At 34.0% G+C, this 47,528-nt stretch carries 39 protein-coding genes and 2 tRNA genes; 28 read left to right on the forward strand and 13 right to left on the reverse strand.

What is annotated here, in order from left to right:
* The first annotated feature begins 286 nt into the window (after positions 1-286).
* The gene (dnaE, locus tag FPG59_RS01355; protein ID WP_086452821.1) at positions 287-4,831 is read left to right on the forward strand and encodes a DNA polymerase III subunit alpha; all 4,545 of its coding nucleotides are present in this window, start codon (positions 287-289) and stop codon (positions 4,829-4,831) included.
* Positions 4,832-4,972: 141 nt separating this feature from the next.
* Here dnaE and FPG59_RS01360 read toward each other — a convergent pair whose 3' ends face one another.
* On the reverse strand, positions 4,973-5,857 hold the full coding sequence (locus FPG59_RS01360; RefSeq protein WP_086452822.1) for an outer membrane beta-barrel protein: 885 nt from the start codon (positions 5,855-5,857) through the stop codon (positions 4,973-4,975).
* A 375-nt stretch (positions 5,858-6,232) separates the two neighbouring features.
* On the opposite strand from FPG59_RS01360, the gene FPG59_RS16505 reads away from it, so the two are divergent.
* The 5 genes from FPG59_RS16505 to FPG59_RS01380 all read left to right on the forward strand — a co-directional run bounded on the left by FPG59_RS16505 (position 6,233) and on the right by FPG59_RS01380 (position 8,448).
* Positions 6,233-6,370: a hypothetical protein gene (locus FPG59_RS16505; protein WP_176330672.1), complete on the forward strand. Its 138-nt coding sequence runs from the start codon at positions 6,233-6,235 to the stop codon at positions 6,368-6,370.
* Between the two features lie 137 nt (positions 6,371-6,507).
* Positions 6,508-6,825 carry a thioredoxin gene (trxA, locus tag FPG59_RS01365; RefSeq protein WP_024980008.1) on the forward strand — a complete coding sequence of 106 codons (318 nt, stop codon included), beginning with the start codon at positions 6,508-6,510 and terminating at the stop codon, positions 6,823-6,825.
* 160 nt (positions 6,826-6,985) lie between these two features.
* The gene (locus tag FPG59_RS01370; RefSeq protein ID WP_086452823.1) at positions 6,986-7,933 is read left to right on the forward strand and encodes a DUF58 domain-containing protein; all 948 of its coding nucleotides are present in this window, start codon (positions 6,986-6,988) and stop codon (positions 7,931-7,933) included.
* Between the two features lie 86 nt (positions 7,934-8,019).
* Positions 8,020-8,093, forward strand: a tRNA-Asp gene (locus FPG59_RS01375).
* Between the two features lie 278 nt (positions 8,094-8,371).
* Positions 8,372-8,448 (forward strand) — tRNA-Asp (locus FPG59_RS01380).
* Between the two features lie 94 nt (positions 8,449-8,542).
* On the opposite strand, the gene FPG59_RS01385 is transcribed toward FPG59_RS01380, so the two are convergent.
* Entirely contained in the window at positions 8,543-9,043 is a 501-nt protein-coding gene (locus FPG59_RS01385) for a DUF456 domain-containing protein (protein ID WP_086452824.1), read from the reverse strand.
* A 51-nt stretch (positions 9,044-9,094) separates the two neighbouring features.
* On the opposite strand from FPG59_RS01385, the gene FPG59_RS01390 reads away from it, so the two are divergent.
* From FPG59_RS01390 to FPG59_RS01400, 3 genes are read left to right on the forward strand one after another with little or no spacing between them, the layout of a single operon-like run.
* Positions 9,095-9,481 (forward strand): hypothetical protein, encoded by a 387-nt coding sequence (locus tag FPG59_RS01390; protein ID WP_086452825.1) that lies wholly within the window; start codon positions 9,095-9,097, stop codon positions 9,479-9,481.
* A gap of 42 nt (positions 9,482-9,523) precedes the next feature.
* Positions 9,524-10,000, forward strand: a complete 477-nt coding sequence (locus FPG59_RS01395; RefSeq protein WP_086452826.1) for a hypothetical protein — start codon at positions 9,524-9,526, stop codon at positions 9,998-10,000.
* 3 nt (positions 10,001-10,003) lie between these two features.
* Positions 10,004-10,717 carry a DUF4184 family protein gene (locus tag FPG59_RS01400; RefSeq protein ID WP_086452827.1) on the forward strand — a complete coding sequence of 238 codons (714 nt, stop codon included), beginning with the start codon at positions 10,004-10,006 and terminating at the stop codon, positions 10,715-10,717.
* On the opposite strand, the gene FPG59_RS01405 is transcribed toward FPG59_RS01400, so the two are convergent.
* Together FPG59_RS01405 and FPG59_RS01410 are read right to left on the reverse strand one after the other, a co-directional pair.
* The gene (locus FPG59_RS01405) at positions 10,710-11,819 is read right to left on the reverse strand and encodes a glycosyltransferase (RefSeq protein WP_086452828.1); all 1,110 of its coding nucleotides are present in this window, start codon (positions 11,817-11,819) and stop codon (positions 10,710-10,712) included. The genes FPG59_RS01400 and FPG59_RS01405 overlap by 8 nt on opposite strands.
* Before the next feature lie 4 nt (positions 11,820-11,823).
* Positions 11,824-12,786, reverse strand: coding sequence for a lysylphosphatidylglycerol synthase domain-containing protein (locus tag FPG59_RS01410; protein ID WP_086452829.1), 963 nt, complete (start codon positions 12,784-12,786; stop codon positions 11,824-11,826).
* 164 nt (positions 12,787-12,950) lie between these two features.
* Between FPG59_RS01410 and ruvC the strand changes: the two genes are divergently transcribed.
* From ruvC to FPG59_RS01470, 12 genes are all read left to right on the forward strand, one after another.
* Complete coding sequence (gene ruvC, locus FPG59_RS01415) at positions 12,951-13,505, forward strand: crossover junction endodeoxyribonuclease RuvC (RefSeq protein WP_086452830.1); 555 nt, start codon at positions 12,951-12,953, stop codon at positions 13,503-13,505.
* Positions 13,506-13,555: 50 nt separating this feature from the next.
* A complete protein-coding gene (hemW, locus tag FPG59_RS01420) occupies positions 13,556-14,689 on the forward strand; it encodes a radical SAM family heme chaperone HemW (protein ID WP_086452831.1) in 1,134 nt (377 codons plus the stop codon).
* 92 nt (positions 14,690-14,781) lie between these two features.
* Complete coding sequence (locus FPG59_RS01425) at positions 14,782-15,546, forward strand: cyclase family protein (protein WP_086452832.1); 765 nt, start codon at positions 14,782-14,784, stop codon at positions 15,544-15,546.
* Positions 15,543-15,905, forward strand: coding sequence for an MmcQ/YjbR family DNA-binding protein (locus FPG59_RS01430; RefSeq protein WP_086452833.1), 363 nt, complete (start codon positions 15,543-15,545; stop codon positions 15,903-15,905). Before FPG59_RS01425 ends, FPG59_RS01430 begins: the two co-directional genes overlap by 4 nt.
* Positions 15,906-16,024: 119 nt before the next feature.
* Entirely contained in the window at positions 16,025-16,438 is a 414-nt protein-coding gene (locus tag FPG59_RS01435; protein WP_086452834.1) for a response regulator, read from the forward strand.
* Between the two features lie 5 nt (positions 16,439-16,443).
* Positions 16,444-16,986, forward strand: coding sequence for a heme NO-binding domain-containing protein (locus FPG59_RS01440; RefSeq protein ID WP_086452835.1), 543 nt, complete (start codon positions 16,444-16,446; stop codon positions 16,984-16,986).
* A gap of 4 nt (positions 16,987-16,990) precedes the next feature.
* Positions 16,991-19,975 carry a PAS domain S-box protein gene (locus tag FPG59_RS01445; RefSeq protein ID WP_086452836.1) on the forward strand — a complete coding sequence of 995 codons (2,985 nt, stop codon included), beginning with the start codon at positions 16,991-16,993 and terminating at the stop codon, positions 19,973-19,975.
* Complete coding sequence (locus tag FPG59_RS01450) at positions 19,972-21,108, forward strand: FIST signal transduction protein (RefSeq protein ID WP_086452837.1); 1,137 nt, start codon at positions 19,972-19,974, stop codon at positions 21,106-21,108. Before FPG59_RS01445 ends, FPG59_RS01450 begins: the two co-directional genes overlap by 4 nt.
* Entirely contained in the window at positions 21,108-22,145 is a 1,038-nt protein-coding gene (locus FPG59_RS01455; RefSeq protein WP_086452838.1) for an ATP-binding protein, read from the forward strand. Before FPG59_RS01450 ends, FPG59_RS01455 begins: the two co-directional genes overlap by 1 nt.
* Positions 22,132-22,449, forward strand: a complete 318-nt coding sequence (locus tag FPG59_RS01460; RefSeq protein ID WP_086452839.1) for a histidine kinase — start codon at positions 22,132-22,134, stop codon at positions 22,447-22,449. The genes FPG59_RS01455 and FPG59_RS01460 overlap by 14 nt, the downstream gene beginning before the upstream one ends.
* 12 nt (positions 22,450-22,461) lie before the next feature.
* The gene (locus FPG59_RS01465; RefSeq protein WP_086452840.1) at positions 22,462-23,169 is read left to right on the forward strand and encodes a LytTR family DNA-binding domain-containing protein; all 708 of its coding nucleotides are present in this window, start codon (positions 22,462-22,464) and stop codon (positions 23,167-23,169) included.
* A 105-nt stretch (positions 23,170-23,274) separates the two neighbouring features.
* Entirely contained in the window at positions 23,275-23,622 is a 348-nt protein-coding gene (locus tag FPG59_RS01470) for a hypothetical protein (RefSeq protein WP_086452841.1), read from the forward strand.
* A gap of 495 nt (positions 23,623-24,117) precedes the next feature.
* Here FPG59_RS01470 and FPG59_RS01475 read toward each other — a convergent pair whose 3' ends face one another.
* The gene (locus FPG59_RS01475; protein ID WP_086452842.1) at positions 24,118-26,178 is read right to left on the reverse strand and encodes a tetratricopeptide repeat protein; all 2,061 of its coding nucleotides are present in this window, start codon (positions 26,176-26,178) and stop codon (positions 24,118-24,120) included.
* A gap of 153 nt (positions 26,179-26,331) precedes the next feature.
* Here FPG59_RS01475 and FPG59_RS01480 point away from each other — a divergent pair, with 153 nt between their 5' ends.
* From FPG59_RS01480 to FPG59_RS01490, 3 genes are read left to right on the forward strand one after another with little or no spacing between them, the layout of a single operon-like run.
* The gene (locus FPG59_RS01480; protein WP_086452843.1) at positions 26,332-26,622 is read left to right on the forward strand and encodes a hypothetical protein; all 291 of its coding nucleotides are present in this window, start codon (positions 26,332-26,334) and stop codon (positions 26,620-26,622) included.
* 24 nt (positions 26,623-26,646) lie between these two features.
* The gene (locus tag FPG59_RS01485; RefSeq protein WP_086452844.1) at positions 26,647-27,927 is read left to right on the forward strand and encodes a sugar isomerase; all 1,281 of its coding nucleotides are present in this window, start codon (positions 26,647-26,649) and stop codon (positions 27,925-27,927) included.
* A 17-nt stretch (positions 27,928-27,944) separates the two neighbouring features.
* Complete coding sequence (locus FPG59_RS01490; protein ID WP_086452845.1) at positions 27,945-29,123, forward strand: glycosyltransferase; 1,179 nt, start codon at positions 27,945-27,947, stop codon at positions 29,121-29,123.
* Here FPG59_RS01490 and FPG59_RS01495 read toward each other — a convergent pair.
* Genes FPG59_RS01495 through FPG59_RS01505 form a run of 3 tightly spaced genes read right to left on the reverse strand, consistent with a single transcriptional unit; the run spans position 29,120 to position 34,978 of the window.
* Complete coding sequence (locus FPG59_RS01495) at positions 29,120-30,673, reverse strand: glycoside hydrolase family 2 TIM barrel-domain containing protein (RefSeq protein ID WP_086452846.1); 1,554 nt, start codon at positions 30,671-30,673, stop codon at positions 29,120-29,122. The genes FPG59_RS01490 and FPG59_RS01495 overlap by 4 nt on opposite strands.
* A complete protein-coding gene (locus FPG59_RS01500) occupies positions 30,657-31,886 on the reverse strand; it encodes a hypothetical protein (protein WP_086452847.1) in 1,230 nt (409 codons plus the stop codon). The genes FPG59_RS01495 and FPG59_RS01500 overlap by 17 nt, the downstream gene beginning before the upstream one ends.
* Positions 31,886-34,978 carry a hypothetical protein gene (locus FPG59_RS01505; RefSeq protein ID WP_086452848.1) on the reverse strand — a complete coding sequence of 1,031 codons (3,093 nt, stop codon included), beginning with the start codon at positions 34,976-34,978 and terminating at the stop codon, positions 31,886-31,888. The genes FPG59_RS01500 and FPG59_RS01505 overlap by 1 nt, the downstream gene beginning before the upstream one ends.
* Positions 34,979-35,122: 144 nt before the next feature.
* On the opposite strand from FPG59_RS01505, the gene FPG59_RS01510 reads away from it, so the two are divergent.
* A complete protein-coding gene (locus FPG59_RS01510) occupies positions 35,123-36,295 on the forward strand; it encodes a glycosyltransferase (protein ID WP_086452849.1) in 1,173 nt (390 codons plus the stop codon).
* Positions 36,296-36,416: 121 nt separating this feature from the next.
* Positions 36,417-37,130, forward strand: coding sequence for a PH domain-containing protein (locus FPG59_RS01515; protein WP_086452850.1), 714 nt, complete (start codon positions 36,417-36,419; stop codon positions 37,128-37,130).
* Between the two features lie 93 nt (positions 37,131-37,223).
* Here FPG59_RS01515 and FPG59_RS01520 read toward each other — a convergent pair whose 3' ends face one another.
* The gene (locus FPG59_RS01520; RefSeq protein ID WP_086452851.1) at positions 37,224-38,609 is read right to left on the reverse strand and encodes a hypothetical protein; all 1,386 of its coding nucleotides are present in this window, start codon (positions 38,607-38,609) and stop codon (positions 37,224-37,226) included.
* A 19-nt stretch (positions 38,610-38,628) separates the two neighbouring features.
* Positions 38,629-40,890 (reverse strand): TonB-dependent siderophore receptor, encoded by a 2,262-nt coding sequence (locus tag FPG59_RS01525; RefSeq protein WP_086452852.1) that lies wholly within the window; start codon positions 40,888-40,890, stop codon positions 38,629-38,631.
* 139 nt (positions 40,891-41,029) lie between these two features.
* Between FPG59_RS01525 and FPG59_RS01530 the strand changes: the two genes are divergently transcribed.
* A complete protein-coding gene (locus FPG59_RS01530) occupies positions 41,030-42,016 on the forward strand; it encodes an AraC family transcriptional regulator (protein ID WP_086452853.1) in 987 nt (328 codons plus the stop codon).
* Between the two features lie 90 nt (positions 42,017-42,106).
* Here the strand turns inward: FPG59_RS01530 and FPG59_RS01535 are convergent, their stop codons facing one another.
* The 3 genes from FPG59_RS01535 to FPG59_RS01545 all read right to left on the reverse strand — a co-directional run bounded on the left by FPG59_RS01535 (position 42,107) and on the right by FPG59_RS01545 (position 45,452).
* Complete coding sequence (locus tag FPG59_RS01535; RefSeq protein ID WP_086452854.1) at positions 42,107-43,207, reverse strand: DUF4407 domain-containing protein; 1,101 nt, start codon at positions 43,205-43,207, stop codon at positions 42,107-42,109.
* Positions 43,208-43,384: 177 nt separating this feature from the next.
* Positions 43,385-44,986, reverse strand: coding sequence for a phosphoenolpyruvate carboxykinase (ATP) (gene pckA, locus FPG59_RS01540; protein ID WP_086452855.1), 1,602 nt, complete (start codon positions 44,984-44,986; stop codon positions 43,385-43,387).
* A gap of 64 nt (positions 44,987-45,050) precedes the next feature.
* Positions 45,051-45,452, reverse strand: coding sequence for a DUF423 domain-containing protein (locus FPG59_RS01545; RefSeq protein WP_086452856.1), 402 nt, complete (start codon positions 45,450-45,452; stop codon positions 45,051-45,053).
* Between the two features lie 180 nt (positions 45,453-45,632).
* On the opposite strand from FPG59_RS01545, the gene FPG59_RS01550 reads away from it, so the two are divergent.
* Positions 45,633-47,003, forward strand: a complete 1,371-nt coding sequence (locus FPG59_RS01550; RefSeq protein WP_086452857.1) for a saccharopine dehydrogenase family protein — start codon at positions 45,633-45,635, stop codon at positions 47,001-47,003.
* Positions 47,004-47,528 lie beyond the last annotated feature (525 nt).

Below are 47,528 nucleotides of genomic sequence, written 5' to 3' on the forward strand. Positions count from 1 at the left end.
ATACTACGACATCCAAAAATCAATATGTGGTCTTTTATGTTTATTATAAATTACGATTAAAGCCATTTGTTCTAATTGACATTTGTTTTAGTAGGAGAATAGTCTTGGAAAATAAATTTGTTTTTTATTGTTAACATAGCTTCAGTTCTACTCAAAAAAAACTAAATTTGAAATTCATTTTTTGCTACTTTCATTAATTTTAAAGTGTTTAAAACCAGTTAAATACACTGTCTAAATCTATGGGTTTAGGCACCCTTCCCTTTGGGGAGGGCTGGGGAGGGGATTTATGTACTTAATATTCGATACCGAAACCACAGGATTACCAAAACGCTGGGGCGCACCTATTTCAGATACAGACAATTGGCCAAGATGTATACAAATTGCTTGGCAGTTGCATGATGAAATGGGAAAACTCATCGAGCATCAAGATTATTTGGTCAAGCCCGAAGGTTTTAACATTCCGTATGATGCGGAACGAATTCACGGTATCTCTACTGAATTGGCAGAGGCCAATGGCGTTTCATTGTCTGAAGTTTTAGAGAAATTCAACGTAGCCTTAGGTAAAGCGAAGTTTATTGTGGGTCAAAATTTAGGTTTTGATATCAATATTATGGGTTGCGAATTTTATCGAATGGGAGTGGAGAGCCAAATGAGTTCCATGCCTATTCTAGATACGTGTACTGAAATTACTGCATCCTTATTGAAATTGCCGGGTGGTCGAGGAGGCAAATTCAAATTGCCTACGTTGACAGAGTTGCACTCGTATCTTTTTAATAAACCTTTCGGCGAAGCACACAACGCTACTGCCGATGTGGAGGCAACAACACGCTGTTTTTTAGAATTAATTCGTCGTGAAATTTTTACGAAAGAAGAACTAGATGTTCCAGTTTCTTATTTCAAAGATTTCCAAAGTAAAAACCCAACCGAAATCAAACTCATTGGGTTAAAACATATCAATTTAAAAGAGGCTTCAGATAAAATCCGACAACAATTTGGCGATAAGCAAGCGCCAACGGTTTCAAAAGAGGACCTTTCGGAGAATAAGAAAGTTTTAGTTGATGCGCCCTTTGTTCATTTGCACAATCATACCCAGTTTTCGGTATTGCAATCTACCATTAGCATTGCGGCATTAGTAAAAGCGGCAGCCCAACAAAAAATGCCTGCGGTTGCCATGACCGATCATGCGAATTTGATGGGAGCGTTTCATTTTGTGCGTGATATTTTAAATCACAACAAAGCAGCTGTGGCAAAAAATAAAGCAGCTGTTGAAAACGGTGAGGAACCTACCGAAGTTCCTATGAAACCTATCGTTGGTTGCGAATTTTTTGTGTGTGAAGACCATAAAAATAAGTCGGTTAAGGATAATGGGTACCAAATAGTCCTTTTGGCGAAGACCAAAAAAGGATACCATAATTTAGCTAAAATGTCCTCTATTGCATACACAGAAGGATTCTATTATGTGCCTAGAATTGATCGAAAAGTCATTCAGGAATTCAAAGAAGATATTATTGTTTTGTCTGGAAACTTGTACGGAGAAATACCAAATAAGATTTTAAACATTGGTGAAAACCAAGCCGAAGAAGCCTTGATCTGGTGGAAAAATGAATTCAAGGACGATTTTTATATTGAGGTCATGCGCCACAATCAAGAAGATGAAAATAGGGTGAATACTTCTTTGGTTGCTTTAGCCAGAAAGCATGAGGTCAAAATTGTGGCTACAAACAATATCTTTTATATAGACAAAGAAAATTCGAATGCACATGATATTTTGCTTTGTGTGCGTGATGGTGAAAAACAAACTACACCTATTGGTCGTGGTCGCGGTTATCGTTATGGATTGCCAAATCAAGAGTACTATTTCAAGTCTGGGGACGAAATGAAGCAACTCTTTGCTAATTTACCAGAGGCGATTTCAAATATTTCGGAGATTGTAGATAAAATTGAAATTTATGATTTGGCACGAGAAGTATTGCTTCCAAAGTTTGAAATTCCAGTTGAATTTAATAATCCCGAAGACGCCGTTGATGGCGGAGTGCGCGGTGAAAATGCCTATTTAAGACATCTTACTTTTGAAGGAGCTAAAAAAAGATATCCCGTAATTAACGATGAAATTCAAGAGCGATTGGATTTTGAATTGTTGACGATTTCTAATTCGGGTTATCCGGGTTATTTCCTGATTGTACAGGATTTAATTGCCGAAGCACGTAGTATGGGCGTTTCGGTAGGTCCAGGAAGGGGTTCTGCGGCGGGTTCTGTGGTGGCTTATTGTTTGAAAATTACCAATATAGATCCTTTAAAGTACAACTTGCTTTTTGAGCGTTTCCTGAATCCGGATCGTGTGTCATTACCCGATATTGATATCGATTTTGATGATGAAGGCCGAAGCAGTGTGATGGATTATGTGATCCGAAAATACGGTTCCAAGCAAGTGGCGCAAATTATCACCTATGGTAAAATGGCTACCAAATCAGCAATTCGTGATACTGCTCGTGTACTAGATTTACCACTTTTTGAAGCAGATAAAATTGCGAAATTGATTCCGGGAATGATGCCGTCTAAGTGGAATTTAGCTCGGTTTTTAAATGAAAAAGAAGACATCATAAAAAAGGCGGTTCGTCCGGAAGAGTATGATAAAATAAAAGAATTAATAGGACTTGCAAGTGAAGATGACCTAGGAGGTGAAACCATTCAGCAAGCCAAAGTTTTAGAGGGGAATCTAAGAAATACGGGGATTCACGCTTGTGGAGTGATTATTACACCAAGTGATATTACTAATTTTGTTCCTGTGGCTACGGCCAAAGATTCGGATTTGTATGTGACTCAATTTGATAACTCGGTGGTAGAGAGCGCTGGTTTATTAAAGATGGACTTCTTGGGTTTGAAGACCCTAACGTTGATAAAAGATACCGTTAAGCTAGTAAAATACCGCAGCGGAATTGAGCTCAATCCAGATGAGTTTCCTATTGATGATCTAAAAACATACGAGCTTTTTCAGCGCGGTGAAACGGTTGGAATTTTTCAGTATGAAAGTCCCGGAATGCAAAAATACATGAAGGAGTTAAAGCCTACGGTTTTTCCGGATTTAATTGCCATGAATGCCTTATACCGTCCGGGTCCGATAGCTTATATTCCGAGTTTCGTCAAGCGAAAAAATGGTGAGGAAGAGATTATTTACGATCTTGAAGCTTGCGAAGAATTACTTAAGGATACCTACGGAATTACCGTTTATCAAGAGCAAGTAATGCTTTTATCCCAAAAACTGGCTGATTTCTCTAAGGGTGATGCCGATGTTTTGCGTAAAGCAATGGGAAAAAAGCAAAAGGACGTTTTGGACAAAATGAAACCTAAATTTATCAGTCAGGCTGCCGCCAAAGGGCATGCCGAAGATAAACTGGAGAAAATTTGGAAAGACTGGGAAGCCTTTGCAGAATATGCCTTTAATAAATCCCACTCTACCTGTTATGCTTGGATTGCTTATCAAACGGCTTACTTAAAAGCAAATTATCCTGCGGAGTATATGGCTGCGGTACTGTCTAATAATATGAGTGATATCAAACAAGTTTCGTTCTTTATGGAAGAGTGTAAGCGAATGGGCTTGCAAGTTTTGGGTCCTGATGTAAATGAATCATTCTATAAATTTACTGTAAATGATGATTATGCGGTACGTTTTGGGATGGGAGCTATAAAGGGTGTCGGTTCTGGAGCGGTTGCAACCATAGTGGAGAAAAGAAAAGACGGGAAATACAAGTCCATTTTTGATTTGACCAAACGAATTGATTTACGTGCTGCCAATAAAAAAGCGTTAGAAAACTTAGCCTTGGCTGGGGGATTTGACTCTTTTGGCGATACAACGAGAGCGCAATACTTTCATGATGATGGAGACGGAATAACGTTTTACGAAAAAGCGATTCGGTATGGTGCTAAGTTCCAGGAAAACGAAAATTCCTCTCAGGTAAGTTTGTTTGGCGATGCTAGCGAGGTGCAAATTGCTGAGCCAGTTGTGCCTCCATGTGAAGATTGGAGTACGATGGAAAAGTTATCAAGAGAAAAGGAGGTTGTAGGTATTTATATTTCTGGGCATCCGCTGGATGATTTTAGATTTGAAATGAAATATTTTTGCAATGCTCGTTTAGATGCGCTCAGAAATATGGAACAATATGTAGGTAAGAATTTAACTTTTGCAGGTATTGTAAGTAATTTTCAACGCCGAACAGCTAAGAATGGTAAGGATTGGGCAATATTTACACTGGAAGGATTTGAAGAAAGTTTTGAGTTCAAAATTTTTGGAGAAGAGTACCTCAAGTTTTATCATTTTTTATACAATAATCAATTTGTATTTATAAAAGTGCTCATTAAAGAAGGTTGGGTCAATCAAGATACAGGCAAAAAAAGTGAGCCAAGAATGCAATTTGTAGAGGTTAAGCAATTGCAGGATGTATTGGCTACGTTTGCCAAAAAACTCATTTTATATCTTAACATAAATGATTTACATGCTGATTTTATTCACAATTTAAGTCGACTTTTTCAGGAGTATAAAGGAGATAACACCGTTTCATTTGAAGTAATGGAGCTAGAAAAAATAAAAAAACTTGTTCCGGTTGCTACACCAGATATAGATCCAGAAGAAATAAGTTTTGCAGATGATTTAGAAGAGGTTGATGCTGTAAATGGAGAACTAGCTGAAGCATCTACAGTTGTAAAAGTTGAAGAGGTTGAGGAGATAAAAGTAGTTACAAAGCTAGCAATGGCTAGTAGAAAATTGAAAGTTAGAATTTCAAATGAGTTACTGATAGCATTGGAGAAAATGCAAGTAAACTTTAAATTGAATTAATATCATTTAATTACGTTAGTTATTTGAATAGTTATGAAAGATGATGATTATCTAAAATTGCTGTTTTAGTTTAGTTATGGTTATTTTAAACAAAAATGTCTCGCATTAGCGAGACATTTTTGTTTAAAAATGAGATGTGAATTATTTTCCAAAAGAATAAATAACACCAATATTAAGTCCAAAAGAAGAATAAGGGACTACAGAGGTTAATGATTTTGATTGATCTTTATTTAATGGGTCTAAAGAATCAACATATTCAATGTCCTTTGTAGGTGTTGGGAATACAGGATGATTGGCCTGACCCAATTGCCATGTATAGGCTGGTATTGTTTGAGCTGGTTGGCCTCCACCTAAAGAACCTTGTGGAACTGCTGGATATGCAACTGCTAATTTAGTGTATTCTGATGAGTCTCTTGTTAGATTGATACCTAAATATTCTAATTCAGCAAATAAGCTTACATTACTAGAAATTTTATGTTTGTACCCAAGAGAAGCTGTAAAACCTAGTGGAAGTCTTCCGCTATAATCTATTTTTCCTGTTGCTATAATTGGTCCAAAAGCTGTATTGGTTGTTTTTACAAACTCAGCTTTAGTTGCTCCCGCAATTTTTGTAATCGCCCCAAATTTACCATAAATATTATCGTTAAAGTTGTAAATTAAGGCAAGGTTTAATCCGTATGCACGTGCATGCGCAGTACCTGTAGTTCGCTCCACAATTGAAGTAACATTAGCGGCAGATACATTAGTTCTGTAAGAATCTACGTTTTGGTCATCACCATGCAGGTATGCAAATCCTAACTCTACTCCAAAAGTTTCAGAAAAAAAATATCCAGCTCTAAATTGAGTATTGAATCCTTCGCCGTAACTACCCTTTTTTACTGTTGCGATAGATTGGTCACTATTCAATGAAGTTCCTAGCATCATTCTTGAGCTAGGTATAGAATAGCCACCTGACACTGAAACATAATACTGAGCAGATGCGGTCGTTGTAACTAGCATTAAAATAAAAAATAAAATTTTGTTCATTATATTTTGATAAATTGTTTATTCGGCAAAAATAATTTTTTTTGGATTAATATATGATAGTTTAAAAAAAAAATATGTAGAATTAAAGTGTATAGACTAAAAGGAAAATAATAGTAGGTCTAATCCGTAAGTGCTTTGAATTTATTATTTAGTTTAAAAAAAGTTTAAGGTAATTTAATTTTGTGACTAGTCTGTATTTGTTGATAACTATGTTCGTTTTATCGATGTATTTTATTAAAAGTATTTAAATATTTTTGAATATCACTATGAATTAGAACTAGTATTTAAAACGAAGAGTAACTTAAATTATGTTAGCTGTGAAATATCTTTAGAATTAGTAACATAATTGAAAAAAAATGGCTTAATTCTGTTAATTTGATTACAGAGTTAGCCCTGATGGAAGCGGCATCTCCCGATTTAGAAAAACAAGGCTTTTTTGCCGTAGTTTTTATTTATCGGGAATACAGCGTAGAGCAGGAAAAAGCTCCAAAAGAAAATAAATTATTGGAGTAAACTAAGTAAATAGGAATTGATAATAGATTAATAGTCAAAACTAATTTGGGAATAGTGATTGATTTGTTTTTAATTTCTAAATTTGTATTCTAGTTTGAATGTTTAAAGATTCAAATGATAAACTTAAATTATATATTATGGCATTAGCAATAACAGATGCTACTTTTGAAGAAGTAGTTTTGAAATCAGACAAACCGGTAATGGTAGATTTTTGGGCAGCATGGTGTGGACCATGTAGAATGGTAGGTCCAATCATTGATGAATTAAGCAACGAATACGAAGGGAAAGTGGTTGTTGGTAAGGTTGATGTTGATGCAAATCAAGAATTTGCTGCAAAATACGGCGTTAGAAACATCCCAACAGTATTGGTTTTTCATAACGGAGAAGTAGTAGGAAAGCAAGTAGGAGTTGCTCCTAAGCAAACGTATGCAGATAGTCTTGACGCTTTGTTGTAATTAACATTGAAGTTTTAGAATCAATTTTAGATATATAAAAGGTTTGGCGCAAGTCAAACCTTTTTTTTGTTTAAGAACAGTTTTGTGTTTTATTTTGGGCTAATCTTGTTATGTATCGCTTTAATTTTTAAATCATTTAATCTTTTAATATATTTGGATTATGAAGATTGAATCGCAAATAGAAAAAATTACTAGTTTCCAGCATCTTGAATTATTAGCCAATCAGGTTGTTGAGGGGTTTATTTCAGGCATGCACAAGAGTCCGTTTCATGGCTTTTCGGCAGAGTTTGCTGAGCATAAAGTGTATAATGCTGGCGAGAGTACAAAGCATATTGACTGGAAGTTGTATGCTAAAACCGATAGGTTGTATACCAAACGTTATGAAGAAGAGACTAATTTAAGATGTCATATTGTAATTGATAATTCTTCTTCTATGTATTATCCTCAATTGTTAGCGAACCAAAACTTTTTTGAGAACAAGATAGGGTTTTCAGTATTGGCCTCAGCGGTATTGATGAATTTATTAAAGAAACAGAGAGATGCAGTTGGTTTAAGTGTTTTTTCGGATACGTATGAGTACTATGCGCCAGAGAAAGGAAGTGACCGACACCACAGAATGATTTTGAATGCCCTTGAAGGCTTACTCCAAAAGCCTACGGTTGCAAAAAATACAGATACCGTAACATATTTACATCAAATAGCCGAGAAGATGCATCGTAGGTCTATGATTATCTTGTTTACGGATATGTTTCAGAGTTTTGACGAGTCTGTTGATTCTAAAAAAGAACAAGCCTTATTTAGCGCCCTGCAGCATTTAAAGCACAATAAGCATAAAGTAGTCTTGTTTCATGTAATTGATGGCAAGACAGAGCTTGATTTTGAATTTGACAACACACCTAGGAAGTTTGTTGATGTGGAAACAGGAGAAGAAGTTGCTGTTTTTTCAGATACGGTTCAAGAAGAATATCAAAATCAGATGCAATTATACTTAAAAAAACTGTCTTTGACTTGCTCACAAAACAGAATTAAGTACGTTCCAGTTCATGTAGATGAAAATTTTGAAAAAATAATGATGACATATTTAGCTGAAAAACAAAACTTTGGATAATAAGTGATAATTTTTTTGAAATTATTTTAAAAAAACGCTTGCGCAAACGGAAATCTATTGTATCTTTGCCACCGCAATAACGCAGAGGTTTGGTAGTTCAGTTGGTTAGAATACATGCCTGTCACGCATGGGGTCGCGGGTTCGAGTCCCGTCCAGACCGCAATATTGGGGAAAGCCTTTCGTAACAGAAAGGCTTTTTTGCCCCTTTACGGTTTTTAACGTTAGTTGTGTTGTTTGCTACGAATTTGTAACTCGTAGCGGGTTTAGTAGTTAGACCAATGAAAAGCTTTTCGCCTCGGCGAATAGCTTTTTTGATTTAATTTGAAGGAAGGGTTTTAATTTTTAGATTGAAAAGAGGTTGGTTTTTAATTGTTTGAGCTTCAATTGCTTTCGTTAATCAATTAAATTTTAGAATCAAAAAATATATAAAATAATGCTGGTTTGGTAGTTCAGTTGGTTAGAATACATGCCTGTCACGCATGGGGTCGCGGGTTCGAGTCCCGTCCAGACCGCCAGTAATAAAAAAGCTTTTCTTAATTGAAAAGCTTTTTTTGTTTTTGTCAAATTCAAATAGTAATGGATATGTGTATTTAGTTTACATGTCGTAAATCAAAACAAAACTGCTTTGTATTGCCAAACAATCCAAATATAGAGTCCTAAAAAAACCATGCAAAGTACAAACTTCATGAAGCTAGAGGCCAGGAAGCCAATGAAAGAGCCAGTAGCGGCTTTTAGAGCTCTGTTTTGATCTTTAAAATCATAAATAAGTTCGCCTATAAAAGCTCCCAAGAAAGGGCCAATAAGAAATCCAAAAGGGATTGGTGCAAATATCCCAATCACAAGTCCAATATTGGTACCCCAAACACCATAACTACTGCCGCCAAATTTTTTAGTTCCTTTGGCAGGAATAATATAATCTAAAATAGAAATTACAATAGTAATGAGTAAGGTACTCCAAAGAATCCAGTGGTTCATGGGTACAGCATGTGTGAAATAAAGTAATGCAACCCCAAGCCAACTAATTGTAGGGCCTGGTAATACAGGTAAAAAACTCCCTATTATTCCGGTAATGACACAACAAAATCCAAGGAGTAAAAGAAATAAATCCATAATTTATTTTTAGTATTTTTGTACAACATAAATATAACTCGAATTTTTCAAATGAAAGCAATAAATAGTTTGTCACTTTTAGTGTTCTTAATGCTAATTATGAGTAGTTGTAATTCTATTTATGCTCAAGGCGGTTTTGATAATCAAAAAGATGCTCTAGTAAAAGATAGCATATACAATAAGAATAAAATGAAAGTTTTAAATTTTTCGATGAAAGATTTTGATGCGCTTTTTTTTGAATTTTTTGATAAAAAAGCAAGCCCAACTGTTTTAAATAAGGTGGAGTTTTATTCTTATACGATTCGAATTGCAATATTCTCGGAACGTCTTGCCGCTTTATACCCAGACCAGAAAGCAGTAGCTATGGAGAGTAGGAATAAATGGTTTGCTGAAAGTTATGAGGATTATTTGAAAATCAAAAATTCGCAAAAAAATTAGTTGTAATTTTATCCTTTAAAAAAAATAGCAAATACACATATCTTGAAGCCATATTATCTTTTAATAGTTTTTCTTATTTTTCACTCCTGTCAGTATTTTGAGACTCCTGTTCCTTCAGAGCAAGAGCTTTTAGAAAAGGAGCTGAAATCCATCAATTGGAAAGAGGTTGATGAGTATCCATCTGTGGTAGATTGTGAAAAAATAGAAGATAAAAAGCAACGCCAAAAGTGTTTTTTTGAGGTTTTAACTCAATTGATTCAAGAGAAATTGAGTGTAGATACGCTTTCAATTCTTTATCCTGAGCTGGATACAATTGAAGTTAAAGTTACTATTTTTCCAAATGCAACGATGCAGTTTGAACCTCAATTTCCAAAAGATTCTATAGCGTATGACAAAATCAAAATTGACAGCATACTTAAAGTTCGTCTAGTTGATTTTCCAAAAATTAATCCAGCCATAAAACGTGGTGTTCCAGTGAAAACACAATTTGTTCTTCCGGTGATTTTAAAAGTAGAGTAGTTAATGCCATTTACATTTTCTCACCCAGCCATACTTTTGCCTTTTTTAAAAAATAAAAAATTATCAGCTACCGCTTTGATAGTTGGCTCTATGTCTCCTGATTTTGAATATTTTTTCAGAATGAAAATACAAAGCGAAATTAGTCATACTTTTTTAGGAATTTTTCTAATTGATTTTCCTCTTGGGTTTATAGTTATGTTTGTTTTTCATGAAATTATAAAACGTCCTTTCATTGAAAATTTGCCTCATTTTCTTCAAAATAGGGTAGAGGAATTAAGAAAATTCAATTGGTTGTTTTATTTCAAAAGTGATTTTTTTGTAGTTTTGATATCCTTTTTTTTAGGAGCGGTTACTCATATAGTATGGGATTCAATGACGCATTGGGATGGTTTTATAGTACAACAATTTTATTTTTTTAATCTAAAGTTTTTTTCAATTCCGTTTTATAAAATAGCTCAGCATTCAAGTTCCGTTATTGGTTTGTTGTGGATCTTGTTTTATATTTATAAACTTCCAGAAAAATATGAAAACGGTAAAATAGTTAATTTTAATTATTGGTATTTGTCTATTTTTTTTACTGTAGTTTTTATTACTCTTAGATTTTATTTTGGAACACAATTGAATCAAATAGGTAATGTTATTGTGACTATTATTTCTTCAACAATACTGGCTATTACTTTAACAGGTTTGATTTTTAGAAATAAAAAAATTATTTAGTAAATTTTCTGCCTTTCCATTCGTAGTTTCCAAATAGGGAATATAAAGCCACGCTTGTGCTAAAAAAAGGATAAAATAAACTGCTTAAAATCAAATGATGCATTTTCCTTTTAGATAAAAAATGATTGGTTTTGTAGATCAAAACGGTATCAACAGTGAACTTGAAAGTAGATGCTAAAATGACATCTTGAAAAGTAGTTAAGCCTAAGAACCAAGATCCAAGAATCAACACCCAACTCAAATTCCCAGCAAAAACGATCAATCCCAATCCTTTTCCGAAACTACTTTGATAAGAACCCGTTTTAGAAGCCCAACGAACGCGTTGGTAGAACAAAGATTTCCAATCGTTCATTGGTTTTGTAATGATAATATTGTTTTTAGACTTTAGATAATGCACTTTTTCGGGTGATTTTGCAATTGCTTTTTGGAGTAAAAAGACATCGTCACCACTAGCAATTTTGTCATTTCCTTCAAAACCATTGAGCTCTTGGAAAAAGGATTTGGTATAGGCAAAGTTAGCACCATTACACATAAATCCTTTGTTAATGCCAAAACTTCCAATGGTTGCGCCTTGTAAACTTGCCAAATCCAATTGCTGAAATTGATGTAGAAATGAATTAGTACACGCATACGTGACCGCTCCAGCAATCATAGCTACATCATGAAGCTGAATGTAATTGTCTAAAGTTAATAACCAGTTTTCTGGGACTATACAATCGGCATCGGTGGTAATAACCCAATTGGAGTTCACAATTTGCATAGCAGTTGCAATTGCATCTTTTTTAGGCGAATTAGTAACACGAATATTCTTAATAACCGAAACTTGAAACTTGAAACTTGGTGCTTTATATTCTTCTTTAGATTCATCGTCTACTAAAATCACCTCAAGCAGCTCTATGGGATATTGCAACTTCCACAAGCTTTCTAATAGAACGGGTAAATTTTCAGCTTCATTCCGGAAAGGAACAACAATCGAAAATTTTGTTTTTGGCTTTAAGCCTAAGTAATCTATAGCGTTTACTTTGTTGAAACCATAAATTAATGCCAGTATTGCTAAGCAGTACAAAAGTATGATGAGGGAAACTATAATTGAGAATAGCATCTTTTTATTGTGTTTTAGTTTCTTTTATTATGGATTTACTATTAAAATTCAAAACATAATACGTGCCAATTACAACAGGTAAAACTACATTTAAAAACCACATCAAAGTCGAAATAAAAATTACAATCCATTCGTTTACGCCTAGAATTCCAAAGAAATAAACCGCTACACTTCCTTTAACGGCAAAGTCTAAAAATTGAAAAGTGGGTAAGGAAGATGCTAAAAAATAAACGGATGAAATTGTTGCAATCAAGGTGAAGTAAGGTAAATCAACATCAAAAGCTAAAAACAAAAAGTAATATTGGTGCGAGAAAACGAAATAGCGGCAAATACCCAATAAGATATTTTTCTGATGAATTGATTTTGGAATTTCATTAATTTTATGAATCAGTTTTTCGATTGAATGTCCTTTGATAGTAATTTTTTTGACCGAAAATAAAATGATAAAAAGGAGTAAAACCATTCCAAAAATCAACGCAACTGTTTTTATTGTAATCACATGGTATTGTGCATTAAAATATAGCAACCCAAAAAGCCCAAAAATAACAGTCAGAATCATTTGGATTCCGTTGCAAATTAGGTTTAGGAATATAATTTTTTTAGTTTCTTTTTTTTCAAAAAACAGTGCTTTTCCGGCATATTCTCCCACTCCGTTTGGCGTAAAAAGACCAGCAGTTAGTGCACCAAGAACTTGCTTTGTGGCTTCGCCTAGAGTTATTTTATGTATAAATGCTACTAGGTTTTGCCATTTCAATATTTCAAAAAACCGATTCAAAGCACTTAGTAATAAAAGAAACGCAATTCCAGTAATAGATTGGTTTTTTTGGAATAGCACAATAAATTTTTGCCAATCTAATTTATCATTATGGGCTAGTTGATTGTAAATAAAATAAAACGCACCGGCCACAATCAAAACTTTGATTAGAAGTACGAGGAATTGCTTAGTTTTGTGTGGTATTGAAATCATTTTGCAAAGTAAAGGAAAACTATTGTGAAAAAGCTATTTCACAGAGATTCACAAAGAATTCGCGAAGATTTACAAAAATAGTAGAAGCATGGTAGGCTTAGTGAACCTTTGTGGTTCCTTAGAGCATCTTAGTGTAATAACAAAAAAGTATAAATTAAAAAGAATTGGCAAACGAACGCATCATATTAGGAATTGACCCTGGAACCACGATTATGGGTTTTGGATTGATAAAAATTGTCAATAAAAAAATGCAATTTTTGCAGTTGAACGAATTGCAATTGTCGAAGTATGACAATCATTATCAAAAGCTAAAAATTATTTTCGAACGGACGATCGAGTTAATCGATACACACCATCCAGATGAAATTGCAATTGAAGCGCCTTTCTTTGGTAAAAACGTACAGTCGATGCTCAAGTTGGGTCGAGCCCAAGGTGTGGCCATGGCGGCGGGACTTTCTAGAGATATCCCTATTACGGAATATGAACCCAAGAAAATTAAAATGGCTATTACCGGCAACGGAAATGCCACAAAAGAACAAGTTGCCAAAATGCTGCAACAGCTTTTAGGATTGAAAGAATTGCCTAAAAATCTCGATAGTACGGATGGATTGGCAGCAGCAGTTTGTCATTTTTTCAATTCAGGAAAAGTGGTTGGTGCTAAAAGTTATACCGGTTGGGATGCTTTTGTGAAACAAAATGAGGAACGAGTGAAGAAATAGTTTTCAGTCGCAGCAACTGTAAACTGCGACTGTGACTGAATACTATAGAAATGAGCGGAATCTACATACACATACCCTTTTGCAAGCAGGCTTGTCATTACTGTGATTTTCATTTTTCGACTTCTATGAAGAAGAAAGAGGAGATGGTTTTGGCTATTGCCAAAGAATTGCAAATGCGTAAAAGCGAGTTTGAAAAGGAACAAGTTGAGACTATTTATTTTGGCGGAGGAACGCCAAGTGTCTTAACTTCAGAAGAAATTAATTTTTTGATTGAAACAGTTTACAGTCATTATGTAGTGATTGAGAATCCCGAAATTACGCTCGAAGCCAATCCAGATGACTTGTCACAGGAACGCATTATCGAATTATCAAAAAGTAAAATCAACCGTTTGAGTATCGGGATTCAGTCATTTTTTGAAGAGGATTTGCAGTTAATGAATCGTGCTCATAGTTCGGCGGAAGCCAAAAAATGTTTGCAAATAGCTACTCAGTATTTTGATAATATTTCATTGGATTTGATTTACGGAATTCCTGCTATGAGCAATGAAAAATGGGAGCAAAATATCGATACAGCCTTGAGTTTTGGTATTCCTCATATTTCCAGTTATGCCTTAACGGTAGAACCAAAAACGGCATTAAACAAACTCATTCAAACCGGCGCCATAACTGCCCCCAAGGATGAAGTTGCCGAGGCACATTTTATGATTTTGGTTGACAAGCTTGAGGCCAATGGTTTTGTGCACTATGAATTGTCAAACTTTGGCAAACCAGACTATTTTTCTAAAAATAATTCGGCTTATTGGTTGGGTAAAAAATACATCGGAATTGGTCCTTCGGCACATAGTTATGATGGTGTTACTCGTAGTTGGAATAAAGCGAATAATGCCTTGTATTTAAAAGGTATTCAGCAGGATAAATTACCTAATGAAATAGAAATTCTTTCGGTGTCAGATCGTTACAATGAATATGTTATGACGGGTTTGCGTACTATTTGGGGCGTTTCATTAACTAGAATTCAAACTGAATTTGGAAGCGAATATCTAGAATATTTATTGAAACAATCTCAAAAATTCCTTGATGATGATTTGGTTTTTATTGAAAACAACATCTTGAAGCCAACACCCAAAGGAAAGTTTTTGACAGATGGAATTGCATCAGACTTATTTTACTTAAATTTGGAATAGCAAATTAACCACAAAGAAACAAAGAAGGCACAAAGTTCACTAAGCTTTTGTGTGCCTAGTGCCTTCTTTGTGAACTTAGTGTTTAAAGAAAAATGATAGCAACCATCAACAACAACATTAATATCGACCTATCAAAACCCATTGATATTTCGATTCCATTAACCAATACTGATGAAAACCCAATTGCTTGGTATATTGAAAAACCAACAATTGAACCCGTTATTTTTGGGGATTGGATTGGGAAAGTATCTGAAGGGAAATCATCAACGAACTTTAATAACATTTTCTTTAATCCACACGGACACGGAACGCACACAGAGTGTTTGGGGCATATCACCCGAGACTTTTACAGCATCAATCAATGTTTGAAACAGTTTTTCTTTTTGGCCGAATTAATTTCGGTTCAACCGGAAATTATTGGTGATGATTTAGTGATTACCAAAAATCAAATTGAAAAAGCTTTGAATGGGAAATTCCCTGAAGCAATTGTTATTAGAACATTACCCAATTTAGAGAGCAAAAAGAATCTGAAATATTCGAATACCAATCCGCCATATTTAGCTGAAGATGCCGCGCGTTTCATTCGCGAAAGCGGAATTAAACATTTGCTGATTGATTTACCGAGTGTAGACAAAGAACACGATGATGGGAAATTAGTGGCACACAAAGCTTTCTGGAACGTAACGGATGTTCATAACCTGAATGCTGATGCACGACTAGATTGTACCATTACCGAAATGATATATGTGGCTGATGAAATTACGGATGGCAGTTATGTACTGAATTTACAGATTGCTTCTTTTGAGAATGACGCTAGTCCGAGTAAACCTGTTTTATACCTTATTCAAAAGCTATGAATTTAGAAACCTACTACGAATATTGCCTTTCAAAAAAAGGTGTGACAGAACATTTCCCTTTTGATCAAGATACTTTGGTTTTTAAAGTAGGCGGTAAAATGTTTGCGCTATCGTCTTTAAGCCAATGGGAAAAAGGCAATCCAGCTGTTAACTTAAAGTGTGATCCCGAGCGTGCTCTTGAATTGCGTGCAGAATATGATGATATTCAGCCAGGTTTTCATATGAGTAAGATACATTGGAACACGATTGCTATAAATCAATCCGTTCCAGATGATATGATAAAAAACTTGATTCAGCATTCTTATGAATTAATTTGTAAAAGTTTGCCTAAAAAAGTTCGAGTAGAGCTTAATTTATGATGACCACTTATCGACACTAAATGGGTTTTGGTCTATATCAAATTCAGTATTACCGATAGAGTCCAATTGCTAGGTATAACTTTAGTACTTTTAGTTTTTTAAAATAACAACTAAATACCATGACAAAGGCACTGAATATTTTGCTAATAGAGGACGATGAAATTGAAGTAATGAAGTTCAATAGAGTTTTGAGCAATTTAAAAACAACCCATAAAATTGTTGAAGCAAATAATGGTGAGGAAGCTATTGCAATTCTAAAGGAAAAAGAAATGATTCCTGATATAATTGTTTTAGATCTAAATATGCCTAAGATTAATGGAATAGAGTTTTTAGGAATATTAAAGTCAGATGAATATTTAAAATACATTCCAGCCATTATATTGACCACTTCAAGTAATAGGTCTGATTTATTAGAGTGTTATAAAATAGGTATCGCAGGGTATTTACTAAAACCCTTAAAATACGATGAGTATGTGGATAGGGTTACAAAGCTTGTTGAATATTGGAGCACAAATGAGTTAATCACAAATTAGGGATTATGTACGGTATTGTTAATAAATCAATAGAGGATCTAGTAGTTGCTAATTTTGGTAGAGAAAAATGGGAGCTTGTACATGAAAAAAGCGGTATAGATGTAGATTTTTTTCTTAGCAATGAAGTCTATGATGATGCTATAACCTATCAAATTGCTACTACACTTTCAGAAGAAATGAACATGACTTTAAGTCAAGTATTAATTGCTTTTGGAGAATGGTGGGTTGTGCATACCACATCTGAGAAATATCCCGGTTTAATGGAGTCTGGAGGTAAAAGTTTAAGTGATTTTTTAATCAATTTACCTAATTTTCACAATAGAGTTATGCTTGTTTATCCTAAACTCACACCTCCTGAGTTCAAGGTAAGCGATATTACCGCTGATGGTCTTCATTTGCACTATCACTCAAAAAGAGTGGGACTTCAAGATTTTGTAAAGGGTATTATACAAGGTTTAAGTATTGTATACAAAACACCAGTGACTATAACTTTACTACAATCAAGAAACGAAGGTAGTACGCACGAAATATTCAAAATAAACTGGTAAAATAATGAAGGATCTAGCACTTTGTTTTAATGAAAACAGTTTGAATAGATTGTTTCCATTTTACATACTGGTTGCACCAAATTTTGAAATTATAAATTTTGGTTCTAGCTTAGGTAAAGTGTGCCATGATTTAAATAACACTAAATTATTTTCGGATTTATTTAAAATTACTAGACCATATTTAGAAACTTTTTCGTTCCAGGAAATAGTGTCACATTGTAACAGTCATCTTGTTTTACAACATAGTTCATCTGGTCTAAATTTAAGAGGACAGTTTGAATTAATGGGAGATAATGTTTTATTTGTAGGTTCCCCTTGGTTTACATCAATGGTTGAATTGATGAATAAAGGCTTAACTTTTGAAGATTTTGCTCCTAATGATCCTTCAATTGATTTACTTCATGTGCTTAATAATGCTGACAATACTTCTAAGGAATTAAAGGAATTATTGACAACCATTAACGAACAAAAAAACAAGTTAAAACAAGCCAATAAAGAAATTCAAGATATTGCACTTTTTCCTACTCAAAATCCGGATCCTTTAATCCGAATTGACACGCAGGGAAATCTTTTGAAACGTAATCCAGCAGCAGAAAAATTAACAACATTTGTTCATGACGAAATAGAATATGCAACCGAGGAATTTTTTAAACACATTGCTTCTAAAATTGATTTTGATACAGATCGATGGATTTTTGAAGCGCAAACTAATAACAGAGATTATTCCTTTGTGTGCAAGACACTCAAGGATTTGGGTTATGTAAACATTTACGGCCGTGATGTAACTGAACAGAAAAAAAGCCAAGAAGAAATAAATAGATTGTCTCTTGTGGCTAGTACTAATGTTAATGCGGTAATTTTTACAGCCCTAGATGGAACTATCAATTGGGCCAATGAAGGGTTTGTGAAACTTACGGGTTTCTCTTTGAAAGAAGCAATAGGTCGTACCACTGAAGATTTGTTTCAAGGAGCACTAGTGGATCAATCCACCTTTGAGGCAATAAAAATTGCTAAAGCAAAAGGGGAGCATTTTAGTCAGGAATTAATACATTATAAAAAAGATAACACGTGGTTTTGGGCAAAAGCTGAAGGGCAACCTTTATTTGACAGTGAAGGAAATGTAAAAGAATATTTTGCGTTAATAGAGGATATTACAGCAAAAAAGGAAGACGAAGAAGAGCTAAAAAGATTGTCACTCGTGGCAAGTTTAAATAATAATGGTATTGTGTTTACCAAGCCTAATGGTAAAATATTTTGGTGTAATGATGCTTATACCACCTATACCGGTTATTCTAAAGATGAAATTATAGGGAAAACTCCAGTACAAATAGGTCGAACCTCGGATATTGATGATGAGCAGTTGGATATTATGGTTAGTTCTTTTTATAATGGATTTCCATTTGATGTTGAATTGAAGCACGGAAGAAAAGATGGTAGTTCTTTTTGGGTCAAGGCCAAAGGGCAGCCCATACTTGATGCAAATGGTGAGGTTACCCAATTTTTTGCCATGATTGAGGATATTTCTCTTAAAAAAAGGTACGATGAAAGTTTACAAATAGAAAAAGAAAAGTACAGAGGAATAATTGCAAATATGAATCTAGGATTGCTTGAAGTTGATCTAGATAATAACATTACAATGGCCAATCACGGTTTTACAACTATGAGCGGCTATACACAGCAAGAGCTGATAGGGAATAATGCTATAGAAATTTTTGTTAATGAAAGTGGTAAGAATGTATTGAAGACAAAAGATAAATTAAGATCTGATGGATTAACAGATTCCTATGAGTTGCAAGTTTATGATAAAAATAAAAAAGAAAGAATATGGCTTATTAGTGGTGCTCCAAATTATGATTTACAAGGTAATTTAATAGGCTCCATAGGCATTCATCTTGATATTACTGATCAAAAAAATCAAGAGCAGCAATTGTATTTGTTATCGTTGATTGCTGAGAAAAATTTAAATTCGGTTATAATTGCAGATCGAATGGGTCGAATTGAATGGGCCAATGCTAGTTTTTTAAGAATGTCAGGGTATACTAAGGACGAAATTATAGGTCAAAGGCCAGGAGCTTTGTTACAAGGTCCAGAATCCAATCCTGAAGTGATTCTTTATTTGAGAAATCAAATTAAAAAGGGCCTCCCTTTTAATTGTGAGATTATTAATTATTCAAAAAACAAAGAGAAATATTGGGTACGTATTCAAGGACAGGCACTTTATGACAAAGCCGGGAAAATATTAAAATATTTTGCTATTGAGGAAGATGTTACCGCTCAAAAAGAGCTGGAATCCCAAAAAGAGAATTTATTATCAGATTTAGCAAAAACCAATAAAGAACTTGAGGATTATGCGCAAATAGTATCACATGATTTAAAATCTCCTTTACGCAGTATTAATTCATTGATTACCTGGATTAAGGAGGAGAATGTAGATAGCTTTGACGCACCAACTCAAAAATACTTTTCATTAATTGAGCATAAAGTCGAAAAAATGGATCATCTTATTGAAGGAATTTTGACGTATTCTAAAATTGATAAAGAAGCTGTAAAATCAGAGATTATTGATACGCATGAAATTGTTCAAGGTATTATAGATATTATTCATTTGCCAGATCACATTAGCGTATCTATTTTAGGTACATTGCCTAGCATTAATGCAGATAAATTTAGGATACAGCAATTGTTTCAAAACCTTATTGGTAATGCTGTAAATTATATTGATAAAAGTCAAGGATTAGTTGAAATTAGCGCTGTTGAAGATGGTGATAATTATATTTTTTCTATAAAAGATAATGGTGTAGGGATGCCAAAAGCAATCCATTCAAAAATATTTGAAACCTTTAAATCTTTTACAACTAGTAAACATTCAACAGGTTTAGGTCTATCAATAGTTAAAAAAATTATTACTTTTTATCAAGGAGAAATTTGGTTAGAAAGTGAAGAGGGTGTCGGAACCACTTTTTTTGTGAAATTAAAAAAAGAATCATGAAAATTATTCAAGCAAGTAAATTAGCCCGAGGTGGCTGGAGCTATATACAAGAAAAATCAAAATTACTAAACCCACTTGTACTTGTTTTTGGGAATCGTCTATTATTAGCAAATAGTGAGGTTTTACAAGATATTCGTAATGAGTTTCCGTATGAGGATCTAGTTTTTGGATCTACTTCAGGTGAAATTTCAGGCTCTAGTGTAAATGACGATTCCATTTCGGTGGTAGCGATCGAGTTTGAAAAATCAAGTTTTATAGTTAAAAGAGATAATATTTTAGACCATAATAAAGATGCTAAACTTCTTGGTGAGCACTTGTATGAGCAAATGCCGAAGGAAAATCTTAAACATTTATTTGTACTTTCAGAGGGGAGTTTTGTAAACGGAAGTTCCTTGATTTCTGGCCTTGAGACTAATATGGAGGACTCTGGATTATCTATTACAGGCGGTATGTGTGGTGATGATGCACGTTTTGAAAAAACACTTGCCTCATACAAGGAAGATCCAAAAGAGGGAGAAGTGGTTCTTATTGGTTTTTATGGATCAACATTCGAGGTTTCGTATGCTAGTTTTGGAGGTTGGATTCCTTTTGGCCCAGAGCGCGTTATCACAAAGTCAGTAGCAAATGTATTGTATGAAATTGATGGTCAACCAGCTTTAGACTTATATAAAAAATATCTAGGAGATAAATCTATTGAACTTCCACAAGCCTCTTTATTGTATCCTTTAAATGTAACACCAGATGGTAAGAAAGAACCAGTTGTACGTACTATTTTAAATATTGATAATGATACACAGTCAATGATCCTTGCAGGTGATGTACCTGTAAATTCAAGAGTTCAACTCATGATGGCATCAGTTGATGGGATTGCACAAGGTGCTAATACTGCCGCAAATTACGGTATGAAAAATAGAACTACAGCCCCTGAATTAGCTCTTTTGGTAAGCTGTATTGGTAGGAAATTGGTAATGAGTCAGCGTGTTGAAGAAGAAATAGAGCATGTAAGAGAGGTTATTGGTCAACAAGTACCTATTGCAGGATTTTATTCTTATGGTGAAATGGCACCTTTTAATGGGGAGACAGCTTGTGAATTACACAATCAAACGATGACATTAACCTTAATAAGCGAATAATGCATTCATTACTAAAACGTCAGATAGATAAAAAACTTGCGGGAGGTCTTAATGACTTGGATATTTTTTTGAATGCAGTTAATGATTCGTACCAAAATTATGAAAGCCAAATAGAGATGTTGCAAAGGGCTATGAAAATTAGCTCTGATGAATTATTTGAAGCGAATCAAAAATTGCGAGATGAAGCTAAAAGCTTAAAAGAATTAAATGAAAACTTACAGTCTATTCTTGATTCTATGAGTGTTGGCCAAGATTTTATAACAAATACAGAGGTTTTTGATTCTTCTGAATATATTAAACAACAATCTATTGAAATTGTAAAAATTAATAAACAAAGAGAAGAATTGTTGTTTAATCTTGAAAAACAAAATAAAGCATTGAATGAATATGCCCACATGGTTTCACATGATTTAAAGGCACCTTTGCGTAGTATTGATACTTTGATCAACTGGTTTATTCAGGATAATGAGTCTCTATTGAATGAAGCCAATCTAAAATCTTTGAATAGGATTTTGTTAAATGTAGAGAAAATGGACTCTCTTATTAAGGGGATTTTAAACTATTCCTCTATTGAAAATCATACGCATGAAGAACGTATTATTGATGTTAATCTTGTTGTGCAAGATTTCTTGAAAACTATTGAAATTCCAAATAATGCAAACATTAGCATAACTAATGATCTTCCTGTTTTAATGGGAAATGATTTTAGATTGAAACAACTCTTTCAAAATCTAATACAAAATGCACTTAAATACAATGATAAAGAACACATAGAAATTGAGATATCCAGTACCGAAAATGAGCAAGAATATTTATTTCAAATAAAAGACAATGGTATAGGTATTCCTCATGCATACCAGCACAAAATATTTGATATTTTTTCTAAATTACAAAATGACGATAACTCCTCAGGCATAGGACTTTCTATCGTTAAAAGAATAATAGAATTTTATAAAGGAAGAATTTGGCTTGAAAGCCAAGAAAAAGTAGGGACTACTTTTTTCTTCACAATACCAAAGGATCATGGAAACACCTAATTTAAACTATGTAAATGAATTGTCTGGTGACAATGAGCAATTTAAGGCAAAAATTTTATCCATCCTAAAAAAAGAGTTGCCAGTAGAGGTTGAAAATTATGAAAAATACATGCAAGAATTAGATTTTTTTAATGCTGCACAATCTGTTCATAAACTGAAACATAAAATTTCTATACTAGGTCTCGAAAAAAGTTATTATATTGCTGTTGATTATGAGCATAATTTAAATAATGACTCCGTAGCCTTAAAAAATGATTTTGAAACAATTTTAAAAGCTATGCAGGAGTTTGTTATAAAACTCTAAATAAATAGCTATATGAATTGCATTATTGTTGATGATGAAGAAATGGCAAGAGCCATAATAGCTCAATTTGTAACTAAATCAACAGATATTGAATGTATTGGAGAGTTTTGTAGCGCCATAGACGCAATAAAATTTTTGAATCAAAATCATGTTGATCTTATTTTCTTAGACATTCACATGCCAAATTTCACTGGTTTTGATTTTATTCAAACCATAAAAAATCCTCCGCATATTATCTTAGTAACATCTGACAGAGATTTTGCTATTGAAGCCTTTGAATATGAATGTATTGTAGATTATCTTGTAAAACCTATTACCGAGTCACGTTTTTTAAAAGCCGTTCACAAAGTCTTAGCAATAAAAACTGACGAGCCACAAGTAAATACAACGATACAAGCTGAAGAAAAGCCTGATCATTTTTATGTAAACATAGATCGAAGATTGATTAAAATAGACAATAACTCAGTGAATGTTATTGAAGCAAAAGGAGATTATATTCATATAAAAACAGATAATAAAAATTACATTGTACACTCTGCAATGAAAAAAATAGAGGATATACTTCCAAAAGATATATTTTTAAAAATTCACCGTTCCTTTATAATCAATGTTACAAAAATTATCGATATTGAGGATAATAGTGTTCTCATTGCAAAGGATGTTATCCCAATAAGTAGGTCAAACAAAACAGAACTTTTAAAACGAATTAATGTTTTGTGATATAAAATATTTACTACAATTTTTTTAAAAAAGTGTATTTCATCGATTATTTTTGCATTTAGTCTATAATGTTGTTACTTTAGATCTGTATTTAAAATAACAATTATGAAAGTAAATCTACCCAATGCAGTAACTTTAGCTCTTGATTCTTCAAACAATGAGTTATCCGGTTATTTTTTAGTATCCACAAAATGGACTGTAATGAATGATGTTAATATTACTTTCGTAAGGAAAAATGCGTTAGGTTACTGTTACAATTTAGATTGGGCAGGTCCATTAACTAAGCATGAAGTTATAAAGTTAAGTATTAACAACCCCTCTATTTCTATTGTAAGTATTGCCACAATACGACCTTTTTTACAAATACTGGATGATGTGGTATACCTTCCTAACACTGCCGAAGCGCGCAAAGCAATTGGTATTGATAATGACGATTTACAATTAGCAAACTAAAATAAAAACTTATACCAAAAATTATTCTTACAAAATTTCATTTACCTACAGTCTTAAACCGTTTACCGAAGGTTATCAATCGTTTATCGAAAACATTACTTTCTATCTTTAGTTTGAATGTATCTTTGTAGAGCAATTAGGAAGCAAACCCTTTTTGATCCCAAATCAAATTTTTTAAATACTGTTTTAATGGATTGTGAAAATAGTCCTTGTTAGTATAAATAGTTTTTTAAAAGCAAGTTTAATTTTTTAGTTTCATTGTTGAGTTAGTAAAAAAAGACTGCTGCCACGAGCAGTCTTTTTTGTTTTTACTCGAAACTAAACTTTGATACTCAAGTAAGATTTCATGATTTCATGATTTCATGATTTCATGATTTCAAGTTGTATTTTACAGCAAAATCAAATCAATTTTAATATTTATAGTGAGGTTAAGCAAAATAAAGAAAGACTGCCTACAAGCAGTCTTTCTTTGTAAATAAAATGTATAAGTGGGTATTACTTGAGGGTAAACAAAGGTTCACGGGTTAAATTCCATTTTACTCTTAAACCAAATTCATTAAAAGTAAACCCTGAGGCCGTGGTAGAGGCAATATTACTTCGGGTTACATAAATATTACTCAACAACCTATCCGAGAATTTGTAGCCTAGTTTTCCTTGAATACGATAGGTCCACTGTTTTGTATTGTCTTCAATAAACTGATAACCTGTTGCTAGGTTTGCGTTGTAAAACCAGGATTTAGACTCAATAATTTTTTCGTCTTTTAAAACTTCTAGAAATAATTCTACCGCATTAAACTTCTTTGGACTAAAATAATCAGTAGGAACACGATCTTTAAAAGCTATGTATTGATAGTTTAATCCACCTTTTAGAACAGGTTTAGAGAGGAAGTTATAGTAAAAAGAGGTAAATAATAAATTACGATTGTTGTTATCTGTTTGCGAAGTGAAAAAATATTGAGTAAACCAACCAAAATTAAAGTTGGTACTCAAATTATAATTTAAATAGTAATTGTTGGTTGCAATTTGCTTGATAATAAGATCAGTGTTAAAGTTTTGCATTTCACGTTTGTAACCCACTTCAAGATCCTGAAGTTTCATAGGCTTCATTTTGAAATATGTATGCAGCAAGAGCTGGTTATAACTAGTGTTTACGGAGCTAGCACTGTTTACACCAGCTTCAAAACTATAACTAATTTTAGGGTGTAATTGATAACTTGCACCTAGAAGATAATCATGACTTATAGCATTTATTAACGTAACAGTATTGTCTGTTTTACGATATTGATAAGTTGCATTTACAGTCCATTTTGTTGATAAAGGCAATGTTATTGCAGTTCTTGACGCAAGCGCAGTGTTGTTTCCGTTATCAAATGAGTAGCTTAATTTTTCTTCGATAAAAGGAGTAAAATCCTCTTTCATTTTTTTTATAAATTGAAGAGCATCTCCTTGATTGTTAAAAATAGATAAGGTTGTTAAGGCTGCCTGATATGCCATACTCGTTTCGCCAGAAGCTTTGTAAGCATTCGCAATACCAAGATTTCCATCAAATGATTTAGTGTCGTTTTCTAAAATGTTTTTATAATAGGTGATGCTCTCTGGGAAATTACTTTTGTAAATATCTAGCGTAGCGGCAAGTGATAAAACCCAATTTTCATTGGGGTATTTTAGGAGTAACTCTTCAATATATATCTTAGCTTCTTTATATTTTTTATTCCATATCAGGGCTTGTACATAGCGCTCTTGAGTTTGTTTTTTTAAATTTTCATCAGTAATACTTTGTGATAATGATAAGGATTCAGTAGCTAGTTTTAAGGCCTCTTTTTCTTTATTGTCAATATGTGCTAGAAGTGAAAGTCCATTTAATGCCAGAACGGGATGGTCTTTTGATAGTAATTGGTAAACCGCATTGCCTTTGACAATATCTTTTGTGATGAGGTACATGTTTGCCTTATTCATGAGAGTTTCTTTGTCTAATGGAAAATCAACTAATATTTCATCATAAAACGCCTCAGCTTCTGCGTATTTTTTTTCATTCACATATTGGTAACCATACCCTAATTTAATATATTTTCTGGAAACCAAAGCTCCGGGATTTGCAGGTGACAACTCTAGGGCTTTGTTTACGTTTGCTAATGCAGTAGGATATTCTTTTAAGTTTGATAAAGTATTGGCAAAGCCAAGATGCGCTACAAAATTGGTTGGGTTTTTTTGAACAAGCTCGCTGTAGAACACTTTAGCTTCGTCAAATTTTTTGTTCCAAAGCAAAGATTCGGCATAATTTAATTCTATTTCTAAATCTCCAGGATATTCACTCTTTAATTGAATGAAATTTTCAAGTGCTGCTGGAGCTTGATTGTTTAAACCAATTGCTCTTGCATAGCATAGTCGGGCTGTTTTATTTTTTGGATAAAATTTAAGGATATCTTTAAAAAAAAGTTCTGCTTTTGCAAACTCTCCTTTTTCTAGATGGCTAAATCCCACATTCATGTCTTGTGCTTGTAGTGTAAAACTAAATATACTTATAAATACAAGCGCAATTTTTTGTAGTAAATTCATATTGGTTAGGTGTAAGATTCGTTATTGCAAGTTAAGTATTAAATCGTAATATTTCGTCTACACTTTCAGGTTATTCATCTAAGTATTAATGCTTGTTTTTAATAATGTGCGATATTTGGTAACGAAACTAATTCCAACTTCAATATTAATAAGATGGCAGTACACATTACATACAATTCTGGAGTTTATGAAATTAAAGGATTGTTGACTTCAGAAAACAGTGTATATTTAGAAAATCATTTAAACTGTTTATTGTCAAGGTTAAACGGACTAGTGGTTTCATTTGAAAAAGTAGAGGCAATGGATGCGTATACAACCAAAAATATTCTTGCCATATACGATAAAGCCCAAAAAGATGAAAAACCTTTTTTTATAATTGGTAGAAAAAATAAATGTATTTCGGCTTGTTTTGATGCACTTGGCTCAACTGATGTGTTACTGTAATATTGAATTAATAATGTGTCTCAAATGAAACTACTTGCAAGTATTACCTCAAAAATACCCAAAAAACTAGGTCCTGAGCAGCTTTTTATGTTGACTATATTATTGGTAAACGGGGGCAATTATTTGTACAATCTTATTTTGGGGAGGCTTTTAGGTCCCGAAGCATTTTCTGATGCTGCTATATTAATTACACTCTTACTGATACTTTCTTTTGTTGGGATGACTTTTCAAATAGTAGCTGCAAAATATGCTGTTCTTTTTCAAGAGAATAAGTTGTTGTTGTTTCTTAAATTTATTTTGAAATATGCTGTTATACTTGGAATTATTCTAGGTTTAGGTATTGTGGTTTTTCACAAAGAACTTCAAGCACTTTTTCATACTCAAACCGCCTCTATGTTTTATATTTTTGGTTTTGGTGTTCCCTTGTATTTTGTCATGAGTGTAAATAGGGGTTTGTATCAAGGTCAAAACAACCTTTCTCGATTAGCTACTACTTACCAAACCGAAATGGGGAGCAGGTTGTTATTTACAATTCCGTTCTTATTGCTTTTGCCTTCAATTCCTAGTTCTGTTGTAGTTTCGGTGGGTATTTTACTGTCTTTTATTGCTGGATTAGTTCCATTTCAAAAAACAATGTTTAGTAAAGCAGAGGCTAACAGCAACGCTAGTATTAATCACAAATCTATTGTGGTGTTTTTTGCGTTGACAGCGTTTTATGAGTGTACACAAATCATTATTAATAATTGTGATATCATACTTGTCAAGCATTTTTTTAATAACAAAGATGCGGGTTTGTATGCATCACTTGCCTTAATAGGGCGCGTGGTATATTTTGTAGCTTGGATGTTTGTAATGCTTTTGTTACCTAAAGTGATTCAAATGAAAAAAGACAATCAGGATACGCTTCCTATTTTGCTTAAATATGTGAGTTATATTGTAGTTTTATCTTCCTTTATTGTTTTGTTTACCGCTATATTTCCAAATTTCGTAGTGCAAATCATGTTTGGTAAAGCCTATGTTTCTATCTCTTACTTACTTTGGAAGTATGCGCTTGCAACCTCACTTTTTGCAGTGGCTAATATTTTTGCCTACTACTATTTATCCTTGAATCAATATGTTCCTGTTGTTGTATCGGCAGTCTTAGGATGTACACAAATTGTTTTAATTATTTTTTACCATAACTCTTTGGAGCAAGTGGTTCACATGCAAATTATTGCCATGGTAACTTTGCTTTTTTTCCAGTTGCTTTACTTTATTTATAAAAACCGATTCGAACACAATAAAAAAACCAGCGCCTTAGTATAAAACCAAATTTAAGACACATGAAACTAGCCGTAATTACAGCTTTCCCACCCAGCAAGGTAACCTTGAATGAATATGGATATCACTTAGTTAAAAATTTTGCGCAAAAAAATGAAATTTCAGAAGTGATTTTGCTGTGTGATAAAACTCAAGATGCCAAGCAACTGGACTTTAAAAACAGTGATAAAGTGAAGGTGAGGGAATGCTGGTCGTTTAATAGTTACACCAACATTATTTCTATCATGGATGCCATACGTGCTGAAAAACCTGATGCTGTTTTGATTAATTTACAGTTCATGAAATTTGGCGATAAAAAGGTTCCAGCGGCTTTAGGACTCTTAATTCCATGGATTTTAAGAATGAATTCTATCCCAACAGTTTCTCTATTACACAATATTCTTGAGCAAGTAGATCTAGAAAGTGCCGGTTTTACAGATAATAAACTAGCGCAGCGATTTTATAATTTCGTAGGGACTTCATTAACTAAATTCATACTAAAGTCGGATGTTGTGGCCGTTACTATCAATAAATATGTAGATGTATTGGTAAAGAAATACAATGTAAATAATGTTATAGTAATTCCACACGGAACTTTTGATACCATTGACGAACCTTCGTTTGATTTGGTTCCAGGACCCAAACAAATTATGGCTTTTGGGAAATTTGGAACTTACAAAAAAGTTGAAATATTAATTGAGGCAGCAATTCTTATAAGACAACACACTTCAGAACCGATAGAAGTAGTTATTGCAGGAACTGATAGTCCTAATACTCCTGGTTACTTAAAAGGAGTTCAAGAAAAATACAAAGACACGCCAGGGATTAGATTTACTGGATATGTTGAAGAAAAAGATGTACCAGTTATTTTTGGTGACAGTACAGTTGTTGCTTTTCCATATACATCTACCACGGGAAGTTCAGGAGTGTTGCATCAAGCAGGAAGTTATGGTAAGGCAGTGGTAATGCCAGACTTGGGCGATCTTGCTTTATTAGTTGAAGAAGAAGGGTACAAAGGCGAGTTTTTTAATCCAGAAAGTGCCGCTTCACTGGCCGCCGCTCTTGAAAAAATAATCAATAATGATGAAAACCGTAAGGCTATTGCCATGCAAAATTTTATAGCTGCTAGCGCCTTATCTATGGGAACTATTACAGATATGTACTTGTCAACGTTTAAAAAAATTATAAAATCTAAACTTTAATTCGAGATGTATTTATAAGCGGGTTTGTTCTTGCCTTTAACATCAATGAACCCAAATTGTTTTTGTCTGTTTTTTTGCCAAGGCCATTTTCCAGCTACTTGATCCGGTACTTTTGGGAAATCATATAATGTCCAAGACATAAAGGAATAGTTGTTTTTCTTGAAATACGCTTGCATTTTTTGGTGGTATTGGGCTTGATTCTCTAAACTACTTTCCCATAAATTCCAAATCCCGCCGTAAGATGGAACTCCAAATTCTTGGATTACAACTGGTTTTTTTAAAGTTTTAATTAAAGTATTGGTTTCATACTCTAAGTGTTGCATGTCATTATAAAAGTGATACGAAACAAAATCTACTTTATCAGCCAGTTGTGAGGCTGCTACAGAGTTTGACCAGCCAATAGTTATTAAATGATTAGGATCATTTTCTCTGACAACCGTTACCATGTGGTCAAGCCATTGCAAAACATTTTCTTTACCTCTGTTTTCAAAATCTAAATTAGGCTCGTTTTTTAAATCCCAAGCTATGATTGCTTTATGGTCTTTAAATGTTGATACTATTTGCTCTGCATGTCTGTGTGTTAAAGTCCAACTGTCTAATGAGTAATCGCTGTAAAAATCAAATAAGGTTACCATAACTCCTAGATTTTTGGCTGCAGCCAAATCTAAAAGGGTTTTAAGTTTAACCATCTTTTCAGGATTTATATTTGCTTTCCCAAAATCATCGTATTGAATAAAAACCCGTATAGAGTTTAAATTTGATTTTTTGATGATGTCAAAATCCTTTGCAATAGTATCCTTGTGAAATTGTTCCCCAAAGGTATCCCAAGCTGAATTTTTTGGATAGTAATTAATTCCTTTGATTACAAATTGTTTTTTGTTTTTAAGAATTTTATCCTCCTGAATACTGTACTCGGGCTCTGGTTGTATGGAGTCTTTAGCAAATGGAGAGGGTTCCATTTTTTGAAAATGACGCACACGCCAGTAGCCATCTTCAAGCAGCATCATTACTTTGTATGTTGCGGTGTCTTGTACCGTGGTTAGCAACTTTTTATTGAGATAGATTTTTTGAAATTCAATTACGTTTTTATCTGTAAAAACAACTAGTTGCCCGTCTTCACTGTAGAATTCTAATTCAGGAAAATGTTTTAGTGTGGTGTTTTCTATTGTAATTTCTTGGGCTTTATTATGTTGAATGACTTTGTATAGATTATCACGAGTATTCATGGTATAATAATCGTCAATGCCTTTTGGGGTGTTATTTTGTAAGGCTTTGTTTTTTATGTGCCAAGAAAAAAGGTAGTCCCGTTCAATTTTTCCTAGTGTGTTTTTCTCCATTTTACGCGCTGGATTTTCAAGTTTGGTCCAAGTTACTTTGGGTAGATAAACATCCTCACTTTTTGTTTCAAGGTGTAACATGGCACTTCTGTCAGCACCCGTATTCAAGTAATCCAGAATTTTTGCCATACCAAATAGCGTAAAAATACTAATCACGATAAACGATAGTATAAAGGCCGCTTTGTAAATATTTCGGTTATTGATAATTTTCATACGGTATGGATTCAGTTTTCTTGGTTACGCCAAGAGTGGTAATTTCAAATTGATAAGCGGATTGTTTGTAAAAAGGAGGCAATAGTATAAATGTAGCTAATCCTTTGGCACTTTCAACAATTTTTGTTTCTATTAATTTATTTTTATGAAATATTTTTAGCTCTACTTTTATTCCATCAGGAACTATTTGATTCATGAAACTGGTTAATGGTCCTACCACAATTTTTCGATTTTTTTCAAGAAATTGATAGGGAAAATCTTTTATCAATGGTTGATACGCAATTTGTATGGGTCTGCTCTCGGCCATGCCCGTAACATAGGCTTTTACCGTATAAATTTCTTTGTGATCCGGATGCAACAACTGTGCAATTGCCACGCCATTTATTGTGGCTGCAAATGTTTTAAGGAAATTATTATTTTTTGTAGTGACTTGAAATGTAACTAAGGTTCCGTCTCCTACTAAATTGCCAAATTGATCCTTAATCACCGAAGTTTTTAGTTTGGTAATTTGGTTTCCATCTGCAAATTGATGGTTCCTAGCATAATCAATAGTAAAGTTTGTGGCTATTGATGGCGTAATTTCGGTTTCGAATTCCTTTGATAATGCCGTATTGCATTGTGTTGAAATGAGCATTTTCCCCGAGATTGTTCTAGAGTAAATGTTTTTCCATGCTATAAAATCATCCGTTTTCTTAGTGGTAACAGTAATGGCATCTAGGAATTGATCTTTTATAAACACAGTGGTGTTGTCTGTTTTTGGGTTGTCATAACTGTCCGTGGGGATTGCAACCATCATCGTGTAATGTTCTTGTCCTGTGAGAATGGTAGTTGGACCCAAATAATTTTCAATCAAAGTGGGCGTGGCATCATTAGGTATAATTTCAAATTGTCCAGCCGCAATATTCTTTCTATCTTGGATAAGATACCAAGAAACGGTTCCTGTTTTTTTGGCATACAATTCGGGAATACTAAACCGCAATTTATTCTTGTCAACTTTTCCCTTAACGATTGTTTTTCCGTAAGAATGAATCAAAAATAAATCAGCGATTTTAACCGCTTTTAGTGAAGAAAACTGGAGCAATATTGTGGTTCCCGCAGTAAATTTTTTTTGGGATGTATCCAATGTAATTGTAGCTGCAGTGCTAGTTGTTTTTACAACTGCAAAAACAACTAGGCAACAGATACAAAGGAGTATGACTGCTATTTTTTTCATTATTTAGGATTACCAATATAGTTGTTCAATTCAATTTTAACATAACTAAAACCTTTTCCGTTTACTTTTTGTAAAAGTTCTTTCTCCATGGCCTTATTTCTATTAGGAACAATAGTTTGCGCAAGATCTTTATTGGGTAAACCATTTACAAAACAATTTTTTAGCGATGAAAGTATTATTTTACAACGCGTTAAGTCAAGTAATGGATAATCAAAATATTGCTTGCGTTGTACCCGAATACCTTCTCTAACAAAATAATGATCAACGTATAAAAGTTCTTTTTCTTTTGTGTAATAAGACACAATCAATTCTGGAACGGTTACTTCTTGAATCCCATAATTAAAAAGTGTACCCTTAAGATGGTTATTTTCTACCACAAGGTCAGAAAGAGCTACTTGTATATAAAAATCTGTTATGGCAACATTTCCTGCTGATTGAATGTCAAAGTTAGACGGTGTTTCGGCAATATTTTTAGGGGTATATTCATTAGGGTTGAATGTGGTAGGCTTGTGTACTTCTTTTTTTAACCAAGAAATCTCTTCAAAGTTTACTTTAAAACTAGTCGTTTCTTTAGGTAAAATTTTATGTTTAATAGCGTCTTTGGCATTGAATGTTGCCAATTCTTTGTCGTATTTATTATACAAAGTAGACTTTACAATAACATCTGCAGGACTGTTATCAAGGTTTTGTAATTCCCCTACAATCATGTATTCATTGTTATACTGAATTAATTTGGCCGATAGGATTTCAAGCTCTGGTTGCTTTAATACATCCTCATGATAGGTTTGTTGGGTCGTAATTTTTCGTCGTCCTTGTTTGTAATACTCTGTTAAATTGCTAGATAAAAATTGATCAGGTGGAATGTCTAATGGCATTTTTTGAGGAAGTATAAACCATTTTCCGTTGCGATTGATAGTTTCGTGATAGTAATCCTTATTGATAATTTCTAAGGGTGTAATCCATTTTGTTTTAGCAACTAGCGTTGTTCTCTGATTTGCTTTTTTAATAATTTTAATTTCTATGGCATCTAGTTTTGCATATGAATTTAATATTCCATCAGCAACAGATGTTTCCAGCATGAATTGTGATATCGAGAGTTTACTTTTTGGGTCAATAAAAGAATGTGCTTTTTCATAAAACTTAAAATCGAGAGCATCATAATAGCTCTTAACTACATTTTCGGGGCTTATTTGGGTAGCATTGGCGATGTAAGTTTTATATCCGCCAAAAGCCATAATGATGAACAACACGAGAACCCAAAAATGTAAAACACCAATGAGTTTTAGGGGAAACTGGGTATAGGAAACGTTAAACTTAAAAAAGTCTGGTTTTGGTTCGTCTTTAACTTTTAAGGCTTTAAAAAATATACTTTGCACATTCACAACAAAGGCTATGATAATGGTAAGTATTGGTATAATGCCCCACATTAGTTTAAGGTATACTGGAACCTCATCTTTAGGAAGTACTTTTGGCAAAGGAGCAATATTAAGTCTTTCCCAAACCATAATGCCGTTTTCTAACTGGGAAAGGCGGTGCCATCCACAAAAGTAAAGTATGGGATCATAAAATTTATCATTAGAAAACACATATTTTAAATTGTATTTTTCGGGTACGGTTAAAAATTGTTGCAAAGAACCAATTCCTTCCATACCTCGAAATTTAGAATTCTCAAGTCGCTCTATTGCTCGTGAGGTAAGCTCGGGTAATCTTCGGGCGGAATGGTAATTTCCATCAACCGTTTTGGCATTGGTTTGTGAAGATAACGTTGCCATTTGGTCCCCAAAACCTAGCGGCAAATACCGCCATTGATCGTGTTGATCTTGATTTAAAAAGTTGACTAGCGGGAGTGTATTTATTTTTTGGGGTTGAAAAGGTCTAAAATAACCTAGAGTAATTGTAAAACTGGCAAAAAATAAAAAAGATCCTGCAAAGGCTGCGCCAAGAATTCGATGGTAAATATTCCCAAATTTATTTTGAATAGCTGTTTTTAAATCGCCTTCAATTAAGCGGTATACAAACTCTCCAGACATGGGTAAACTCATAATAGAAGCCCAAAGGGTAAAACGGTCAAGCGTAAGAATGTTAAACGCATTTTCTCCTAAAACCTTAAGCGGTATGGGCGTTGTACCACCAGTTCCTAGTATAGTGAGCAAGGTGATTGACAATCCAAAACAAATGTATCTTTTGCTGAAATAACGGTAAAATACATAGGGTAAAATAAAAAATAGGATTCCCCAGGGTATGACAAAAAACATTAACCCAGATGAGGTTACTTCTAGAAAATTATCACGGCTGCCATGAGGTATGGGTACTTGCGTGATAGGGTTTGCCTTAGAATTTACCCAATACGGAAAAATACAAAAGACAATAAGCACTAGTGAACCAGCTCCAAAAATGATTATCCTTTTTAAGAGTTTGAACAAGGTTTGTACAAATAATTTGAATCGTATTTCCTTATAGGAGTTTACCTTTTCCCGAGATACATCCATAACGACGGTACCTATCAAAGGGAAAATAAAGAAAACCATCCCAAAAATAGGGGTTACATGATGGGAACAAATGGTTACCGCAAGCAATGAAAAGGCACTAAGAAGGTTCTTGATTTTGCCAGTTTTTATCCAAAGATAGATTTCGGGCATACAGTGCATTAATATTGACACACCCACGATGCTGGGCAATTGTCCAAAAATATGCAAGGTTTCTACAAACGATGACGAGAAAACGGCTACTAAAGCAGCATAACCAGCTACCGTTCTATCGGCAGTAATCAATAGGGTATAGCGGTAAACTCCTGTTATAAACAAAAGAATACCGATAATGGCCACGGTAAATAAACCAAACTTTAAACCACCTAGTAGCGATAATAATCCTATTGCTTGATGCACAAGTGGCGGATACCCCATTACTGTAAAACCGGTGTACCAACTGTAGTTCCAGGGTTCGAACCAACTTGTAGCATAATGATTAGCAAAAAACATATGAATCAATGCGTCATACGTACTTTCTAGTGTGAAAAATATGGCACTACCATGAAAAACCACTCCTATAAGAAGGGCTACAATTAAATATTTATTTGATTTTTCAGTAGACATCCAGTTTGTATTGATGTTTTTGTAAATGTATTAATAAAACTGTTAATTTAACGCTAGATGGCAGTCATTAACAAAGATTTTATTGTGTATTTCAAATCAAATTTGATATATTTACGATAACCAATCTATCTTAAACTCATAAGTATGAAAATATTAATTATTGACGATCAGGAGTTAGTGATACTCTCTTTAGAAAAAAGCCTTGTCGATTTAGGTTACGAAGTATTTTCAGCGAATACCATTTCTGATGGAATTAAAAGCTATGATTTGCATTTGCCCAATCTTGTTATAGCTGATATTAACATGCCTTATTCTAATGAAAAGGAAATCACTAAGGAAGATCTTAATGTGTACAATGGTCTTGAAATTGCAAAACACATAAAAGTAGTTAGAGGGCATAATACTCCCGTTATGATTTTATCGGGTAATACAGAGGAGGATATTATTGTAAAAGGATTTGATTTAGGAGTTGATGATTACATGAAAAAACCACTCAGTCTAAGTGAGATAGGAGCGCGTGTAAAACGGTTGATAGGTGTTGGCGGTAAGCCGGCTAAAATAACGCAAAAAAATCAAATCATTCAAAACAACTGTATTGGGGTTGTAATTCCATGTTATAATGAGGAACTTCGTTTGTTAGGGGACGACTTCAAAGCTTTTATTAATTCAAATTTAGGATACCATTTGTGTTTTGTAAATGATGGTAGTAAAGATAAAACCCTTGAAGTTCTTGAAAAATTAAGAGAAGGAAATGAAGATCACATTAGTATTTATGATTGTGAAAAAAATGGAGGCAAAGCCGAAGCAGTACGATTAGGGATGCTTCACCTAGCCAAACAAGATCAATTTGATTACATCGGTTTTTTAGATGCGGATTTATCTACAGATTTTGAAGATTTTCATGACCTTGTAAACACCATATCTACATCAAATTTTAAATTAGTTAGTGGGTCTAGAATGGCCCGTATGGGTGCTGATATTACTAAAGAATCTGCTCGTGCCATTATTAGTAAAATCATTAATTTTATCATTCGAAAAACAATTGGTATGGAATTTAATGACACGCAATGTGGTGCTAAAATCATGAGTAAAGATGTGATTGAAAAAACCTTTCAAACCAAGTTTTTGACCAAGTGGTTGTTTGATGTAGAAATTTTAATGCGAATGAAACAAGTGTACGGGGACGAAGAAACTAAAAAACTAGTTTGTGAACAGCCCTTAAAAAGATGGATTCATGCTGATGGATCTAAACTTTCTTTTAAAGATTCCTTGAAAATTGTATTCCAAATAGGCCAAATTGCTATTCACTACAGATAATTGTGTAAAATTAAATTTTAAAATAAGGAGACAAAATTACACACCTTGAGTGCAAAAAAAATAAAATTGGTATTACTTTTGACAGCGTATTAATACAAAGTCTAAAACTACTGTAAACAAAATGATAGATCAAATTAAAAAATTTTTAAACGAAGACCAAGATCCAAAAGCAATTGAAAAAATTGCTGCTAAGCTGAGTGATTTATTAATGAAAAATGAGGAAGTAGGGTATATAGCGGTACAAAAAAAACCCGCTATTACGGTCTTACCAGACAGTATTGTCCTTACTAACAAGCGTATCATTATTTGTCAGCCTAAAAACCTTGGGCTATCTATGAATTTCATTGATTATACTTGGGATGAAATAGAGGGAACTTTTGTTAAGGAAAACATTTTAGGATCTGAGTTTTCATTTACTACACGCACTAATATGGAAGTATCTATTGATTATATTCCAAAAATACAAGCCCGTAAAATTTTTACGTATGCCAAGGAGCAACTTGATATTTTAAAAACAGGAGCGGTAAGTGCTATAACTGTAGAGGAAGCGCAACCAGCTACCGTTGTTCCTGATGCTGAAATCATAGAGGAAATGGAAACCGAAGAAGTAACCAGTTTTGCCGAAATCATGCCTGTAACACAGCCACCAGTCTATAATTATGAAAAGGAACAAGCGCAAGCAGCGCCAGAAACAAGTAAGGAAGTAGGACTTGCCGGTTTATCTCAAGACGAATTGTTTGAAAAACTACAGAATTATAAAAAACTACTCGATAACGGCTTGATTTTACAAGGCGAATACGATGCCTTCAAGAAAGAAATTTTGAGTCACATGTAATAGTGTTGGAGTCTTAAAGTCAAAAGTCCTAAAGTCAAAAGATAGTTTACTTTTGATTTTAGGACTTTTATTTTTTTAGTTTGAAATATAATTCTAGTAGGCACCTAAATAAAAACTACCCGAAGCTGCTTTTAGTTTTGCACCTTTTGTAATAGTTTTAGTTCTCCAGTTTACAATGTAAATATTACCATCTTTACCAGCCGGAGTAAAGGGTAAATACACGTTATCACCTACAAGGCCTATGTTTTGAAATTGTCCAAAAGTAGTTGTTAATGCGGGATCAGTTTCAACTTCTGTTGCTAACTTTGTTGCTGTTCTAGTATTTAAATCTATCAAAGCAACATATCCACCATTAGTTCCTGTTACGGTGTACATCACAATTGCAATTCCGTCTTTAATATACCTCCACGCTTTAATACTCGCTCCTGTAGTATTTAATGCAGTGTTCAAATTAAAATGATAAGATGGGTCATATTCGTTGGTTGCTTTACTGATACTAAGAATGTCTGGACCAGCTGTAGCAGTTGCTTGGTACAAATTGCCATCAGTACCTACATACTGTGTCAAGGTGCGGTAACCTAAGTTATCAATGATGCTTTTATCAGAAATGATAATTTTCGGATTTTTTAAAGAAGGATAATCCACCACATACGAAACTGTTCCTAAATCTCTATTCGTAGTAGTTGCCCAACCTGTAATGGCGCCAGTTGTAGCATTTGTAGTTACGGTACCATTAACATTATGTCTTCTTATGCCGACACCTATGAACAGTTTAGTTTTCGATTCGTTTAAAACGGGTACATCCGCTCTCCAGATGTGGTATCCCTTTGATTCTAAATCGGCTCCTAAATCAACATTGATCGCTCCAGTATTTGTAATTGCTGTATTGTTCAAGTCAATATTGGCAATTTTAATTACTCCTTTTGGATTTCTATACACATAATTAGGGGCTGTTCCTGTGAAAGGTTCTAGTGCATCTCCAAACGAGACACCTACACCCACACCTTCTGCTGCTTTTACCCAGCGTGGTGATGTACCTAAAATTACAGAGGTGTTCAATTCAGATCCTACTTCTTCAAATTTTCCAGCGCCAGTTACGCTATATTTATTAAAAACACCGCCTTCAGTACCAGTATACTGAATATTGTATAAAAACTTTCCATCTGCTGATGCTTGTACGCGAGCAGTGCGGCTTGATTTTAATGCAAAACCTTCCACGTAGGTAGACCCGTTCAGTTTGAATAAATCAACTACATAATCTGGATTTGCTGCATTTTGAGGTGTTATTGCATAGGCGCGTGTTCCTCCGTTACCAGCCGTTCCTGCTGCATCTGGGAACGATCCCGTAAGTGTAATCCATCGTGTGGCATCAACTACTGGAGTTGTAACTGTTTCTGAGTCGTCATTGCTGCAACTTCCTAAAGAAAATGCTGTCATTACAGTACTTAAGACTGTTATTTTAAATAGATTTTTTTTCATGATATTGGTTTTAATTTGATTATAAAAATGTACTAAAGGTGTAATTCAATTTGAAATAGATTCCTCTACCAGGTTTTTGTATCGAGAAGTTGTCGTAAATCTCGGCGTTCATAATATTTTTTACGTCTACACTAGCAATGAGTTTTTTAGATGGAAATCCGTAACTTATACTGATGTCATGAGTGAATTGACTTGGAGTCAAAGACCAATCAGGTTGTCCCCACACTACATAATATTCACCCACAAAACCGGTGTTGTAGTAGAGATTGAGTACCGAATTTTTTTGCAACACATTATTAAGTCTGTATTGAATATTGGCATTGGCCGTCAAAAAAGGTTCGTTTGGGACTTGTTGTCCAAAAAAAGTATGTGGTAAACCGTTATTGTCTCGTTCTAGCTTGAATACATTATTAAATTTCGAAAAATTTACAGAGGCATTCAATTTGTTGTTATACACGTAGATAATTTCGGCTTCAAAACCACGGGCTTGGGTTTTGCCAAGATTTACATATCTTGTGGTTTGGATATCAGCATCTGATTCCTCTTCAATTTCAGATACATCAACAGCTTGCTGTGTGATTTTGTTAAAGCCGTTTCGCCAAAAGGCATTTGCATAGAAAGATATTTTGTGTTTTTTAAAATCAATTGGACCCCATCTAAAACCTAAATTGTAATTGATGTTTTTTTCTGGTTCTAAGGTAAGGTTGGACAAGATATTAATTTCAGGTGCTCCAAACAATTGATTTTCGGTTGGCATGATATAGGAGTTTTCGGTTGAACCAATGACAAAAAGTTTTTCAATCATCTGATAAGAAGCTGTTGCACCATAGCCAAAATTATAGTCTGACGTACTACTTTCACGCTGTACAATCGTGTTTACTCCATCAGTAGTCACAATCTCATATTTTGTTTGATTCGTTTTGTTTGTAGTGTACTTACCTAACAAATTGGTAATTAATTTTTTGTTGAAACTTTCGGCTTCATAGTTTAAGGAAACAATATTTTTTGTAACCAAGCTTTTGGTAGCAAGTTCTCTGAGGGAAGGGTTTAACAAATCTTCATCTTTTCTGTTGGTCGCTTCGAATTTATGATTTAGAGAAATACGATGTCCGCTAGTAATCAGATAACCTAAGTTTGATCTTGCATTTGTAATTTTTCTATCGGTATTGGTAATTGTTTTAGGACCTTGCTGTCCGCCATTGGTACGCAAAGGAACTCGCTCGCCAAACTCAATTACTTCTCTAATCGTTCCGTCCCAGTTGTATGCATAGCTTATGGTGTCTTGCAGGTAGGTGCTACGTTCGCTTCGTACCGCATTGATATTCAAAGCTAAATTTTGAACTAAAAAGTTTTTCTTAGTATAATTTAGTAGTAATGCATGTGATTTAGTTTCGTTAAATCGGCCCACATAGGGTACAGCCATAGTAATTCCGTGTGGAATCTCAGTGTAATTGCTTGATCCGTTATAACCTATGAAAAATTGATCAGCACATTTCGTATCTGTAAAGCCAGCTTCAAAACGTCCCCCTACTGCTTTGTACGTATTGTTAAATCGTTTGGCTCTATAAGGTCTGGTAATTTGCTGTAAGTGATTTACAAATGTGGTCGACCTGCCCCAAGTTTCAAAACTATTATCTGTGTAAGTATAAAAAGCAGAACCTCTAAAGGAAAGACCCGATTTTTTGTCTCGCAAAGTAACCCCTAAATCAGATTGTAAAGTTTGAAACGAGCCGTAGGATACTGCTGCAGTTGCTGTATTCTTAGAAACATCTTTTTTTAGAACCACATTTATTGCTCCTCCTACATAATCTCCTGTTAAATGCGAAGGCAAAATACCTTTGTAAACCTCAATACGTTCAATCATAGCGGGAGGAATATTATTTAAATTGAATGAGGAGCCAAAAGTTGATATTTCTATTCCGTCAATAAACATTCCTATAGCACTGCCAGACATTCCGTTTAAGTTGTACTCTACATTAGATCCTATGCCGCCATTTTGCCTTACCCTAACTCCTACAGATCGATCTAGCAATTCATTAGTAGTTAAGTTGCGTAAGGAGGCTTCCTTGGTTTCAATAATGGCTACTGCAAAACCACTTGTCTCTAATTTTTGTTTTTTAGGTTTTCCTTTTACGATGACGCTTTTTAGGTTTTCAGTAATAGTGTCATTTGCGTTAGTTTTATCAATTTTAAAGTTTTTGTTGTTAGTGTTGCTTGTTTGCGATAAGGCGGGGAGCAACGTAAATAGAAACAACAAGAGATAGGTATATTTACTAAACATGTTTTTTTTAAATGTAATATTTAACTAAAAATAATTCTTAATTAGACTTAATATAAATAATTTTGTGCAAAAATACCTCCTTCATTCCTGTATCGAATAGGGAAAAACGGATTATAACTTTGTAAAAACGGATTATATTTTGAAACTTATTTCAAGAATTGTAGAGGAGCAACAGCCTATTTTATCACTAGATACCAATGGGTATGAAAACGCTGGAGGTTTGTTTTGTAGTGAAACTATCCAAGTGAAGAATGATGAAACAGATAAAATTACATTTCAGTGCCATGTAGCCGATGGTGTTATGATAGTTAACGCCCAAATGTTTTTTGCAGCAGCAACAGCCATTGAAGTTCAAATTTTAGGAGAAGCTATTGTGATGAATTTTTTCTCTAGTTCTAATACTGCGGCACAAATAGAAGAGCTTGAGGGTGAAAATAATTCTGTAGAGAATACGCACAATATTTTTTATGCTTCTAATTTTAAGGCTACTTATACCATACCTGCTTTTCAAAAATTAGATTGTTTTTCAATTATTATGGCTCCTGATTACTACTCGAAATTAATAGATGCCAATTGGGAACTTCATGAAGTTTTTTCAAAGCACATTAAATCTAAGATTACGAGTTATTTGTCAAATGAATATGCGCCTTTTAGTTCTGGAATACAATGGATTCTTCATGAAATTAAGACTTGTAAATTTGAAGGGCTTGTGAAAAAAATGTATCTAGAATCTAAAATTAAGGAGCTGCTCATTTTTCAATTAGAGATGTTAACTAATGCAGATTATAAGGTGGTTAGTGAAGATGAAGATAGGGTTAAGCTAGATCAAGCCAAGGTCATCTTGCAGGAAAATTACACAAATGCTCCGTCACTAGCTGCGCTTTCGAGAACTATTGCACTGAACGAATTTAAATTAAAAAAAGGATTTAAATCTTGTTTTAATTGTACTATAAAAACGTATGTAACGCAACTCAGAATGGAACGTGCAAAAGAATTACTTAAAAATGAAATTTTAAATGTAAGCGAGGTGGCGTATCAATGTGGCTACAAAGATGTATCCCATTTTTCGGCTGCATTCAAACAGTTTTATGGATTTACGCCGGTTAGTTTTAGACAAAAGCTATAAAGAAGTTTTCTAGAAAAGGCATAAAGTCGAAAGTCATAAAGTCAAAAGGCAGTAAAATATCTTTTGACTTTATGACTTTCGACCTTTGACTTAAAGCGTTCTCTTTTGCTTCTCTACAAAATTATTAGACTGTAATTCTAATAGATCAGTGGCGTTTTTACGCTGTAGGTCATACAATTTTTTATCATCGGCGATATCAGAATATACTTTGTTATGCATGCTTTCACTTGTTTTTACCAGAAGAGACCTTTGGTATTTGTCTTGTTCAATGGTTGCTTTTAATGCGGTTTCAAGATCTTCTAATTTAAAATCATATTCGCCTTTTGGAGCCAAAAGTTTTGCAATAATTGGCGAGGTTTCAATCGCTAAAAATAGCAACATTATAAAAAACGATGGCAACCAAGGCAACTTGTTCAATGCATTGATTCGGGCCATTAAACCATCAAATCCATCAATAATAGGTTGAGTTTCGGTCACTTTTTTGTCCAAATCAGCTTGTAAAGTTTTTGTGCTTTTTTCCATCTCAGCAATTTTGGCCAAGTTGGTTTTTTGCAGGGTATCTAATTCTTGTTTGGCCAAATCATGCTTGGCAATTTTTTCTTTAAAAACAGGACCTTTCCCTAGCTTTTTAGTTCCTGCTGTTCCTTCTGCCTCTTTGATGTAGGTTTCGTATAAGGTATTAACCTCTTTTTCTTTGGTTGTTATTTCTAATTTTAGCTTATCAATTTCGGCTTTGTTTTTGTCTAAATCACTTTTGAAATAGGTGGCTACTTCTTTTTTATTGGCCAAAGCCATCGCATTTTTCTCTTTCAACAAAACAGTATTGATTTCCTTCTCGAAAATTTTAATTTCTAAGGGTTTCGAGATTACAATGGCAATAATTACTGCTAAAATGATTCGGGGTGTAGCTTGTAAAAATTCGGCACCAAACTGATCTCGTTTTCGAATAGTAGAAACAATAAAACGATCCAAATTAAAAATAAGAAAAGCCCATACAACACCAAAAGCGACGGCGGGATAAACACTATCAAATACGGTGAATAAGGCGTATGCACTGGCAAGAAAAGCCATTACTGCGGTAAAGAATACGGTGGCGCCTATCCCTACATATTTTGTTTGCTCTCCTTCTGAACACGTTTCTAGAAGGTCTTTGTCTGCGCCTGAGCATAGAATAAAAAATTGTTTTAACATGATTGTAGATGGTTTTGATTGATTTGTGTTTTTGTCACAAGGACGTTTTGATTACTTACAAATTTAACGCCAAAAAACGAATCGCATGCTAAAATGTTGATTTCTTTTGTCTTACCACATATAAAAAGTAAAGCCGCTCTTTACGAACGGCTTTACAAGTGTTGAATTATAATTAACTTATGCTAGTGGAGCACCTGCCATAATCTCTGGATTGGCAAATTCTTCAAATTTCGCAAAATTTTCTTTGAATTTTTGAGCAAGTTCTAATGCTTTTTCATCGTAAAGCTCTGGGTTTTCCCAAGTATTTCTAGGATTTAATATTTCACTAGGAACATTAGGACACGATTGTGGTTTTGCAATTCCAAAAACTTTGTGGTTCTCATAAGCTACATTATCAAGCTCACCGTTAAGTGCCGCTGTGATCATGGCTCTTGTGTATTTTAATTTCATACGGCTTCCTACTCCGTATGCACCACCAGTCCAACCTGTGTTGATTAACCAAACCGTTACATTAGCATCTTTCATTTTTTTGCTCAACATTTCAGCATATTTTGTTGGGTGCAAAGGCATAAATGGCGCTCCAAAACAAGCCGAAAAATTAGGCTGTGGTTCTGTTACTCCTGCTTCTGTTCCTGCAACTTTAGCGGTATAACCAGATATAAAGTGGTACGCTGCTTGACCTGGTGTCAGTTTTGCAATAGGAGGCAAAATACCAAATGAATCTGCAGTTAAGAAAAATATGTTTTTAGGATTGTTACCTATAGATCCTGGTTGGATATTGTCTATATGTGTAATTGGGTAGCTTACGCGTGTGTTTTGAGTGATGCTTACATCTTCAAAATCTACTTCATTGGTACCTTCTTTAAACACTACATTTTCAAGGATAGCTCCTTTTTTAATAGCTCTAAAAATGTCTGGTTCGTTTTCTTCGCTAAGATTAATTACCTTGGCGTAGCAACCTCCTTCAAAGTTGAAAACGGTATTTTCATTAGTCCATCCGTGCTCATCATCACCAATTAATTTACGTTCTGGATCAGCTGATAAAGTTGTTTTTCCAGTTCCAGACAAACCAAAGAAGATAGCTGTATCTCCTTTTTCACCTACATTGGCACTGCAATGCATAGGCAATGTGTTTTTGAAAACAGGTAAAATGAAATTTAATGCAGAGAAAATTCCTTTTTTCATTTCTCCTGTATATCCTGTACCGCCTATTAAAACTACTTTTTTAGTAAAGTCTAATATAGCAAAATTACTTTGACGTGTACCATCTACAGCTGGATCAGCCATAAAACTTGGTACACAAAGTACCGTCCATTCTGGTGTAAAAGTAGCTATTTCAGATGCTTCAGGTCGTAAAAACATATTGTAGCAAAACAAGTTTGCCCAAGGAGTTTCGGTTACCACACGTACATTTAATCTGTAATTTGGATCAGAACATACGTAAGAATCACGTACATAAACTTCTTTATTTGATAAGTAAGCAGTTACTTTATTGTATAGTTTTTCAAAAGCAGCAGGCTCAAACGGAATGTTTACTTTACCCCACCAAACTTTATCTTCGCTTATGCTATCACGCACAATAAAACGATCTTGTGGAGAACGGCCTGTATATTCTCCTGTATTTACGGCTAAAGCTCCTGTAGAACTCTCAACTCCTTGACCTGATTGTATTGTAATATTGTGTAATTCTTCTGGAGATAACTGGTAATGAATGTTTACGTTTTCAATTCCTAAATCTGTTAACGAAATCGATTGCGAGAAATGCATAGTATTGTCCATAAATTTAGTGTGTATAGTTACATTTAATAGACTACAAAAGTAGAAATTAAATTTCAGTTAGCCTTTAATTCTGATGATTTTGTGATTTTTTATCAAATATTGATGTCAATAACACAAACCAAGCAATAATTAGTAGGAGACCGCCTATTGGCGTTACGAATCCGATAATTTTAAAATCGAATGAAGTGAGGCTGTTGGTAGCCAAAAGATAAATAGATCCTGAGAATAACGCTACGCCTAAAAGCACTAAATAATATATCGCTTTTTGCTTTTTTTGTGAAAGCGCATCATAGTTCCCTATGAAAAGTAAAAACAAAGCATGATACATTTGGTAACGCACTCCAGTTTCAAATGTTACCAATTGATCTATTGATAAAACTTTTTTCAAGGCATGCGCTCCAAAAGCTCCTAAAATTATAGCAATCATTCCTAAAATTGCACCGCTGGCTATGATTCTTTTTTTCATGGGACTTATATTTAGTACAAAAGTATTTGATCTCAAATGAAATTAAAAGTTTTTGAGGCCTTTGTTTTGGCGAAAGCATGTTAAAAAAAGTGCTTTATTTGTAGGTTATAAATAAAATAATCACACTTCATTTGTTATAAATACAACAATTATGTATGTTTGTGTTATAAATATATAAAAATGAGAACAATTTTAATCATTGGCGCAGGAAGATCGGCCTCTTCTTTAATTCGGTATTTGCTTCAAAAATCGGAACAAGAGCAGTTGCATCTCGTTATTGGTGACTTGTCATTGGCTTTGGCCCAGAAAAAAACCAATAACCATCCTAATGCTACCGCAATCGCCCTTGATATCTTTGATGAAAAGCAACGGCAACAAGCCATTCAAAATGCCAGCATTGTAATCTCAATGCTGCCCGCACATTTGCATATTCAAGTGGCCAAAGATTGTATCACGTACAAAAAGCACTTAGTTACGGCCTCATACGTGAGTGATGCCATGCAAGAATTAGATGCTCAGGCTAAAGCAAACAATCTTATTTTCATGAACGAAATCGGACTTGATCCGGGAATTGATCACATGAGTGCCATGAAAGTGATTGATGAAATTAAGGAGAAAGGCGGCGACATGATTTTGTTTGAGTCCTTTTGTGGCGGACTGGTAGCACCTGAATCAGACACGAATTTGTGGAATTATAAATTTACTTGGGCGCCGCGCAATGTGGTGCTTGCAGGTCAAGGAGGCGCTGCTAAGTTCATTCAAGAAGGCACCTACAAGTACATACCGTATTGCAATTTGTTTCGTAGAACCGAATTTTTGCAAGTAGAAGGTTACGGTCGTTTTGAGGCGTATTCTAACAGAGATTCCCTAAAATACCGCTCGGTGTACGGACTAGATGATGTACTTACTTTATACCGAGGCACCATTCGTAGAGTGGGTTTTTCTAAAGCTTGGAACATGTTCGTACAACTTGGCATGACCGATGACAGTTACATCATGGAAAACTCAGAGAACATGAGCTACCGCGAATTTGTCAACTCGTTTCTGCCGTATCATCCTACTGATTCGGTTGAAATAAAAACCCGTTTGATTCTCAAAATTGACCAAGATGACATCATGTGGGACAAATTATTAGAACTCGATTTGTTCAATCCCAACAAAAAAGTAGGATTAACAAATGCCACACCAGCCCAAATTTTAGAGAAAATATTAACCGATAGCTGGACTTTACAAGAAGAGGACAAAGACATGATTGTCATGTACCATAAATTTGGCTACGAGATAAACGGCAAAAAAGAACAAATAGATGCAAAAATGGTTTGTCTTGGTGACGATCAAACCTATACTGCCATGGCCAAAACCGTAGGTTTACCCGTTGCCATGGCTACATTATTAATCCTGAATGGCAAAATCACCACGCCAGGCGTACAATTACCCATTCGCAAGGAAGTATATGAGCCTATTTTAAAAGAGTTAGAAGAATACGGCGTAATCTTCAATGAAACCGCCATGCCGTATTTAGGATACAATCCTGATAAAGAGTTTAGTTAGTAGTTTTTTTTTAGATTTATAGTTGGATGAATCCGCTCCTTTTCAGTAAGTAGCGGATTTGTTTTTTTAGATAGTTTTATTTTTTTAACTATTTGGGCGTGCCCCTCCGTGAAAACTTCGGGTCAGGCTGTACACTACAATCTTTGTGTTTTTTAAGAAAAAACACAAAGGATTTCTCCCGAAACTTCGGGACCTTTCTTCACGCGAGCCCAGTTTTCAGTTGCTGATTTTTTAATAATTTGTAAGATAATTTTAATATATTTGGAAAAGAAATGGGACTTCATTTGATTGACTGGATACAATCAGTGTCTTTGAGGAATTGTTTCGTGTATAGGTTTAGTTAATAGAAATGCAAAAAAAATGCTGGACAAAACATCATAAATAGAAATGTAATTATGGAAATTATATCAAAAGTAATTTTAAGCCATTTAATTAAAGAAGCGTCCTCCAATTTAAAAACTCTTTTTAATTCAAATAAAATTCAACTTATTACAACATCTGAAGATTTGTTGAACGCATTATATG

It is taken from the genome of Flavobacterium sp. FPG59, assembly GCF_002150205.1.
Taxonomy (GTDB): domain Bacteria; phylum Bacteroidota; class Bacteroidia; order Flavobacteriales; family Flavobacteriaceae; genus Flavobacterium.

Excerpts from the sequence above, each read along its gene's own strand:
- dnaE (WP_086452821.1), top strand. The coding sequence starts at position 287 with ATGTACTTAATATTCGATACCGAAACCACAGGATTACCAAAACGCTGG.
- FPG59_RS01360 (WP_086452822.1), bottom strand. The coding sequence starts at position 5,857 with ATGAACAAAATTTTATTTTTTATTTTAATGCTAGTTACAACGACCGCA.
- trxA (WP_024980008.1), top strand. The coding sequence starts at position 6,508 with ATGGCATTAGCAATAACAGATGCTACTTTTGAAGAAGTAGTTTTGAAA.
- FPG59_RS01370 (WP_086452823.1), top strand. The coding sequence starts at position 6,986 with ATGAAGATTGAATCGCAAATAGAAAAAATTACTAGTTTCCAGCATCTT.
- FPG59_RS01385 (WP_086452824.1), bottom strand. The coding sequence starts at position 9,043 with ATGGATTTATTTCTTTTACTCCTTGGATTTTGTTGTGTCATTACCGGA.
- FPG59_RS01390 (WP_086452825.1), top strand. The coding sequence starts at position 9,095 with ATGAAAGCAATAAATAGTTTGTCACTTTTAGTGTTCTTAATGCTAATT.
- FPG59_RS01400 (WP_086452827.1), top strand. The coding sequence starts at position 10,004 with ATGCCATTTACATTTTCTCACCCAGCCATACTTTTGCCTTTTTTAAAA.
- FPG59_RS01405 (WP_086452828.1), bottom strand. The coding sequence starts at position 11,819 with ATGCTATTCTCAATTATAGTTTCCCTCATCATACTTTTGTACTGCTTA.
- FPG59_RS01410 (WP_086452829.1), bottom strand. The coding sequence starts at position 12,786 with ATGATTTCAATACCACACAAAACTAAGCAATTCCTCGTACTTCTAATC.
- hemW (WP_086452831.1), top strand. The coding sequence starts at position 13,556 with ATGAGCGGAATCTACATACACATACCCTTTTGCAAGCAGGCTTGTCAT.
- FPG59_RS01425 (WP_086452832.1), top strand. The coding sequence starts at position 14,782 with ATGATAGCAACCATCAACAACAACATTAATATCGACCTATCAAAACCC.
- FPG59_RS01430 (WP_086452833.1), top strand. The coding sequence starts at position 15,543 with ATGAATTTAGAAACCTACTACGAATATTGCCTTTCAAAAAAAGGTGTG.
- FPG59_RS01435 (WP_086452834.1), top strand. The coding sequence starts at position 16,025 with ATGACAAAGGCACTGAATATTTTGCTAATAGAGGACGATGAAATTGAA.
- FPG59_RS01440 (WP_086452835.1), top strand. The coding sequence starts at position 16,444 with ATGTACGGTATTGTTAATAAATCAATAGAGGATCTAGTAGTTGCTAAT.
- FPG59_RS01445 (WP_086452836.1), top strand. The coding sequence starts at position 16,991 with ATGAAGGATCTAGCACTTTGTTTTAATGAAAACAGTTTGAATAGATTG.
- FPG59_RS01450 (WP_086452837.1), top strand. The coding sequence starts at position 19,972 with ATGAAAATTATTCAAGCAAGTAAATTAGCCCGAGGTGGCTGGAGCTAT.
- FPG59_RS01455 (WP_086452838.1), top strand. The coding sequence starts at position 21,108 with ATGCATTCATTACTAAAACGTCAGATAGATAAAAAACTTGCGGGAGGT.
- FPG59_RS01460 (WP_086452839.1), top strand. The coding sequence starts at position 22,132 with ATGGAAACACCTAATTTAAACTATGTAAATGAATTGTCTGGTGACAAT.
- FPG59_RS01465 (WP_086452840.1), top strand. The coding sequence starts at position 22,462 with ATGAATTGCATTATTGTTGATGATGAAGAAATGGCAAGAGCCATAATA.
- FPG59_RS01470 (WP_086452841.1), top strand. The coding sequence starts at position 23,275 with ATGAAAGTAAATCTACCCAATGCAGTAACTTTAGCTCTTGATTCTTCA.
- FPG59_RS01475 (WP_086452842.1), bottom strand. The coding sequence starts at position 26,178 with ATGAATTTACTACAAAAAATTGCGCTTGTATTTATAAGTATATTTAGT.
- FPG59_RS01480 (WP_086452843.1), top strand. The coding sequence starts at position 26,332 with ATGGCAGTACACATTACATACAATTCTGGAGTTTATGAAATTAAAGGA.
- FPG59_RS01485 (WP_086452844.1), top strand. The coding sequence starts at position 26,647 with ATGAAACTACTTGCAAGTATTACCTCAAAAATACCCAAAAAACTAGGT.
- FPG59_RS01490 (WP_086452845.1), top strand. The coding sequence starts at position 27,945 with ATGAAACTAGCCGTAATTACAGCTTTCCCACCCAGCAAGGTAACCTTG.
- FPG59_RS01495 (WP_086452846.1), bottom strand. The coding sequence starts at position 30,673 with ATGAAAATTATCAATAACCGAAATATTTACAAAGCGGCCTTTATACTA.
- FPG59_RS01500 (WP_086452847.1), bottom strand. The coding sequence starts at position 31,886 with ATGAAAAAAATAGCAGTCATACTCCTTTGTATCTGTTGCCTAGTTGTT.
- FPG59_RS01505 (WP_086452848.1), bottom strand. The coding sequence starts at position 34,978 with ATGTCTACTGAAAAATCAAATAAATATTTAATTGTAGCCCTTCTTATA.
- FPG59_RS01510 (WP_086452849.1), top strand. The coding sequence starts at position 35,123 with ATGAAAATATTAATTATTGACGATCAGGAGTTAGTGATACTCTCTTTA.
- FPG59_RS01515 (WP_086452850.1), top strand. The coding sequence starts at position 36,417 with ATGATAGATCAAATTAAAAAATTTTTAAACGAAGACCAAGATCCAAAA.
- FPG59_RS01520 (WP_086452851.1), bottom strand. The coding sequence starts at position 38,609 with ATGAAAAAAAATCTATTTAAAATAACAGTCTTAAGTACTGTAATGACA.
- FPG59_RS01525 (WP_086452852.1), bottom strand. The coding sequence starts at position 40,890 with ATGTTTAGTAAATATACCTATCTCTTGTTGTTTCTATTTACGTTGCTC.
- FPG59_RS01535 (WP_086452854.1), bottom strand. The coding sequence starts at position 43,207 with ATGTTAAAACAATTTTTTATTCTATGCTCAGGCGCAGACAAAGACCTT.
- pckA (WP_086452855.1), bottom strand. The coding sequence starts at position 44,986 with ATGGACAATACTATGCATTTCTCGCAATCGATTTCGTTAACAGATTTA.
- FPG59_RS01545 (WP_086452856.1), bottom strand. The coding sequence starts at position 45,452 with ATGAAAAAAAGAATCATAGCCAGCGGTGCAATTTTAGGAATGATTGCT.
- FPG59_RS01550 (WP_086452857.1), top strand. The coding sequence starts at position 45,633 with ATGAGAACAATTTTAATCATTGGCGCAGGAAGATCGGCCTCTTCTTTA.